General features: G+C 63.8%; 42 protein-coding genes and 1 tRNA gene (1 of these 43 only partly in view). 20 read left to right on the top strand and 23 right to left on the bottom strand.

Going from position 1 to position 40,817, the window contains the following annotated elements; all coding sequences use genetic code 11:
* Positions 1–286: 286 nt before the first annotated feature.
* The 9 genes from FJ527_RS10680 to FJ527_RS10640 form a co-directional block, all read right to left on the bottom strand.
* A tRNA-Leu gene (locus tag FJ527_RS10680) sits at positions 287–371 on the bottom strand.
* Between the two features lie 73 nt (positions 372–444).
* Complete coding sequence (locus tag FJ527_RS10675; protein ID WP_015314707.1) at positions 445–1,065, bottom strand: 2,3-bisphosphoglycerate-dependent phosphoglycerate mutase; 621 nt, start codon at positions 1,063–1,065, stop codon at positions 445–447.
* Positions 1,066–1,152: 87 nt separating this feature from the next.
* On the bottom strand, positions 1,153–1,992 hold the full coding sequence (gene dapB / locus FJ527_RS10670; protein ID WP_140823058.1) for a 4-hydroxy-tetrahydrodipicolinate reductase: 840 nt from the start codon (positions 1,990–1,992) through the stop codon (positions 1,153–1,155).
* Entirely contained in the window at positions 1,989–3,848 is a 1,860-nt protein-coding gene (locus FJ527_RS10665; RefSeq protein ID WP_140711993.1) for an ABC transporter ATP-binding protein, read from the bottom strand. Before FJ527_RS10665 ends, dapB begins: the two co-directional genes overlap by 4 nt.
* 77 nt (positions 3,849–3,925) lie before the next feature.
* Positions 3,926–4,972 carry a glucokinase gene (locus FJ527_RS10660; protein WP_140823056.1) on the bottom strand — a complete coding sequence of 349 codons (1,047 nt, stop codon included), beginning with the start codon at positions 4,970–4,972 and terminating at the stop codon, positions 3,926–3,928.
* 183 nt (positions 4,973–5,155) lie between these two features.
* Positions 5,156–6,241: a penicillin-insensitive murein endopeptidase gene (mepA, locus tag FJ527_RS10655; RefSeq protein WP_140823054.1), complete on the bottom strand. Its 1,086-nt coding sequence runs from the start codon at positions 6,239–6,241 to the stop codon at positions 5,156–5,158.
* A gap of 64 nt (positions 6,242–6,305) precedes the next feature.
* Positions 6,306–7,214, bottom strand: coding sequence for an SDR family oxidoreductase (locus FJ527_RS10650; RefSeq protein ID WP_140823052.1), 909 nt, complete (start codon positions 7,212–7,214; stop codon positions 6,306–6,308).
* Complete coding sequence (queG, locus tag FJ527_RS10645) at positions 7,211–8,365, bottom strand: tRNA epoxyqueuosine(34) reductase QueG (RefSeq protein WP_140823050.1); 1,155 nt, start codon at positions 8,363–8,365, stop codon at positions 7,211–7,213. The genes FJ527_RS10650 and queG overlap by 4 nt, the downstream gene beginning before the upstream one ends.
* A complete protein-coding gene (locus FJ527_RS10640) occupies positions 8,346–9,038 on the bottom strand; it encodes a glutathione S-transferase family protein (RefSeq protein WP_015314714.1) in 693 nt (230 codons plus the stop codon). Before FJ527_RS10640 ends, queG begins: the two co-directional genes overlap by 20 nt.
* A gap of 232 nt (positions 9,039–9,270) precedes the next feature.
* Here FJ527_RS10640 and FJ527_RS10635 point away from each other — a divergent pair, with 232 nt between their 5' ends.
* On the top strand, positions 9,271–10,077 hold the full coding sequence (locus tag FJ527_RS10635) for an undecaprenyl-diphosphate phosphatase (RefSeq protein WP_015314715.1): 807 nt from the start codon (positions 9,271–9,273) through the stop codon (positions 10,075–10,077).
* Positions 10,078–10,194: 117 nt separating this feature from the next.
* Here FJ527_RS10635 and FJ527_RS10630 read toward each other — a convergent pair whose 3' ends face one another.
* Both FJ527_RS10630 and rsmI read right to left on the bottom strand, forming a co-directional pair.
* Positions 10,195–10,572 carry a YraN family protein gene (locus FJ527_RS10630; protein ID WP_140823048.1) on the bottom strand — a complete coding sequence of 126 codons (378 nt, stop codon included), beginning with the start codon at positions 10,570–10,572 and terminating at the stop codon, positions 10,195–10,197.
* Between the two features lie 81 nt (positions 10,573–10,653).
* On the bottom strand, positions 10,654–11,550 hold the full coding sequence (gene rsmI / locus FJ527_RS10625; RefSeq protein ID WP_140823046.1) for a 16S rRNA (cytidine(1402)-2'-O)-methyltransferase: 897 nt from the start codon (positions 11,548–11,550) through the stop codon (positions 10,654–10,656).
* A gap of 165 nt (positions 11,551–11,715) precedes the next feature.
* Here rsmI and FJ527_RS10620 point away from each other — a divergent pair, with 165 nt between their 5' ends.
* A complete protein-coding gene (locus FJ527_RS10620) occupies positions 11,716–11,901 on the top strand; it encodes a hypothetical protein (protein WP_015314718.1) in 186 nt (61 codons plus the stop codon).
* Between the two features lie 7 nt (positions 11,902–11,908).
* Positions 11,909–12,097: a hypothetical protein gene (locus tag FJ527_RS10615; RefSeq protein ID WP_140823044.1), complete on the top strand. Its 189-nt coding sequence runs from the start codon at positions 11,909–11,911 to the stop codon at positions 12,095–12,097.
* 104 nt (positions 12,098–12,201) lie between these two features.
* Here FJ527_RS10615 and FJ527_RS10610 read toward each other — a convergent pair whose 3' ends face one another.
* The 4 genes from FJ527_RS10610 to FJ527_RS10595 all read right to left on the bottom strand — a co-directional run bounded on the left by FJ527_RS10610 (position 12,202) and on the right by FJ527_RS10595 (position 17,507).
* The gene (locus FJ527_RS10610; RefSeq protein ID WP_140788843.1) at positions 12,202–13,371 is read right to left on the bottom strand and encodes a PLP-dependent aspartate aminotransferase family protein; all 1,170 of its coding nucleotides are present in this window, start codon (positions 13,369–13,371) and stop codon (positions 12,202–12,204) included.
* On the bottom strand, positions 13,368–14,807 hold the full coding sequence (locus tag FJ527_RS10605; RefSeq protein ID WP_140619846.1) for a pyridoxal-phosphate dependent enzyme: 1,440 nt from the start codon (positions 14,805–14,807) through the stop codon (positions 13,368–13,370). The genes FJ527_RS10610 and FJ527_RS10605 overlap by 4 nt, the downstream gene beginning before the upstream one ends.
* An 836-nt stretch (positions 14,808–15,643) precedes the next feature.
* The gene (locus FJ527_RS10600; protein WP_140823042.1) at positions 15,644–16,987 is read right to left on the bottom strand and encodes an FAD/NAD(P)-binding protein; all 1,344 of its coding nucleotides are present in this window, start codon (positions 16,985–16,987) and stop codon (positions 15,644–15,646) included.
* A gap of 31 nt (positions 16,988–17,018) precedes the next feature.
* Entirely contained in the window at positions 17,019–17,507 is a 489-nt protein-coding gene (locus FJ527_RS10595; RefSeq protein WP_015314723.1) for an Rrf2 family transcriptional regulator, read from the bottom strand.
* A gap of 633 nt (positions 17,508–18,140) precedes the next feature.
* Here FJ527_RS10595 and tauA point away from each other — a divergent pair.
* The 4 genes from tauA to FJ527_RS10575 all read left to right on the top strand — a co-directional run bounded on the left by tauA (position 18,141) and on the right by FJ527_RS10575 (position 21,104).
* Entirely contained in the window at positions 18,141–19,154 is a 1,014-nt protein-coding gene (gene tauA / locus FJ527_RS10590; RefSeq protein ID WP_015314724.1) for a taurine ABC transporter substrate-binding protein, read from the top strand.
* 111 nt (positions 19,155–19,265) lie between these two features.
* Complete coding sequence (locus FJ527_RS10585) at positions 19,266–20,039, top strand: taurine ABC transporter ATP-binding protein (protein ID WP_140823039.1); 774 nt, start codon at positions 19,266–19,268, stop codon at positions 20,037–20,039.
* Positions 20,036–20,896 carry an ABC transporter permease subunit gene (locus tag FJ527_RS10580; RefSeq protein WP_140823037.1) on the top strand — a complete coding sequence of 287 codons (861 nt, stop codon included), beginning with the start codon at positions 20,036–20,038 and terminating at the stop codon, positions 20,894–20,896. Before FJ527_RS10585 ends, FJ527_RS10580 begins: the two co-directional genes overlap by 4 nt.
* A 19-nt stretch (positions 20,897–20,915) precedes the next feature.
* Positions 20,916–21,104: a hypothetical protein gene (locus tag FJ527_RS10575; RefSeq protein WP_140619856.1), complete on the top strand. Its 189-nt coding sequence runs from the start codon at positions 20,916–20,918 to the stop codon at positions 21,102–21,104.
* Between the two features lie 51 nt (positions 21,105–21,155).
* Here FJ527_RS10575 and FJ527_RS29275 read toward each other — a convergent pair whose 3' ends face one another.
* Positions 21,156–21,341 (bottom strand): hypothetical protein, encoded by a 186-nt coding sequence (locus FJ527_RS29275; RefSeq protein ID WP_015314728.1) that lies wholly within the window; start codon positions 21,339–21,341, stop codon positions 21,156–21,158.
* A 309-nt stretch (positions 21,342–21,650) separates the two neighbouring features.
* Here FJ527_RS29275 and FJ527_RS10565 point away from each other — a divergent pair, with 309 nt between their 5' ends.
* From FJ527_RS10565 to FJ527_RS10550, 4 genes are all read left to right on the top strand, one after another.
* The gene (locus tag FJ527_RS10565; protein ID WP_140788823.1) at positions 21,651–22,019 is read left to right on the top strand and encodes a septal ring lytic transglycosylase RlpA family protein; all 369 of its coding nucleotides are present in this window, start codon (positions 21,651–21,653) and stop codon (positions 22,017–22,019) included.
* A 265-nt stretch (positions 22,020–22,284) separates the two neighbouring features.
* On the top strand, positions 22,285–23,562 hold the full coding sequence (locus FJ527_RS10560) for a polyhydroxyalkanoate depolymerase (protein WP_140823035.1): 1,278 nt from the start codon (positions 22,285–22,287) through the stop codon (positions 23,560–23,562).
* A gap of 159 nt (positions 23,563–23,721) precedes the next feature.
* Entirely contained in the window at positions 23,722–24,336 is a 615-nt protein-coding gene (locus FJ527_RS10555) for a transglutaminase-like cysteine peptidase (RefSeq protein ID WP_140823033.1), read from the top strand.
* Positions 24,337–24,651: 315 nt separating this feature from the next.
* On the top strand, positions 24,652–24,891 hold the full coding sequence (locus FJ527_RS10550) for a hypothetical protein (protein WP_140619862.1): 240 nt from the start codon (positions 24,652–24,654) through the stop codon (positions 24,889–24,891).
* 46 nt (positions 24,892–24,937) lie between these two features.
* On the opposite strand, the gene FJ527_RS10545 is transcribed toward FJ527_RS10550, so the two are convergent.
* From FJ527_RS10545 to FJ527_RS10530, 4 genes are read right to left on the bottom strand one after another with little or no spacing between them, the layout of a single operon-like run.
* Positions 24,938–25,306 carry a helix-turn-helix transcriptional regulator gene (locus FJ527_RS10545; RefSeq protein WP_015314733.1) on the bottom strand — a complete coding sequence of 123 codons (369 nt, stop codon included), beginning with the start codon at positions 25,304–25,306 and terminating at the stop codon, positions 24,938–24,940.
* A complete protein-coding gene (locus FJ527_RS10540; protein WP_140660315.1) occupies positions 25,303–25,833 on the bottom strand; it encodes a Smr/MutS family protein in 531 nt (176 codons plus the stop codon). The genes FJ527_RS10545 and FJ527_RS10540 overlap by 4 nt, the downstream gene beginning before the upstream one ends.
* Complete coding sequence (locus tag FJ527_RS10535) at positions 25,830–26,930, bottom strand: murein transglycosylase A (protein WP_140823031.1); 1,101 nt, start codon at positions 26,928–26,930, stop codon at positions 25,830–25,832. The genes FJ527_RS10540 and FJ527_RS10535 overlap by 4 nt, the downstream gene beginning before the upstream one ends.
* A gap of 21 nt (positions 26,931–26,951) precedes the next feature.
* Positions 26,952–27,659, bottom strand: a complete 708-nt coding sequence (locus FJ527_RS10530; protein WP_015314736.1) for a Tim44/TimA family putative adaptor protein — start codon at positions 27,657–27,659, stop codon at positions 26,952–26,954.
* A 200-nt stretch (positions 27,660–27,859) separates the two neighbouring features.
* Between FJ527_RS10530 and FJ527_RS10525 the strand changes: the two genes are divergently transcribed.
* The 3 genes from FJ527_RS10525 (at position 27,860) to FJ527_RS10510 (ending at position 31,477) form a co-directional block, all read left to right on the top strand.
* Complete coding sequence (locus tag FJ527_RS10525) at positions 27,860–28,357, top strand: FxsA family protein (RefSeq protein WP_140823087.1); 498 nt, start codon at positions 27,860–27,862, stop codon at positions 28,355–28,357.
* 397 nt (positions 28,358–28,754) lie between these two features.
* Positions 28,755–29,255, top strand: coding sequence for a protein-export chaperone SecB (gene secB, locus FJ527_RS10515; RefSeq protein ID WP_015314738.1), 501 nt, complete (start codon positions 28,755–28,757; stop codon positions 29,253–29,255).
* A 581-nt stretch (positions 29,256–29,836) separates the two neighbouring features.
* Positions 29,837–31,477 carry an ABC transporter substrate-binding protein gene (locus tag FJ527_RS10510; RefSeq protein WP_140788815.1) on the top strand — a complete coding sequence of 547 codons (1,641 nt, stop codon included), beginning with the start codon at positions 29,837–29,839 and terminating at the stop codon, positions 31,475–31,477.
* A 953-nt stretch (positions 31,478–32,430) separates the two neighbouring features.
* Here the strand turns inward: FJ527_RS10510 and FJ527_RS29270 are convergent.
* Positions 32,431–32,943 (bottom strand): hypothetical protein, encoded by a 513-nt coding sequence (locus tag FJ527_RS29270; protein ID WP_181166319.1) that lies wholly within the window; start codon positions 32,941–32,943, stop codon positions 32,431–32,433.
* A 160-nt stretch (positions 32,944–33,103) separates the two neighbouring features.
* On the opposite strand from FJ527_RS29270, the gene FJ527_RS10500 reads away from it, so the two are divergent.
* Positions 33,104–33,703, top strand: a complete 600-nt coding sequence (locus tag FJ527_RS10500) for a sce7726 family protein (RefSeq protein ID WP_140788813.1) — start codon at positions 33,104–33,106, stop codon at positions 33,701–33,703.
* On the opposite strand, the gene FJ527_RS10495 is transcribed toward FJ527_RS10500, so the two are convergent.
* Positions 33,678–34,781 carry a hypothetical protein gene (locus tag FJ527_RS10495; protein ID WP_140823029.1) on the bottom strand — a complete coding sequence of 368 codons (1,104 nt, stop codon included), beginning with the start codon at positions 34,779–34,781 and terminating at the stop codon, positions 33,678–33,680. The genes FJ527_RS10500 and FJ527_RS10495 overlap by 26 nt on opposite strands.
* Positions 34,782–35,213: 432 nt before the next feature.
* Here FJ527_RS10495 and FJ527_RS10490 point away from each other — a divergent pair, with 432 nt between their 5' ends.
* The gene (locus tag FJ527_RS10490; RefSeq protein WP_140788809.1) at positions 35,214–35,927 is read left to right on the top strand and encodes a nucleotide-binding protein; all 714 of its coding nucleotides are present in this window, start codon (positions 35,214–35,216) and stop codon (positions 35,925–35,927) included.
* Between the two features lie 87 nt (positions 35,928–36,014).
* Here FJ527_RS10490 and lepA read toward each other — a convergent pair whose 3' ends face one another.
* Positions 36,015–37,820 (bottom strand): translation elongation factor 4, encoded by a 1,806-nt coding sequence (gene lepA / locus FJ527_RS10485; RefSeq protein ID WP_140823026.1) that lies wholly within the window; start codon positions 37,818–37,820, stop codon positions 36,015–36,017.
* 207 nt (positions 37,821–38,027) lie between these two features.
* Here lepA and FJ527_RS10480 point away from each other — a divergent pair, with 207 nt between their 5' ends.
* The 4 genes from FJ527_RS10480 to msrA form a co-directional block, all read left to right on the top strand.
* A complete protein-coding gene (locus tag FJ527_RS10480) occupies positions 38,028–39,092 on the top strand; it encodes a TadE/TadG family type IV pilus assembly protein (RefSeq protein WP_015314743.1) in 1,065 nt (354 codons plus the stop codon).
* A 180-nt stretch (positions 39,093–39,272) separates the two neighbouring features.
* Positions 39,273–39,977: a DUF1223 domain-containing protein gene (locus tag FJ527_RS10475; protein WP_015314744.1), complete on the top strand. Its 705-nt coding sequence runs from the start codon at positions 39,273–39,275 to the stop codon at positions 39,975–39,977.
* Between the two features lie 118 nt (positions 39,978–40,095).
* Positions 40,096–40,413 carry a hypothetical protein gene (locus FJ527_RS10470; RefSeq protein ID WP_140823024.1) on the top strand — a complete coding sequence of 106 codons (318 nt, stop codon included), beginning with the start codon at positions 40,096–40,098 and terminating at the stop codon, positions 40,411–40,413.
* A 225-nt stretch (positions 40,414–40,638) separates the two neighbouring features.
* Positions 40,639–40,817: the beginning of a peptide-methionine (S)-S-oxide reductase MsrA gene (gene msrA / locus FJ527_RS10465; RefSeq protein WP_140823022.1), read on the top strand. 547 nt of this gene lie beyond the right edge of the window; 179 of the gene's 726 nt are visible here — the first part of the coding sequence; the start codon lies at positions 40,639–40,641; its stop codon lies beyond the right edge, outside the window.

Below are 40,817 nucleotides of genomic sequence, written 5' to 3'. Positions count from 1 at the left end.
ATCCAGCCAGCATCTTGAATCACAAATCCAACCGAGCGGGAATCCCTTCCGATTCTATCAAGCGATGAACCGCTCTAGGACGGGAAAAGCCTGGTCGCGGCGGGCGCCGAAGATCGCGGTGCTGGATTGAGACATGATTGCGAGCGTAGCGAAGGGGACGCGCGGTTTGAAGCGGTTTGTTCGGGGACTGGCCAGGAGGGCAGGTCATCGGGCAAGAAAAAAGCCCGGACGAACCGGGCTTTTTCTCAGGGTTTCTGAACCGATCGAATGGTTCGAAACGGGAATTTGGTGCCCAGAAGAGGACTCGAACCTCCACTCCTTGCGGAACACGGACCTGAACCGTGCGCGTCTACCAATTCCGCCATCTGGGCTGGTGCGGGCTCAATAAGCGGGCAAGCGATTGCTGTCAACGCGCTTTTTTAAACCCGCTGCTCGCTTGCCGGCTTAGCCTTCCAGCACTTCCTTCGAAGCCACGGTCGAATCGGCGTTGAGCTGGTAGATCACCGGCACGCCGGTGCCGAGTTCCAGCTTGACGATCTCCTCGCCTGACTTGCCGTCCAGCGCCATGATCAGCGCGCGCAGCGAATTGCCATGGGCGGCGACCAGCACCGTGCCGCCGCGCAGCACATGCGGCTGCAGATCGTGCAGGTAATAGGGCCAGACGCGGGCGCCAGTGTCCTTCAGGCTTTCGCCGGCGGGCGGCGGCACATCATAGGAGCGGCGCCAGACATGCACCTGCTCCTCGCCCCATTTCTGGCGCGCGTCGTCCTTGTTGAGGCCGGAGAGGTCGCCATAGTCGCGCTCGTTCAGCGCCTGGTCGCGAACGGTCTGCAAGTCGCTCTGGCCGACCGCGTCGAGAATGTGCTGGCAGGTTTTTTGCGCCCGGGTCAGCGCCGAGGTGAAGGCGATATCGAACTTCAGGCCGCGCGCCTTGAGTTTTTGGCCGGCGGCCTTGGCCTCGGCATGGCCCTGCTCCGTCAGGTCGACGTCGCGCCAGCCGGTGAACAGGTTCTTCAGGTTCCATTCGCTCTGGCCGTGGCGCACGAGCACGAGGGTTCTCGACATTTTTGCTCCTCTGGGGTCCGGGCATTCCAGGAAAAGTGTGTAGTGGTTTTCCGTCCCGCGTAAGAACGAAGATGGTTGAGGCTCGTTTCAGGCAAGCCCAAGCACGTCCCGCATCGAATACAGTCCCGGCTTCTGGCCATGCGCCCAAAGTGCGGCCTTGACGGCACCGCGGGCGAAGATGGCGCGGTCCTCGGCATGGTGCGACAGCGTGATGCGCTCGCCGGTGCCGGCCAGGATCACGCTGTGGTCGCCAACCACCGAGCCACCGCGCAGCGTGGCAAAACCGATCGAGCCGGTTTGTCGCACACCCGTATGGCCGTCGCGCGAACGCACATCATTGCCGGCCAGCGCGATGCCGCGCCCGGCGGCGGCCGCTTCGCCGAGCAGAAGCGCCGTGCCCGAAGGCGCGTCGACCTTGTGCCTGTGGTGCATTTCGAGGATCTCGATGTCGAAATCGTCGGCGTCGAGCGCGCGTGCCGCCTGTTCGACCAGCACCGCCAGCAGATTGACGCCGAGGCTCATATTGCCCGACTTGACGATGGTCGCGTGGCGGGCGGCGGCAGCGATTTTCGCGTTGTCGTCGACCGAACAGCCTGTCGTGCCGATGACATGGACGATGCGCGCCTGCGCCGCGTAACCGGCGAACTCGACCGTCGAGGCCGGGGTGGTGAAATCGAGCACGCCGTCGGCCCTGGCGAAGACCGGCAACGGATCGCTGCCGATCGCCACGTCGATGCGGCCGACGCCGGCGAGTTCCCCCGCATCCTTGCCCAGGTGAGGCGAATCCGGGCGCTCGACCGCGCCGATGACGCGGGCGCCCGGAATGGCGTGGATGGCGCGGATCAGCGTCTGGCCCATGCGGCCGGCCGCGCCGACCACCACAAGGCCCATATCGCCGGCCGGCTCGCCTGATGTGGTCTCGCTCATGGCGTGCTCCCGGCGATGTCCTGGGTCTCTAGTTCCTGAACCGAAGTTTCGGCCGGGGCGCTGTCGTCGACAAGCCCCAGGCCCTTGACGCCCTGTATCCGGTGGAAACGGGCATAGACGCTGTGCGGGTCGGCCATCAGCGAGGCATGCGTGCCCTCTTCGACCAGATGGCCCTGTTCCAGCACGATGATGTGGTCGGCATTGACCACGGTGGACAGGCGGTGCGCGATGACGATGGTGGTGCGCCCTTCCATGACCTTGGTGAGCGCCTGCTGGACGCGCGCTTCCGCCTCGTTGTCGAGCGCCGATGTCGCCTCGTCGAGCAGCAGGATCGGCGCCTGGCGCACAATGGCGCGGGCAATCGACACGCGCTGGCGCTGGCCGCCGGAGAGCGTGGCGCCATTCTCGCCGACCGGCGTGTCATACCCTTGCGGCTGCTGGCGGATGAACTCGTCGGCCGCGGCCAGTCGCGCGGCCTGTTCGATCTCGGCATCGGTGGCCGAGGGGCGGCCATAGCGGATGTTGTCGCGGATGGTGCCCTCGAACAGATAGGGCGCCTGCGAGACATAGGCTATCGAGCCGCGCAGCGACTGTTTGGTGACCTTGGAAATGTCCTGGCCATCGATCTCGATCGTACCGCTCTCGACGTCGTAGAAGCGCTGCAGCAGCGCCACCAGTGTGGTCTTTCCGGCACCGGAGGCGCCGATGACGGCGGTCATCTTGCCGGCGGCGGCGACAAAGCTGAGGTCCTGAAGGACAGGCGTCTCCTCGACATAGCGGAAGGACACGTTGTTGAAGCGCACTTCGCCCGTGGTGAAGTTTGCCTTGGTGGCGCCAGGCGCGTCGCCCTGCTTCGGCTCGAGGTCGAGCAGCTCGTAGATCATGCGTGCATTGACCAGAGCCCGTTCCATGCCGACCTGCATGCGTGCCAGGCGGCGCGCCGGATCATAGGCCAGGATCAGCGCCGTGATGAAGGAGAAGACCGCGCCCGGCGGCTGCCCGAGAACCAGAGCCCGGTAACCGGAATAGGCGATGACGGAGGTGACGGCGAAGCCGGCCAGCATGTCGGAAATCGGCGACAGCCGTTCGGAGACGCGGGCAATCTTGTTCGAGCGCTGTTCGGCGTCGCTGGCGAGCTTGCCGATGCGGCTGGACAGTTCGTCCTCCATGGTGAAGGCCTTGACGATGGCGATGCCTTGCGTGGCTTCCTGCACGGCGCCGATCAGGCGCGAATTGATCAGCACGGATTCGCGGGTAATGCGCCGCACGCGACGGGTGAGGTAGACGACGGCCCAGATCAGCGGCGGTCCGATCAGCAGCGAACTGAGCGACAGGACCGGATCCTGGTAGACCATGACGCCGAGCAGGCCGATCAGCGTCACCGCGTCGCGGGTGATCGAGGTCAGCGTCAACGACAGGAGGTCGCGGATGCCGCCGACGTTTTCGTTGACCTGCGCCGCCAGCCGGCCGGAGCGTGTATCATTGAAGAAGCCGACGCCGAGCTTCATCAGGTGATCGAAAATGCGCTTCTGGTAGCGCGCCACCAGATTGTTGCCGATCTTGGCCAGCGCCACCGCCTGGCCATAGCCGGCAAAGCCGCGCAGCAGGAAGGCCGCCATGAAGCCTGCGCAGATCCACACGATCGCGTCGCCACGCCGTTCGTAGAAGATCTGGTTGACCATCGGGGCCATGATCCAGGCCGTGAAGGCGGTCGTGCCCGAAACGATCAGCGAGCAGGTGATGACCATCACATAAGTCCAGCGATAGTCGTGGCTGTTCTCAGCGAGAATGCGGCGCAGCACCGCTGTGACCTCGCCGGGCCGGGCTTTCAGCTTGTTTGGAGTTTGAAGTGTCAAATCAGAGGGCTTTGTCGGTTTCGCTTCCCGTGGCCGGGCAATTCGGCACCCCTATTACCGCCAAGCAGCCGGCTTGCCTATGCCTTGGGGTGACTAACTTCGTCGCGCCAGCGCCGGCCCGATGTTTGGACGCCGAACAGCGTGGGGTTCCTGGCATAGGCGGCAAGGCCGAGAAGGGCAGCCAGCGGATGGGTGATGACATAGACCGGCATGGTGCGCATCAGCGCGCTGTGCGGCGCCTTGTCCTCGAAGGCGGCGCGGAAATTGCCTTGCTTCAGCGCCGGCACGATCTTTTGCGCGATGCCGCCGGTTAGGAACACGCCGCCCCTGCTCATGAACACCAGCGCCAGGTCGCCGGCGGTGCGGCCGAGGCAGGTGACGAAGGTCTCGAGGGCTTCCTGCGCCACCGGATCGGTCTTGGCCAACGCCGCACCGGTGACTTCGGCCGGCGTGGTGAAGGGCGACGGCTTTCCATCCGCCTTGGCCACCGCCCGGTAGACGTTGACGAGACCGCGTCCGCACAGGATCTGTTCGCCCGAAATGCGGCCCTCGAGCTTCTCGATATGCGGGAAAACCTCGAAATCGCGCGGTGTGCGCGGCCCGATGTCCATATGACCGCCTTCGCCGGGCACCGGGATCCAGTGATGCAGCGCGTGGACCAGCCCGGCGACGCCGAGCCCGGTCCCGGGGCCAAGGACGACGCGGCCGGCATTGGGCTCCGGCGCGCCGCCGCCGATCTTTTCCATGTGCTCTTCGCCAAGCGCCACGACGGCCAGCGCCTGCGCCTCGAAATCGTTGAGCACGACAATGTCGCTCAGCCCAAGATTGGCGAACATCTGCCTCGGCTTGACGACCCAGGGACAGTTGGTGAGCTCGATCTCGTCGCCGTCGACCGGGCCGGCCACGGCCAGCACCGCCGAATTGGGGCGAACCGAGGACCGATCGAGCACCGCCGCCTGGATCGCCTCGTCGATGGTGTTGTAATTGGCGGTCTGGACGATGATCGGCTCGCCGGCCCCGGAATTGGCGTCGAGCACGATCGAAAACCGCGCATTGGTGCCGCCGATATCGCCGATCAGGATCGGAAACCGCAGCAAAGTCTCGTCATCGCCCGTGCTTGGCATGCTCTCGTCCGTCCCCGGCGCCCGCGACGGCGTTTCGCCGTTCCTGCGTTGACTAGCGCATGAGTTTGAAAAGGGAAACGGTTTTCGGGCCTGGTGGCGCGCAGGGAGAGGTTCTGCGGCCAAACGGCCACTGTTCCATGAAAACGGGGGCTAAACCGATTGAGCCTGCGGGTGGCGCGCCAATCACTTCGCTGGCGGCCGTGGCCGCGGCACCGGTACGCCGACCTCGGGCGTCGCGGTGAAGGCGTTCACCGCGCTTGGCAGGCCGGCGGTGCCGCTTGCCGTGACGGCGGGCAGCGACGGCGCTTCCGGCTCAGGCACCGCCACCGCGACCGGCACGGCGTCGCCGTGATAGGTCGCGGCCTCGGCCGAGGCAGGCCCCGGCGCGTCGAGCACCGCGCGGCATTCCTTGGGCAGGTTGGCCATCGTCATCAGGTCACGTGCCTTGGGCGCATCCGGGTTCTTGTTCGGCCGCCACGGCTCCTGCGTGAACCACCAGGCCAGCGGCTTGCCGCAGCCATCATCCTCCGGCGTTGCTTCCTGCGCCTTGCAATTGGGCGAGCCCGGCTGGCAGCCGATGCGCATGTGGAAATGGTAGTCGTGGCCCCAGAACGGCCTGATCTTGCGTAGCCACGAGCGGTCACCCTTGACCGTGTCGCAGAGCTTTTTCTTGATGCCGGGATTGACCAGGATGCGCTCGACCTCCGGATAGCTCGCCGCGCGCTTCAAAAGCCGCGTGTGCGCCGGCGTCCACAGCGCGTCCTTCACAAGATGCGTCTTGTCGTCGACCATCAAGGTGGCGCTCATGGTCTCGCGCTGCGCCCTGGTCATGGTGCGGTCGGGCATCGGCGTCAGCCAGATGTCGGCGTCGAGCCCGATCTGGTGCGAGGCATGACCTGATAGCATCGGGCCGCCGCGTGGCTGCGCGATGTCGCCGATCAACAGGCCCGGCCAACCGTCGGCGACGGCGTCGCGCGACAATCTCTCGATCAGCGCGATCATCGCCGGATGGCCCCAGCGGCGGTTGCGCGAAGGCCGCATCACCTGCCAGGTCGGACCATCCATGGGAATGGCGACGCCGCCGGCAAAACAGCCCTTGGAATAGAAGCCAAAGGATTGCGGGGCGGTGGCCGTCGGCAGCTTCTCGGCGCCGAACAGGTCTTTCGCCCGCTCCTCGGCCGCTGCCGGCTGCGCGGCCAGGCCTGCCAGAGCCAGTGCTGCAGCCAATACCGCATTTCTGGGGCAAAGCGACCGCATCGATGATTTCATGAACCGCACCCCCGTGCCTGCAATCGCCGAATCATACCACGCCAAGCGCCACGCTTCGATCATCCTATCCCTTCACGCCCCTCATCGGGCTGCGCGGCGCACCGTCACGCCAGTCGCCGCTTGCCCACATATGGTCGAAAGCGGCGCGATAGTCGGGAAAGCGAAACCGATAGCCCGCCGCCTTGATCGCCGCATTGGCGACCCGCTTGTTCTCGCCATAGAAGGATCGCGCCATGGGCGAAAGTTGGGCGCTGTCGAAGGGAATTTCGGGCGGCGGCTCAACGCTCATCAGATGTGCGGCGTAGGCGACGACATCCTGCGGCGGCGCCGGCTCATCGTCGGTGACGTTGAAGATGCCGCCTCTATTGCCGCTGATCAGATGCCACAGCGCGCCTGATATGTCGTCGCAATGGATGCGGTTGAACACCTGGTCCGGCTTGACCAGCCGCCTGGCAGTGCCGTTCTCCAGATTGACCAGCGCGTTGCGGCCGGGGCCGTAGATGCCGGACAGCCGCAGGATCGCCACTGGGCGCCCGATGTCCTCGCCAAGCCTCAACCACGCCCGCTCGGCCTCGACCCGCATCACCGAACGCTTCGACACCGGCCGGCAGGCGGCCGTCTCGTCGACCCAGGCGCCGCCATGATCCCCATACACGCCAACGGTCGAGAGATAGCCTATCCATTCCAGCGCCGGCATCCCTGCGATTGCCTGGCGAGCGGCATTCAACACCGGATCGCCGGCTTCTTCAGGGCCGACCGAAACCACCAGATGCGTGGTTTTCTCCAGCGCAGCGCCGATTTCGTTCGTCAACTTGCCGTCGAACAGCAGTGGGACGATGCCGGCCTGGCGCAGCGCTTCGAATTTTTCCTCGGAGCGTGTCGTGCCGAAGATGCTGGCGGTTCCCCTATTGGCGCGGGCAAAGGCCTTTCCGGAATAACCGGCACCGAAGATGAAGACCTGTTTTCCGCTCATGCACGCGCCCTGCTTGGCCGCGCCAGGCGCCATTCCTCGCGCACCGCCGCGTCGTCCTCACTGTTCAAGCCGTTCGCGGCCCGTTCGGCATATTCGGTTTCCGGCACCAGCCGCGCCAGCGCCCATATTGCCGCGCCCCGCACCAGCGGCGAGGCATCGCCGAGCAGGTCCCGGACGACGCCGACGAGCGCGCCGTCGCAGGAATTGCCGGCGGCGATCAGCACGTTGCGGACGAAACGGTCGCGGCCGATGCGTTTGATCGGCGAACCGGAGAAGAAGGCGCGGAAGCCAGCATCATCGAGGGCCAAGAGATCGGCGAGCGGCGGCTCGCGCAGATCGTCGCGCGCGGCGAGCTTGGCCTCGGACGCGGCGCGGGCGAATTTGTTCCAAGGACAGGCGGCGAGGCAGTCGTCGCAGCCATAGATGCGGTTGCCGATCTTTTCCCGAAATTCATGCGGGATCGGCCCCTTGTTCTCGATGGTGAGATAGGAGATGCAGCGCCGCGCATCGAGCCTGTAGGGCGCGGGGAACGCGTCGGTCGGGCAGGCGTCGAGGCAGGCGCGGCAGGAGCCGCAATGGTCGATCTCGGGCTTGTCCGGTTCCAGTTCGGCCGTGGTGAAGATGGTGCCAAGGAACAGCCAGGAGCCGTGCTCGCGGCTGACTAGGTTGGTGTGCTTGCCTTGCCAACCCAGCCCCGCTGCTTCCGCCAACGGCTTTTCCATCACGGGCGCCGTGTCGACGAAGACCTTCACGTCGCCGCCGGCGCGCGCGACGATCTTGCCGGCGATCTCCTTCAGCCGGCCCTTCATGACCTCGTGATAATCGCGGTTTTTCGCGTAGACCGAGATCGCGCCGCGATCGCGCCTGGCCAGCACGTCGCGCGGATCATGATCCGGTCCGTAATTCATCGCCAGCACGATGATCGAGCGCACGTCGGGCCACAGCGTGGATGGCTCGCCGCGGCGCGCAATCGTCTCGGCGATCCAGTCCATCGAGCCGTGGAAGCCGTCGGCGACGAATTCGGCCAGGCGCGCCGGCGCCAGCGGGATGGCATCCGGGGTGGTGACGGCGACCGCGTCGAAGCCGGCGCGCCGCGCCTCCGCGTCGATCAGCGCGCGCAGTTTCGACGCATCAGAAGTCGAGATCCGCATAGTGCGATACCGGTGACAGGCCGCGCACGCGGTCGGTCAGGAGCGGCCGGAAGGAGGGCCGTGACTTCACCCGCGTGTACCATTCGCGCGCGGCGGGGTGTTCGCGCCAGTCGATCTCGCCGAGATAGTCGAGCACCGACAGCGTCGCGGCGGCCGCCAGATCGGCATAGGTGACCCTGCCGCCGGCCAGCCAATGACGGGTGCCCGCCAGCCAGTTGGTGTATTTCATGTGCTGGCGGATGTTGGCGCGCGCGGCGCGGATGGCGCCTGAATCGGGCGAGCCGCCGCCCGCCGTTTCCGGCATCACCGGCTTCAGCACGCGTTCGCGCACCAGATGGCGCGTCACTTCGCTTTCGGCCTTGTTGAGATACCAGTCGATCAGCCGGCGGATTTCGGCGCGCTGCATCGGGTCCTCGGCGAACAGCCGCTTGTCGCGCTTGAGCACGCCGCGCGTCTCGTCGAGATATTCGGAAATCACCGTCGCGCCGATGATCGGCACGTCACCTTCGGCCAGCAGGATCGGCAGTGTGCCGGCCGGGTTCAGCGCCAAGAACTCCTTGCGCCGCGTCCACGGCTTTTCCTCGATCAGCGCCAGCTCCTCGCCATACTCGCCAAAGGCGAGGCGGACGAAGCGGCAGGTAGCGAACATGGGATGGTGGAAAAGCGTCAGCATGGTTCCGCGATGATAAAGCGCACTGGTGTCGTTCAGAATCCGGAATTCGCGCATCGCGCTCGTTCCAGGTATGGCGAATTCCGGATTGCCACACTGGCGAATCGCAGGGCGCACCGGTAAGTCTTGGCCGCCCGGCTAGCGGGCCGTCAGGGGTGTTGCGACCTATAGGGGGACTTCGGCGCCATGACAAGCAAGCCATTCTGTTAGCCGTCACGCCAATGCCGAGGTAGAAATGGAAAGCCAGACCATCGTCGAAGCCCTGCTGCTTGGCCTGCTGGAGGGGTTGACCGAATTCATCCCGGTGTCCTCGACCGGCCACATCCTGCTCGCCGGCCATTTCCTCGGGTTCCAGTCGACCGGCAAGGCCTTCGAGATCCTGATCCAGCTCGGCGCCATCCTGGCGATCCTCAGCGTCTATTTCCGGCGCCTGTGGCAGATGCTGCTCGACCTGCCGCATGACCGGCTGACGCGGCATTTCGTCATCGGCATCCTCATCGCCTTCCTGCCGGCGGCGATCATCGGCGCGCTGGCGCATGATTTCATCAAGACTGTGCTGTTCGAATCACCCCGGTTGATCTGCATCATGCTGATCATCGGCGGCGTCGTGCTGCTGGTCGTCGACCGCATGAACCTCAAGCCGGTCTATCGCGACGTCGAGCGGTTCCCGACCAGACTCTACCTGCAGATCGGCCTGTTCCAGTGCCTGTCGCTGATCCCCGGCACGTCGCGTTCGGGTTCGACCATCGTAGGCGCGCTGCTTCTGGGTGTAGACAAGCGGGCGGCGGCGGAATTTTCCTTCTTCCTCGCCATCCCGACCATGGTCGGCGCCTTCGCCTTCGACCTGTTCAAGAACCGCAACGTGCTGACCTCGGCCGACCTGCCGATCATCGCCATCGGCTTCGTTGCCGCCTTCGTCACGGCCTTGGTTGTGGTGCGCTACCTGCTCGACTACGTCTCGCGCAACGGGTACTCGCTGTTCGGCTGGTGGCGCCTGGTGGTGGGGATCGTCGGGCTGGTGGCTCTGATGATCTGGGGGTGAACGTGCGTTGTTGCAGGCCCCTCACCGGGATTGCCAACCGAATTGAGAGGGGCAACTCGGGGCAACCCGACCTCTCCCCTAGCGGCCGGATGAGGGGCTGCCTCGCACGGATTTCTGTCAACTCCTTCCGTAAAACGCATTCGGGACATGCACCGGCCACCGCCAGGGCAGCACGGCGACCATATCGAAGCGCATAGACAGCCTGCCATAGTCGGGCTGGCGGGACAGCCAGATATCGGCAGCACCCTCGATGCGGCGCTCCGATTCGTGACCGATCGCCTCCATGGCCTCGATCAGCGTGCGCCGCGCCTTGACCTCGACGAACAGGACGAGGTCGCCGCGCCGCGCAATCAGGTCGATCTCGCCGAAGCGGGTGCGGTGGCGGCGCGCGAGAATCCGGTAGCCCTTCAACATCAGCGCGGTCGCCGCCAGCCATTCGCCGCGATGGCCGCGCCGGTAGGCCTTTTGGCGGCTGGCGCTCGGGCGCTCAGCCACCGCTGGTTTCTCGTTGCTCGGCCATGACTTTTGGACAAACGGAACCGTTTGTCCGAGAAAACCGGTTTCCGCATTTCGGGATCATGGTCTGTCCTTGAGCTCGAGCAGCCGCCGATACAGCGCCTGCTTCTGGCCGCCGGTCATTTTCGCCGCTTCCGCCGCCGCCTTGGAGGCGGGCATTTCAGCGGCGAGCGACAAAAGCAGGCGATCGATGTCTTCAGGTTCGTCGACCTTGGCCTCGGCGGCGCCGACGCAGACGACGATCTCGCCCTTGGGCGTATCGGCCGCCGCATAATGCTCGGCAAGCGTCCGCAGCGTGCCGGTGCGCATCTCCTCGAACGTCTTGGTCAATTCGCGGCCGATGGCGGCCTTGCGCTCGCCGCCGAGCGCCTCGACCATGGCGCCGAGCGACTCGGCCAGCCGGCGCGGCGATTCGAAGAAGATCAGCGTCGCCGGCACGGCTCTCAGGGCCTCCAGCCGGGCCAGGCGTTGTCCCGATTTAACCGGCAGGAAGCCGGCGAACAGGAAAGCGTCCGACGGCAGGCCCGACGCCGTCAGCGCGGCAAGCGGTGCCGAGGGGCCGGGGATCGGCACGACGCGGATGCCGTGGTCGAGCGCCTCGCCGACCAGCCGGTAGCCGGGATCGGAGACCAGCGGCGTGCCGGCATCCGAGATCAGCGCCACGCTCTGGCCGGCTTCGAGCGCCGCGATCAGCTTCGGCCCGGCTTCGCCCGCATTGTGTTCATGATAGGCCGTGGTGCGCCGGCGGACGCCGTAGCGGTCGAGCAGCACGCGCGACACGCGCGTGTCCTCGCAGGCGACGATGTCGGCGGCGGCCAGCGTCTCCAGCGCGCGCAGCGTGATGTCGGCGAGGTTGCCGATAGGCGTCGCCACCAGATAGAGCGCCGGATCGAGCGGACGGGCCGCGATCTCGGTCTGCCCGACCACATAGCTGCGCTTGCCCGTTTCGCCAGTCACCGATGCCGTCTCCGTTCAGCCTGTTGGCTTGCCAAACCCATTTGGCATGGCTGGCGCCGGCTTGCAAAACTCACACCGATGTAAGGCAGTCGCCATTCCTTCGCCACAGTAGGGAACGAAACCGGTTTTGGCAGATTTAGCCCCTGATTCCCAAGGGAGGACAGGATGGACAGCCTGACGATACAGGACGCTTTCGAGCCCTACTATGCCGGCCGCGGCCGAATTGCCGCACGCCAGGACAAGCGGCTGCCAGCCCGGGACGACACCAGCCTGACCAAGCAGGCCGCGATTGCCTTGCCGACGGATGTCAGGCTTTCCGACAACAAACCCGACAGCACGACGGAGCACTGACCGGACGATGCCCAATCGCTTCGATATTTTCATCACCCGTCTCGAAACGAAAAACGCGCGCCACGGCGTGCCGCTATCTCCGATAGGCGACCAGCACCGAGGGCGCCGCGACAAGGACAACGCCAAGCCGGTGCGCTCCGGAGAGTCCCACGCCGAGAAGGATCGCGGAAAGCATCGCCACAAACACGACGCCTGATCTGGTTCAGATCGGCGAGACGACAGTTCATCGTCGTGGGCGGAGCAAGGCGCGACGCAGCGCATGCCCGCGAGCAACACGGGCCTCGGTCAGCCGAAAGGCACTCAGCCCCCCAGCGCCCGATCCAGATCGGCGATCAGATCGTCGCCATCCTCGATCCCCGCCGACAGCCGCACCAGCGAATCCGATATGCCGATCTCCGCCCGCTTCTCGGCGGGAATGGAGCCATGCGTCATCAACGCCGGGTGCTCGATCAGGCTCTCCACCCCGCCAAGACTTTCGGCCAGCGTGAACAGCTGCGTGCGTTCGAGAAAGCGTTTGGTGCCGGCAAGATCGCGATCGAGCACAGCCGTGATCATGCCGCCGAAGGCATGCATCTGCTGGACCGCGATGGCGTGCTGGGGATGGCTGGCGAGGCCGGGATAGATGACGCGGCGCACATCTTTTCGCGCTTCCAGCCACTGCGCGATCTTCAGGCCGTTGGTGGAATGACGCTCCATCCTCAGCGCCAGGGTCTTCAAACCGCGCAACGCCAGAAAACTGTCGAACGGGCCCGATATGGCGCCGATGGCGTTCTGCAGGAATTTCAGCCGGTCGGCCAGATCCTTGTTGTCGCCGACCACGGCGACGCCGCCGACCATGTCGGAATGGCCGTTCAGATATTTCGTCGTCGAATGGACCACGATGTCGATGCCGAGCTCCAGCGGCCGCTGGATGTAGGGGCTGCAGAAGGTGTTGTCGGCGACGGACAAGATCCCCTTGCGCTTCGCCAGCGCCGCGACGCCTTCGAGATCGACGATACGCAGCAATGGATTGGTCGGCGTCTCGACCCAAAGCATTTTTGTTTCCGGCCGGATCGCGGCTTCGACCGCGGCCAGATTGGTGAAATCGACGAAGGAAATCCGCAGATTGGCCGAGCGCTTGCGCACCCGCTCCATCAGCCGGAACGAGCCGCCATAAATGTCGTCGGTGGCGACGATATGCGCGCCGGCATCGAGCAATTCGAGCACCGTGGCGATCGACGCCAGGCCGGAAGCGAATGCGAAAGCCGCCGAGCCGCTTTCGAGATCGGCCACGGCGCGCTCGAAGGCGAATCGCGTCGGGTTCTGGCTGCGGGCATATTCGAAACCCTTGTGCACGCCGGGCGACTGCTGGCCATAGGTCGAGGTGGCGTAGATCGGCACCATCACCGCACCGGTGAGCGGGTCGTGGCTCTGGCCGCCATGGATGGTGCGCGTCGAAAACGCCAGGCGGTTCTTTCCGGATGTTGTCATCGTGCGCGCCTCAGATGGTTGATCAGGTCGATGCGGGTAATCAGGCCGACGAACTCGTCGCCGTCGAAGATGATGGCAACCTCGTTGCGGTCGAACACCGGCAGCAGCGCGTCCAGCGTCTGGCTGGCCTGCAGCGTGTGCAGGTTCGAGGTCATGGCTGTGCGCACCGGGCCGTTGAAGCGCTCCCAGCGCCCGTCATAGGGGCCGTCGACATGGGCAAGGATGTCGCTCTCGTCGACGATGCCGACGAGCTTGCCGTTGTCGAGCACTGGCAGTTGCGAGACATCGGAGCGGCGCATGCGTCCATAGGCGTTGAGCAGGCTCTCGTCCGGCCCGACATAGACGGTGTCGCCAGTGCGGTGAGTGCGCATCACGAGGTCACGCAGGTCGCCATGCTGTTCGTGTTCGGCCAGTCCCTGTTCCGCCAGCCAGAAATCGTCGAACACTTTTGACAGGTACTTGTTGCCGCTGTCGCAGACGAAGGTGACGACGCGCTTGGGCACCGTCTGCTCGCGGCAATAGCGCAACGCCGCCGATAGCAGCGTCCCGGAGGAAGAACCGGCCAGGATGCCTTCCCGGGACAACAGATCCCGCACCGCCAGCATGCTCTGCTTGTCCGTGATGGAATAGGCCTTCTTGACCAAAGACAGATCGGCATTGGGCGGCACGAAATCCTCGCCGATACCTTCCACGGTCCAGCTTCCCGCCTCTTCCATCTTGCCGGTCTTGATCAGCGGCGCCAGCACCGAGCCGACCGGATCGGCCAACACCATCTCCGTCTTCGGCGACACCTCGGCGAAGTAGCGGCCAAGTCCGGTCAGCGTGCCGCCCGAGCCGACGCCGACCACCACCGCGTCGACATCCCCGTCTAGCTGCGAGAAAATCTCCGGGCCGGTGGTCGTCTGATGCGCCAGCGGGTTGGCCGGATTGGCGAACTGGTTGGCGTAGAAGGCGCCGGGCAGTTCGGCGGCGATTTTTTCCGCCATGTCCTGGTAATATTCGGCATGGCCCTTGCCGACATCGGAACGCGTCATGCGCACTTCCGCGCCGAGCGCGCGCAGATGCTGGATTTTCTCGCGCGACATCTTGTCGGGCACGACCAGGATGATGCGGTAACCCTTGGGAATGCCGACCTGGGCGAGGCCAAGGCCGGTATTGCCGGCTGTCGCCTCGACGATGGTGCCGCCGGGCTTCAGCTTGCCCTGTTTTTCGGCCGCCGCGATCATCGACAGCGCGATACGGTCCTTGATCGAGCCGCCAGGGTTCTGGCTCTCGAGCTTGATGAACAGCCGGCATTTTCCGGTGTCGAACTTGGTCAGCTCGACGATGGGCGTCTGCCCGATCAGATCGAGCAACGACGCATAGGGCGGCCGGAGGCGCGAGAGCGCCCTATCCGAGGAGCCACTGTCGGCCGTGGTTTTTCTATGCTCACTCATGTCGGAGCCTCCATGGGTCAACCCTACCGTCTTTTCCAGCCGATCGCAGTTGGAAAGAAGATAGATCGTGCCAATCCGGTGGCCAGACGGGGAATGAAATTCCATGGGGCCGTCATCCAGGCGAGGCGGTGCCGACCGAAACGCCAGCGAGACAGCGCCAAGCCGTGGGACTGGACGGCGGCATGATCCGGTCCAGCGAAGGCGTCGCAACCTGATCACCGGCCAGCAGAATTTTCCGGCGCCGAGACCGCGCGCGCCGTGTGTGAGGCATTTGGGCTGAACGCCATCCCTCCGGCTGGTAGCTGGAGGGACTTCAGTCTTAGTTGAGCAATAGCTAATATATATGTAGCTTGGTCGTGCGGGGGACGATCCCAATCGAAGCCTAACCCGCGATGGCCGGTGCGACCTGCTTCCAACCCAAGCATCCCCGCACCGGCCATTCTTTTGGTCCGAGGGCATAGGAAAGCACTGGCTCGAAACCGGGCTGGGGAGGCATTGGGTCACTCGACGGAAGGAAGATCGCGCCTTTTGGCAGGCCGATTCGCATCCCCATTACCGCGGTCCATATCAAGCCACGTATATCTCGATTGACTAAAGTAATGGAACGTCCAATGGACAAGCACGGAACGTTCGAAGACCCCTCGGACCAAGGCCTGCTAGCGCGCAAGACTTTAGTCCTGCCGTTTTATAGTTAAGAACGGAAGTTGTTCAGACCGACATAGGGCCGCTCAGGACGAATACCAGACTACGCCCAGCCGAATATGGTGCGATCACGGAAGACGCTCGCGGCTTAAGGCGGGCACCACTTGCCAAAGACAATCGCCGCCTGGGGTTGTCTATCCCAGCAACCGCTTGCTCAGCCTGGCGCACTGGACTCGGATATCGGGAATGGCGTCGATCTCGAAGAAGGTGCCGCGCGTCAGCGGGCCGACGGCGAGAATTTTTCGCGAAACGGTGCCATCGGCGGCGATGATCTCGCAATTGGCCGAGACGTCGAGGCCGATGCGCAGCGGATCCGGCCGCGCCAGGCCGCGGTCGACCAGCGAGCGCACCACGCTGTTCGACGAGGTCGAGATGTCGCGGACGATACCGGAGCAATCATAGATGCGGGCGACGCCGAATGTTTCGAGGCGCTGGGTGTGACGCGACTGGACCTCCACCGCGAAGCCGTCGCCCGGCGTGACGCCGACGACGCGCCCGGCGAGCGGCCGGATGCGGCCCGATTGCACGGCCTCCGTCACCCTGGCGTAGACCTCGGGTGCCATGCGGTGACGATGGATGTCCCACCAGGCCTTGGTGTGCTCGACGAAGCGGCGCTTGGCCGAGGCCGGCCAGTTCTGCCAGATCTTCTGGTTAAAGGGGCGCAGGCCGTCCACCACGTCGCGCCAGTCGACGCCGGCCTTCTGGTTCTGACGGATGAGGTCGCGGAACCAGCCGACGAAATAGGAGAGCTGGGTGCCAAGCGGGATATCGGCGACGTCGAGCTTGATCGGATTGCCCTTGCGGTGTGGCGAGGGCAGCAGGCCGCGCCGCGACACCGCGATGATGTCGCCGCGATGGCCGCGCTGCTCCAGGGAAAGGAATGCATCGACCATGCTCAAGCCCGTGCCCAGCACCAGGATGCGGCTGTCTGGATCGAGCGCGGTGTCGGCTTCCGAGCCCATCCGGATCGCGTGGCCCTGCGCGGGCTGTTCGTCATGGCCGGTGGCGAGCACGGCAAGATGGGCGACCACGCTGGTGCCGTTGGCGAGCGCCACCTCGACCCCGGACGCCGTCGGCGTGATCGATAGGCTCTCCTCGCGGATCAGGCGCAGCCGGCCGCTCTCGCGCTCGCGCGTTTCCAGGTCGTCGAGCAATTCCTTGAGATAACGCGCATAGAGGCTGCGCGGCGCATAGACCGGAGCCTGTTCCGGTGTCGCAAGCCCCCGCTCCAGCAGCCAGCGCCAGAAATTGCCGGGATCGTCGGCATAGGCGCTCATGCCTGCGGCGCTGACATTCAGCACATGCGCCGACAGCAGCGTCGAATAGGCAATGCCCTGGCCAAAATGCGGGCGTTTTTCGATCAATGTGACGCGCAGGTCCGGATTGGGCGATTTGAGCAGATGCGCGGCCAGCACGACGCCGCTGGCGCCGCCGCCGACGATGATGATGGAACGGGTCGGGTTCGTTCGCCCGGTCATGCGCAAGCGAGCCCCATGCGAAGTGCCGGCTTCAGGCCTGGACCTTCACCGCGACCGACAGGTCGTTCCGCGCCACCGGCAGGTCGTCCCTCGCGACCGGGAGGTCGTCGGCAATGTCGCGCATCTCGGCGAGGCTGCGCTGGTCGAGCACCTCGGCGATCGCCTGCCGGACTTCCAGCATCAGATGTCGGACTTGGCATGTCGCCTCGTTGCAGTCTTCACAGCGCTGATACTGTGTGCGGCTGGCGCAGGGGATCGGAGCCAACGGCCCGTCGAGGACGCGCACGACGTGGCCGACCTTGATCTCGTCGGCGGGCCGGGCCAGGCGATAGCCGCCCTCCTTGCCCTTCCGGCTCTGGACGAAGCCGGCATTGCGCAGCTCGCCCAGAATGGCGTCGAGGAATTTCTTCGGGATGTTGTTGCCGGTCGCGATATCGCCGACGAAGGCGAGCCGTCCGGCCGGCATGTGCGCGAGATGGACGAGCGCCTTGAGGCCGTACTTGCCTTTTTTGGTGAGCATGAACCGAACGTTTCTCTGTCGTGCGATGGCCTTAGGCCATCCGTTGCGAAACGCCTCGCGTGCCTCCCCGCCGCGCCGAAGCCTCCATGACACATAAATTCCAGTGACATGATATACAAGCCAATTGCGGTTGATCTTGCTTGATTTTCAACTCGTTGCGGCGATTTTAGGCCCGCCTTGTGATTTCGAGGACACAGACGCCAGGCTTGCTCGCATGACGGCCTGCGGCTGGGAACCGACGACGCCAGCGATCTCCACGATACGCTTGGGATGCCCTGTCATCGGCACCCCGCACCTATGTCTATAAGATTACTATACTTAGGTGCCGACACGTGGAACCTCATTCTAAATTCTGTGCCATTCGAAGCATCAGTTTGCTGGAGGTAGGGAAAACCCGGAATTCTCGTTTGACCCTGTCTGTATCTGCAACGGTCGAGGTCGAGCCCTCGGGCAAAGTTGATGGGCTCGCCGCTCTTGGACGACGGCCACCGTCACTTCCGCCGTGGCGGCCCGCCGCCAGTGGCTTTTTTCCAACAAGCTCTCCTTCCTTGGAAGGATTTAACTCTACAAGAACCATGGAATTAGCGAACTATGGACATGCAATCCGGTTTTCCCTTTTCATGGAGCCCTTTGATGCCCACCATTTCGCGACGCATTCTCCTTCTGTCGTCGGCCGCCCTCGCCGGCGCCGCCTTCCTCAGCCCGGCGCTCGCCGAAGACCTGAAGATCACCATCGGCTACCAGACGGTGGTCGAACCCTCGAAAGTGCCGCAGGCCGATGGCGCCTATGAAAAGGCGACCAAGGCCAGCATCGACTGGCGCAAATTCGATTCCGGCGCCGATGTCATCGCTGCGGTCGCCTCCGGCTCGGTCGATATCGGCTATGTCGGCTCGAGCCCGCTGGCGGCCGCCGCCAGCCGCGAACTGCCGATCCAGACCATTTTCGTCGTCGGCCTGATCGGGCAATCCGAGGCGCTGGTCGCCCGCAACGGCGCCGGCATCGAGAAGGTCGCAGACCTCGCCGGCAAGAAGGTCGCCGTGCCGTTCGTGTCGACGACGCATTACAGCCTGCTTGCCGCGCTCAAGCACGAGAATGTCGATCCGAAATCGGTCCAGATCCTCAACCTGCGGCCGCCGGAAATCGCCGCCGCCTTCGCGCGCGGCGACATCGACGCCGCCTATGTCTGGGACCCAGCGCTGGGCCAGATCAAGACATCCGGCAAGGTGGTGCTGGATTCCTCGCAGGTCGCCGCCTGGGGCGCGCCAACCTTCGACGCCTGGATCGTGCGCACCGACTTCGCCGAGAAGAACCCGGAAGCCGTGCGCGACTTCGTCAAGGTGACGGGCACCGCCTATGCGGACTATCTCGCCAAGCCCGACGCCTGGTCGGTGTCGTCGCCGCAGGCCGCCGCGATCGCCAAGCTCACCGGCGCCAAGCTGGAAGAGGTGCCGGAGCTGCTCAAGGGTTATGTCTTCCCCACCCTGGAAGAGCAGGCATCCGGGAAGTTCCTCGGCGGCGGTACGGTCAGTGCGATCGCGGCGGCATCCGCCTTCCTCAAGGAGCAAGGCAAGGTCGACGCGGTGCTGCCGGACTATTCGAAATACGTCACTTCGAAATACGTCACCGAGGCGCTGGCCTCGAACTGACGCCTCGCACACGCGGCTCTCCTTCCCTGACGCCGCGTGTTGCCTGTCTCGAAGCCGCAGACGAGGCGCGGTTTTGGGGCCGGCGGATATTCTTCCAATCGGCGAGGGCCCATGCCGCATCTCGTGCTCGACAAGATCTCCATCCACTATGACGGCCAGCCGGCACCCACCGTCGAGCACGTGTCGATCGGCGTTGCCAAGAACGATTTCGTCGTCCTTGTCGGCCGCTCCGGCTGCGGCAAGACCTCGCTGCTCAACGTCGCCGCCGGCCTGGTCATACCGGCGCGCGGCAGTGCCACGGTCAATGGCAGGCCGATCACCGGGCCCGGTTCGGACCGGGCCGTGGTGTTCCAGAACGATGCGCTGTTTCCGTGGCTCACGGCGCGCGAGAACGTCGCCTTCGCGCTCAGGCTGCGCGGTGTGAGGCCAGCCGAACGGGCGCGCCGCGCCGATGAACTGCTGGCACTGGTCAAGCTCGCTGAAGCTGGCGACAAACGCATCTGGGAGCTGTCCGGCGGCATGCGCCAGCGTGTCGGACTTGCCCGGGCGCTCGCCGCCGAACCCGAATTCCTGCTGCTCGACGAGCCGCTCGGCGCGCTCGACGCGCTGACGCGCGAGCGCATGCAGACGACGCTGCTCGACCTTTGGACGGCAAGCCATGCCGGCGTGCTGATGGTGACGCACGGCATCGAGGAGGCGCTGGTGCTCGCCACCCGCATCGTCGTGCTGGCGCCCGGCCCGGGCCGCGTGGTGCGAACCTTCGAGCCGAGCTTCTCCAGGCGTTACGCGGCAGGCGAGCCCATTCGCGCCATCAAGGCCGATCCGGCCTTCGCGGCGGCGCGCGGCGAACTGACCGACGCGATCTTCGAGGGAGAGGCGGCATGACCATTTCCTCCTACACCGAACGGCCCGGTTCAAGGACAGACGAAATCGACGGCCTGTCGGTGCCCTGGTCGAGGCCACGGGCGAAACGGACGGGCGTTTCGGCGCGCATGGTCAGCGCCGCCACCATCCTGGCGGTGCTGGCGCTCTGGACACTGTCGGCCCGCCTGCAACTGGTGTCGCCGGTGTTCCTGCCCTCGCCGCTAGCCGTGTGGAACAAGTTCATCGTGGTTATCAGCGACGGCTTCGTCGACGCGACGCTGCCGCAGCATGTCGTCGCCAGTCTGGGCCGCGTCTTTGCCGCGCTGGTCGCCGCCATCCTGGTCGGCGTGCCGGTGGGGCTCGCCATAGGCATCAGCACGGTGGGGCGCGGCATCTTCGATCCGCTGCTCGAATTCCTGCGGCCGATCCCGCCGCTGGCCTACCTGCCGCTGGTCATCATCTGGTTCGGCATCGGCGAGCCGTCGAAGATCCTGGTGATCGCCATCGCCATGCTGGCGCCGGTCGCGCTGTCGACCGCCTCGGGCGTCCGCGGCGTCTCGCGGGAGCGCGTCAACGCCGCGCGTTCGCTTGGTGCGACTCGACGCCAAGTGGTCCGCCACGTGATCCTGCCCAGCGCCCTGCCCTCGATCCTGACCGGCCTGCGCATCGCGCTCGGCGCCGGCTGGTCGACACTGGTCGCGGCCGAGCTGGTGGCGGCAACGCGCGGGCTTGGCTTCATGATCCAGTCGGCGGCCCAGTTCCTCGTCACCGACGTGGTGATCATGGGCATATTGGTGATCGCCGCCATCGCCTTCGTGCTCGAATTCACCATCCGCCGCATCGAGCGCGTGCTGGTCCCATGGGCGGGGCGGGAATGATCGGAAAAGGAGAATGACGATGACCCATTCCACCGCCGTGTTGTTTGCCCATGTCAGCGCCTGGCTGCTCGGCCTTGCTTCCGACGAGAAAGCGGCAAGTGACGACAGCCCGCGCTCGCCGGCGCCGGTCCATCTCCGCGCCGGGCGCGATCGCCTGCCACCGCGCGACGAGAGTTTTTACTGGGCCTGGCAGTACTGGTCCCAGTGAACGCAGTCGCCACGGGCGGCGCGCTCGGCAGCGGGCGCGCTTGCTCGAAAATCAACCATGCCCACGGTTCGCCCATACCAGGCCGGCCAGGCCGACCAGCATGGCGGCGAGGCCAATATAGAGCCATTGCGATTGGCCGGTCATGAAACTGCCGCCGACCACGCCGATCCCTTGCAGCGACCACAACGCACCGATCGCCAGCACAATCAACGCCAGCAGATTTTTGGTCAGTCTCATTGTCGGATCTCGCTTTCCCAGTCGATCGAGAGCGGCGCCACAGCCGCGATGAAAGAGCCAAAGGAAGTGGCTCGATCCCAGCGGTTTCTACTTGGAGATTAATCCCGGATCTTGTCAAACGGATCTCGGATATCGGCACGAACATCATCGATAACTGATGAAATCTGGTCCGAAAATCCCTGACAAACTGTTACCCCCTGACTCCAAACGTGTGATCTTGCCATGGAACCGCCAGATCACTGCCGCATTTCCTGCCTTATTTCCCACCTAACGGCTTGGGTCTGTCAAAAACGGAGCCATCCCCCAAATATGAAGACCACGAAACAGACCGCGCTTGTCGCGGTAACGATCGCTGCTGGCCTGATGGTCGGCGCCTCCGCCACTTCGGCAACCGCCGCCGCCGGTCAGTGTGGCCGCGCTTCCTGGTACGCGCTGCACTCGAGGACCGCATCGGGCGAGCGTATGAACCCCTCGGCGATGACCGCCGCCCACCGCACGCTGCCTTTCGGCACCAAATTGCGGGTCACCAACAAGAACAACGGCCGCAGCGTCGTCGTGCGCATCAACGATCGCGGTCCCTTCATCAAGGGCCGGATGCTCGACCTGTCGAAAGGCGCCGCCGGCCAGCTCGGCTTCATCGGCTCCGGGCAGACCTCCGTCTGCATGGCGCGCGTCTGATCTGATCGTCTCCTGACCATGATCCCTTCCCGACCGCAGGACCATCATGGTCAGGTCGCCGCGAAAGCCTGACACATATCCTACACATTTCGGCACTGCACATTGAGCCGGCTGGGCCGGCCGTGCCGGGTTTTCAAGGCTTTCGGCGAAAGAAGCATTGGTCACGCCATGTGACGTATTGCATCGCAGCAATTAGTTGTTAACTTCCCCGCGAGACATCTAGGGCTCGGCGCTGATCGTCGTCCCTTCGGTCGCGGGGTAACGTATGTTCTACCAGCTCTACGAAATGAACCACGCGGCCCTGCAGCCGGCGCGGCTCTATGCCGACGCGGTCCGGTTGTTCTACTCCAACCCGCTCAACCCCGTTTCGCATACGCCCTGGGGCCGTTCGATCGCGGCCGGCGCCGAACTGTTCGAGCGCACCACGCGCCGCTACGGCAAGCCGCGATTCGGCCTGGCCAAGACGGTGGTCGACTGGAAGAGCGTCGCGGTCACCGAGAAGACCGTCTGGTCGAAGCCGTTCTGCAATCTCGTCCGGTTCGAGCGCGCCGTTCCCCCCGGGCGCAAGGCCGACCCGAAGCTTTTGATCGTGGCGCCGATGTCGGGCCATTATGCCACGCTGCTGCGCGGCACGGTCGAGGCGATGCTGCCCTATGCCGATGTCCATATCACCGACTGGGTCGACGCCCGCATGGTGCCGCTGGCCGATGGCAGCTTCGATCTCGACGACTATATCGACTACGTCATCGACATGCTGCACACGCTGGGTCCGGACACGCATGTGATGGCCGTGTGCCAGCCTTCCGTGCCGGTGCTTGCGGCCGTGGCGCTGATGGAGGCCAAGGGCGATCCCTTCGTGCCTTCGACGATGACCCTGATGGGCGGACCGATCGACACCCGCCGCAACCCGACCTCCGTCAATCTGCTGGCCGAGGAAAAGGGCATCGACTGGTTCCGCGACAACGTCGTCATGCGCGCGCCCTGGCCAGTGCCGGGCTTCGGCCGCGAGGTCTATCCCGGTTTCCTGCAGCTTTCGGGCTTCATGAGCATGAACCTCGACCGCCACATCATCGCCCACAAGGAATTCTTCATGAACCTTGTGAAGCACGATGGCGACAATGCCGAAAAACACCGCGACTTCTATGACGAATATCTGGCGGTGATGGATCTGACGGCGGAGTTTTATCTGCAGACGGTGGACACGGTCTTCGTGCGCCATGCGCTGCCCAAGGGCGAGATGACGCATCGCGGCACCAGGATCGATCCGTCCGTCATACGCAACGTTGCCCTGTTCACTGTCGAGGGCGAGAACGACGACATTTCGGGTCTTGGCCAGACCAAGGCGGCGCAGGATTTGTGCGTCAACATTCCCGCCGACAAGAAGGCGCACTACATGCAGCCGGCAGTCGGCCATTACGGCGTCTTCAACGGCTCGCGCTTCCGCTCCGAGATCGTGCCGCGCATCGTCGACTTCATCACCAGCTATGGCCGCCAGAACCGCGTCGCGGTGAAGCCGAAGCTGGTGCGCACCGCCAAGCGGTAGACGGTTTTGAAAACGGAACCGGCTGCGGGTCCGATCCGTTGCACAAGTGCCGCTCTGCCTCCTCGCGGGTAACCATGCTGCAAATCAGGCCGATGTCGTAATTGACACGGAGTGTAAATCGCCCTTAACGTTTCGTTAACAACAGGGCGAGCGGGGACAATGAATTCCTCAACCATGCGAAGGCTGCGCGTATGCGCGGCAGCAGGGCTGGCGTTAACGGGGGGCTGGATGACACCGGCCTGGGCTTCGGGCGCCATGGCCACCGGGGGCCTCACCTCGCAGCCGATCGGCCACTACGATTTCTGCAAGCAGCGTCCAGGCGAATGTTCGATCCGCCCGGCCAATCTCGCGCCGGCGGTGCTGACCGACGGGTTGATGCGCAAGCTGGTCAACGTCACCGCCAGGGTCAACGCCGCCGTCAAGCCGATGAGCGACATGGACATCTACGGCAAGGACGAGGTCTGGGCCTATCCCGACAAGGGCGTCGGCGACTGCGAGGACTACGTGCTGGAGAAGCGGCGCCAGCTGTCCCGCATGGGCATGTCGCTCGCCGATCTCCTGATAACCGTGGTCCGCAAGCCCGACGGCGAAGGCCACGCCGTGCTGACGGTGCGCACCGATGGCGGCGACTATGTGCTCGACAATTTGACCGACAAGGTCAAGTCCTGGGACCAGACCGGCTACCGCTTCCTCAAGCGCCAGGCGATCGACAACACCGGCCGCTGGGTCTCGATCCGCGGCGGCCAGCAGGTTCTGGTCGGCTCGGTGCAGTAGGGCCATAGCGGGGCACCTGCATGAGGCGGCGCCACCCCAGCGCTGCCATACCGTTACATTCTGCACGTTGCGAAGCTCGCAGATCGCGGCATGGATCCTCGGGGCTGCGCGTCCGCTTCGCTCCCGCTCCGCCCGTGGATGATGAACCGTGGAGGTTCCGCAATCCCTGGGGCCTCTGCCATTGCCGCACCGCCTTGACCCACGGCTCCCTTTGGGGACCCTCCAGAAAATTTCCGCATCCCTCCGTGAACCATTTCCGTTCGCCCGGCGACACACAGCCGTGAACCGAACCAACCCAAATCATGGAGACTTCAAATGACTGCTTTTCTGCGCAACACGCTTCTCGCCGCCGCCGCCGTTTCGGCGCTCACCGGATCAGCTCTGGCCGGGCAGACCATTCCAAGCTGCGCCAACACCAACCTCAACGATTTGTGGGCCGGCCGCTGTTGCGGCGAGGCCGGCGCGTCGGACTGCCTGGGCGGTGGAAATGGCGGCCAGGGCCATGGCGACCATGGTCGTGGCGGCAATGGCGGCAGCACGGCCGGCAAGAATTGATCGCACCACGGTTGCCCGCTGGCTGCTCGCCGGCGGGCGCTGTCTTCTACGATCGCCGGCCCAATGCCGCGCGGATCGACGCGGTGATGCGCAGAAGCTCGGCCTCGTCGAGTTTCTCGATGGTCTCGGCCAGAAGATTGGCAAGTTCGGTGGCGGCGGGGGACAGGCCTGACGTATCGAGTTTCACCCGCGGATGCGAGGTTTCGGCCAGCCGCGCCAGTTCCTCGGCATCGTCCCAGATGATGTTGAAATAACCGATGATCTTCTGGATCAGCGTCCAGGTCGGCGCGCCGCGCCGGCCATGCTCGAGCGCTGAGAGATAGGCGGCGCTGACGCCGATCGCCGCCGCCATGTCCTTCTGGCTGACGCCGCGCTCGGCCCGCAGCGCCCGCAGCCGCTCGCCGAACGGCGTCATGAGCGCGCCCGCCGCAGCCTGATATAAAGCGCGCCCGAGCCGCCATGGTTGCGGGCGGCATGGTCGTGGCTGGAGACCAGTGGCCGGAACGCCGGTGTCGACAGCCAGGCCGGGACGGCGCGCCGCAAGATGCCATCGCCGCCCGAGGAAGACCCCTTGCCGGTGATGACCAGCACATAGCGGACGCCGCCGGCATGCGCCCGGTGCAGGAACGAGAACAGCAGCGAATAGGCCTCGTCCTGCGTCATGCCGTGCAGGTCGACGCGGCCCTCGATCGGCAGCCGGCCTTTTTGCAGCTTGTCCAGCGTCGGCTCGTCGAGCCGGTGCGTGACATGCTGGATTTTCGGTTTTGCAACAGCCGTCGCGTTGGCGGCGGGCTGGACCGGCTGCGCCGGCGCCGGCCTGGCATCGACGGCCATGTCCGGAATGTCGACCGCGGCGCGGCCCTTGAGCGGCTTGGCGGTGCGCGCCACCAGGTTCCACAGCACCCGGTCGTCGTCGCTGAGTTTATCGCCTCGCTTGCTCATCTCGCGCCCCCGGCCAGCGCTCGCGGCACCAGCGCATAAAAATCGGCGGCGTTGCGCACCACGCCGGCGATCTCGCCGGCGGCATCGCCCGAGCCGGCGAACAGGTCGCCACGCGCCGGCCCTGTTATGGCCGAGCCGGTGTCCTGTGCGATCATCAGCCGCCGGAACGGGTTTTTGTCGAAGGCGGTGAGCGTCGGCGCGTCGATGTAAAAAGGCGTGCCGAATGTGTGCAGCAGCCGGTCGACGGCCATCGAGCGGCCCGGCGTCAGCGGCACCTTGGCGGCCGCGATCGGGCCAAGCGCGGCATCATCCACTGCAGCCTCGCGGAAGAAGATGTAGGAGCGGTTCTGCCACAGGATCTCGTCGACCTGCCCAGGATGCGCCTTGAACCAGGCGCGGATCGACTGCATGGTCACGTCGGCCAGCGGGATTTCGCCGAGCCCGCTCAGGATTTTGCCGGGACCCGTAAAGCGCTGGCCTGACTTGGCGGCGTAGGTGACGCGGCAAAGCCGCCCGTCGGTCATGACAAGCCGGGCCGCGCCTTGGACATGGATGAAGAAGGCATCGACCTTGTCTGCCAGCCAGGCGATCTCCAGCCCCTGGCCCGCGAGCGCGCCGCGCTCGATCGCGCCACGGTCGGGATATTCGGCCAGCCCATCGACGGTCCGGCGCGCGAAGGCGAGGTAAGGATCCATCCCGGCGGGCCGGTTGGTGTCGTCGACATCGACGAGATCGGCCGGACGCGACAGCAGCGGCACGGCAAAATGCTCCGTCCGCACCGGCGAGGCCTCGACTTGCGGTTCGTAGAAACCGGTGACGAGGCCGGCGCCAGTTTCGGGCCGCACCAGCATGGGGACAAAATGGCGCTCGAAGAAGGCGCGCGCTTCGGACGAACTGGCGGCGGGGGCTTCGCGTGCTTGCGCATAGGCCTCGGCGAAGGCGCCGAAGTCGACGCCCAGCGCGCCGCTGCGATAGGGTTTTACCGGCACATGGAAGGCGGACCGGGCAAAGGCGGCGAAAGCCGGCAGATGGTCGTCGTCGCCCCAGCCGGGCAGGTCGCCGAAGGACCTTTCAACAAGGAGAGGCGACAGCGACACCGGAGCCTGCCTTTGCCGGACTCAGTCTTCTTCTTCGGTGGCGACGAGCTTCCAGTTCGGATCGCGCGAGCGTGTGTCGCGGGCGAAGGTCCAGACATCCTTGACCTCGGCCACCGTCTCGGGATCGCCGTCGATGACCGTACCGGCCTGGTCGCGCGTCGCCGAGATCAGCTCGCTGATGATGCGCAGCGTCACATGCGCCTCGCCGCCCTTCATCTCGGCCGAGACGATGTCGGCCTTGTCGATGCCGACGAAGGAGGACTGGATCTTTTCCGACTTGGCCTCGCGCTCGCCGATCGCGGCAACGAAGCCGTCATAGACCTCGCGCGACAGAAGGTTCTTCAGCGTTTTGCGGTCGCCGTCGGCATAGGCCATGACGATCATTTCGTAAGCCATCTTGGCGCCGTCGACGAACCCCTTGGGATCGAAGGAGGGGTCGTTGTCCTTGATCGCGCGCAGGCCTTTGTTGAGATCGGTGTCGGGCTTGGCGAAGGCGTCGATGGCCGTGTAGGCGTCGGCCGGCGCCGGCTCGCCGGGCGCCCGCTTGCGCGGCAGCGAAACGACATTCTCGGGCTTCTGCGTGGCGTCCTTGTCGGTGCGCGCCGCCGTGTAGGGGTCGAAGGGCGGCCGTTCGCTACCGGTCCGGCGGCCCAGCACGTTGCGCAGCTGGAAGAAGATCACCACCGCCGCGATCAGGAAGAAAATCGTGCCGAAGTCGAAGAAGCCCATATTTTCCGCCAATCAATCCCTGCCTCTAGGCCGGACCGTCCAGCCCAGCAGGCCGCGGTCGCATAGCGTTCACCATTCAAAGCATATAGAACGCAAGGCGCAATCATTCAAATCAAAGGCAGGCATACCTATCTAACAGCCTCCGTGCCAGCGGCGATTGGCCGCCAGCGGGACAAAACAATCGAATGATCGGTAAAGACTTGCGCATTTCGCTGCTTCCCCTCTTTCTCCTCGCGCTTCCGCTGCTGGAAATCGCCGGTTTCGTCGTCGTCGGCCGTGAGGTCGGCGCGCTGGCGACGGTCGGACTGGTGCTGGCCTCGAGCTTCGCCGGCGTGCTTTTGCTGCGCCACCAGGGTTTCGGCGTCATGACCCGCATCCGCACCGAGATGGCCGCCGGCCGCGACCCCAGCGGCCAGCTCGCCCATGGCGCCATGATCGTGGTCGCGGCGATCCTGCTGATCATTCCCGGTTTCATCACGGACATTGTCGGCCTGCTGCTGTTCCTGCCGCCGGTGCGCGACCTTGCCTGGAGCAGGCTGAAGGGCCGCATCGTCGTGGCCAGCAATTTCTCCACCGGCGGCTTCCGCCGGCAGCGCGACAAGGTCATCGACCTCGACGACGGCGACTATTCGCGCGAGGACGACCTCAAGCGCGGCCCGGACCACAATTCGCCGTGGCGGCGGCTGAAGGACGATTGAGGTGGCGATCGCAGCGTTCTGGCCCATTTTGAGAGGCCGGCGCCGCCCCTCATTGTCCTGCCGGACATTTCTCCCCGTATAGTGACGGGGAGAAAGGGCTGATTGGGGCGGCGCTGGCGCTCAATCCTGCAACGTTGGCGATTGGCGAAGCGCCGATGACAGCACCCCTCTCCCCGTCACTATACGGGGAGAGGATGCCGGCAGGCAGGTGAGGGGCGGCACTGCCCTCGGTGATGATCTTGCCGTCACAAAGCGTCCGCGCCGATTGCCTCGGAACCACACGGCGGCAAACCTTGTCTTGTCATGCCGGCCATGGTAGCGAACGCCCGATTTCAATTCGGTCAGCCCCGATTCAATTCGGTGAGCGAGACTGCCCAGGGGAAAAGGATATTGGCTCATGGCCAGCAATGATGACGCGCCGGTCGGCGCCAACGGCAACGGCAACGCGGCACAGCCGTCGCTCAACGTGCTGGCCCAGTATGTGAAGGACCTGTCCTTCGAAAGCCCCGGCGCGCCGAACTCGCTGCGCGGCCGCGACAAAGCGCCCGGCATCGCCATCAACGTCAACGTCAACGCCAACCCGCTCTCCGACAAGCAGTTCGACGTCAATCTGACGCTGAACGCCAAGGCCTCCTTCGACCAGGAAGTGCTGTTCAACGTCGAACTTGTCTATGGCGGCGTCTTCGCCATTTCGGGCTTCCCGCAGGAGCACATGCTGCCGATCCTGTTCATCGAATGTCCGCGCCTGCTGTTCCCCTTCGCACGCCAGATCATCGCCGAGGCGACGCGCAATGGCGGCTTCCCGCCGCTGATGCTGGACCCGATCGACTTCGCGCAGATGTTCCAGCAGAAGCTCGCCGAAGACCAGGCCGCGTCCTCCAAGACCCAGGTGAGCTGATCCTCGGCTGACAGGCATCGCTTGAAAAAACCCGGCCTAGCGCCGGGTTTTTTGTTCTGGTGGATTGACCAATCGCGCCATGGGTCGACCCCCACTCCGTCGAGCTTCGCTCGACACCTCTCCCCCGATCGACGGGGTAGAGGAAAGGCGCGACCTCGCCGAGCGCGTTCCTTCCTCTCCCTCCGGAGGGGGGAGAGGTGGCTCGGCGAAGCCGAGACGGAGTGGGGGAAGCCGCTGGTGAAACGCGAAGCCGCAGGCAAACGCTTCGCTCTTGCTCGCAATCCGACCGATCCCCTGCGGGAAGATGGCTGGCAGACAAGAGGTGGTGAAGCAATGCGACGGGCAGCCATCCCAAGCGCCCAGATCCGTCCACCCCCTGCGGAGCATCGCACAAGTCCTGCGGATTCCAGAACATTCCGCCACGTCACCCAGCCCTATCATTCCCTCTCAGGCAATGGCGCCCCGGCGGTCGCAGCCGCGCCGCGTCGGCTTGTCCGCCGGGGCGAGCCTGTTTCCGTGCATGCCGTCGTCCCAAAACCGCTGGGCACTTTGGGCATGCACCAACAAAAGAGGGAACGACGATGAAATTCATGCTGACCGACCGCAAACTTCACCCGCGCGCCAAACCTGTCGCCGACGATTTCAGGACGGGCGGCATCAGCCGCCGCGAATATCTGGCGCTGATGGCCGGGCTCGGCGTCAGCGCCGCCGGCGCTTTTGCGCTGGGCGGCATCGCCCCGACGCCCGCCCGAGCCGCCGAGCCGAAGAAGGGCGGCGTGCTGCGCGTCGCCATGAACGTCAAGGGATTCAAGGACCCGCGCACCTTCGACGGCGTCGAAATGTCCAATGTCGCGCGTCACTGCAACGAATATCTGGTGCGCTGGAACACCGATTTCTCCTTCGAGCCCTGGCTGCTCGAAAAATGGGAAATGAGCGACGACGCCAAAACGCTGACGCTGCATGTGCGCAAGGGCATCACCTGGTCGAACGGCGACGCCTTCAACGCCGACGACGTCGTCCACAATCTCACCCGCTGGTGCGAAGCCGGCGTTGCCGGCAATTCGGTCGCCGCGCGCATGGGCGCGCTGGTCAATGCCGACACCAAGAAGGTGGTCGATGGCGGCATCGAGAAGGTCGACGACTACACCATCAAGCTCAACCTGCCGAAGCCGGACATCTCGCTGATCGCCGGCATGGCCGATTATCCCGCGTTGATCATGCACCGCTCCTATGAGGGCGACGGCGACCCGATGAAGGCGCTCGCCATCACCACCGGGCCGTGCGAGCTGGTGAAATGGGACGCCGAGACGGCTGCGGAGGTCAAGCGCCGGGACAAGCCCTGGTGGAAGGGCGAGTTCTACCTCGATGGCATCCAGTGGATCGACTACGGCTCCGACCCTAACGCCATGCTGTCGGCCTTCGAATCCGGCGAGGTCGACACCGATCACGAGACCGCTTCCGACGCCGTCTCGCAGACCGACAAGATGGGGCTGAAGAACTCCGAGATCGCCACCGGCTCGACCATCGTCGCCCGCTTCAATGTCTCCAACGCGCCCTATGACGACGTCAAGGTGCGCCGCGCCGCCCAGCTCGCGGTTGACAATTCCGCCGTGCTGAAGCTCGGCCTCGATGGCCGCGGCAAGCCCGCCGACAACCACCATGTCGGCCCGATGCACCCCGAATATGCCGATATCGGCCCGGCCAAGCGGGATGTCGAGGCAGCGAAGAAACTGCTCGCCGAGAGCGGCAAGGCGGACCATGAATACGACCTGATCTCGGTCGATATCGAATGGCAGAAGAGCACCGGCGACGCCATCGCCGCGCAGATGCGGGAGGCCGGCCTCAAGATCAAGCGCACCGTGCTGCCGGCCGCCACCTTCTGGAACGACTGGAGCAAGTTCCCCTATTCCTGCACCGAATGGCTCGGCCGTCCGCTCGGCGTCCAGGTGCTGGCGCTGGCGTATAAATCGGGCGCCGCCTGGAACGAGAGCGCCTACGCCTCGAAGGAGTTCGACGAACTGCTCGACAAGGCGCTCGCCATGCCAGACCCCAAGGCCCGCAAGGAGATCATGGTCAAGATCGAGCAGAATTTGCGCGATTCAGGCATCATCATCCAGCCCTACTGGCGCTCGGTCTACCGAACCTACCGCAAGGGCATCGAAGGCTGCGAACAGCACCAGGCACTGGAGCAGCACTTTGAGAAGGTCTGGATTGAAAGTTGAGGTTTGGCCGGTCTTGGTTCCTCTCCCTCCGGAGGGGGGAGAGGTGGCGCTGCGAAGCAGCGACGGAGTGGGGGACGGCGTCCGCAAAGTCAAAATCGGGTCGGGGTTGGGGATAGCGGCTAGTCCAGCGTGCGCCTATCGCAGGTCAGCACCGCCCTCACTGTCCTGCCGGCAGGCAGGTGAGGGGCAGCGCCGACGCTGACTTTCCCGTCGCGGGCGGAGGGAGATACCTGCGAAGGTCACCACCGGGCGACGCGGAGCGCCTTTGGCCCACACTCAAATCATTCAGGGAAGATGGCCGGCGCGCATGCCGGTGAGACAATTGCCTGAGCCCCGCGCCGGCCACTAGCGACCTTACAAAGGTCCGCCGCCCGATTTGTGTACCGGCCCCGCGCCGCGCGATCAACCGAGGTGGCTTCTTGGTATGAATTCGTACCAACCCTGCCGTGGGATTTGTCGCGGGAGAGCGATGGGCGGCAGCAGGCCTGCCCTTTCCCGGGAACGTTCTAGCGCGGGCAGACCGACACTGGACACGCGACAGCCGTCACGGCCGAAAGCCTCTCGCGCTTGCTCAGCGTCGGCTTCGCATAGATCTTTTTCACGGATAGTCCCCCAATTGCCCGCCTCCAATGACGCATGTGTGGAGCTGATGTCAATACGGCGGCCGTGGTTCGGGGGGACCGTTACTATTGCCGAGGTCGGCGCCGCCCCTCACTGTCTTGCCGGACGTTCGTCGTTCGAAAAGCCAAGCAATTGGCTTTTCGTCCGCTGCGCGACCACTTCTCAACTCCCCGTAAACGGGGCGAGAGTAGCTGGCCGCAACGCCGGCGCTTTTCTTGCAACGATGGCGATTGGCGAAAGTGTCAATGACAGCGCCCCTCTCCCCGTCCCTATATGGGGAGAGGATGCCGGCAGGCAGGTGAGGGGCGGCGCCCGCGCCTGAAACCGAGCCGCTAGGCGTGCCGAGAACCCCTTAGCAAAGTCCAGATCCAGCCAACAAAAGTCAGCACCAGGAAGGGGTAGCCTGCCGCCGGCAGTGGCGCCGAGGTCGGCAGCAAGGGCGTGCCCCACAGCACCATGCCGACCGAAGCCAGGAACAGCGCGGCGGCGAGGAAGGCGGTCAGGCGCACCCACAGCGCGAACGTGTTGGGCACGCTGACCAGCCCCGCCGCCCAGAGCGAAATGCCGCCGACGTAGGAAGGCACGCTGGCCTCGAGCCCCGCCGCATTGCCGGATAGAAGCAGGCTCTCGCCGGCAAGAAAGGTCAGGAAGCCGGCCGCCAAGCAATCATTGCCGAGACGCTGGTATTTGATGGTGAGCAAGGCCGTCGCCACCACGAGCGCCACGCCGTCGATCGCCCACAGGGATTGGCGCAGCGGGGCGCTGGCGACGAAAGTACTGGCAAGGCCGAAGATGCCGCCGATCGCGCGGCCGCGCGCGGCGGTGGTGTCTGAGCTGGTGCGCATGTGAGATCTCACGCATCAATCATACTTCGAGGTGAGGTGATCGCAAAGATTGATCAAAGCATAGGCGCCGGCCGATGCTTGAATGGGAAACAGGAGATGTGCGGCCGCCCTGTCCTGCAGTTGACGGTTTTTTTACCAGTTGGTAAGATTCTCATCAATCATGGACAGGTCTACCAAAATTGCTCCGCTCACCCGGGACGCCGATATCCGAATACCGCTGATAGGATGGTTGCGGTCGCAACATCCTGATGACGGATCGACAGGCTTTGTCGAAGAATTCAAAATGCCAAAGCCATCGGCCCGTATAGATGTCGCAGTTGTGAATGGTGAGTTGGCCGGATTTGAAATCAAAAGCGACCGCGACTCGCTCAGCCGCTTGACCTCGCAGGTGCCGGCCTTTTCTCGGTTTTTCGACAAGGTCAGCTTAGTAACAACCGCGAAACACCACGCTTCCGCGCGAATGAAAATTCCCCTGTGGTGGGGGATAATCCTATACGGAGAGGGCACCAGTTTCCAAATTGCTAGAACGCCGAAACAAAACAGAAGCGTCGATATCCGTTCGCTTCTATTCGCTTTATCAAAGGGCGAAATCTCTGACCTTGGCCGTTTAGCGGGGTGCCGAATTTCGACGTCAGATAAAAAGAGCCTAATGGTTGAAAAAGCCGAAGCGGCCATTTGCGAACAAGAAATACGCGATCACGCTCGTGATCTGATCCGCGGAAGGAGCCGCCAGCCTATGGTCCATCGCTGCCGCTCATGACTTCAAACGAGTACCCAATCCTCCGGTGTATATGCATATTGATTTTGGCAGCGTGCCAAAATCGAGCGAATGTAGCGCCGATGATGTCGCCCACCGCCGCTTTATCGATAAGTTCGCTCCCCCAACAATTGCACGCCCCGTCATAGCTAGGATCGCCTTTAATTTCCTTGGAGCCTTCTATCCAACCGTTTGCATCCTGCGCATCAGGATGCCGGTAGACAATCCATGCTTCGTCAAGAGGGTAGACTACCTGTGCCTTCCACTCACCCGGCATGAAAGTGTTGGCCTTCTTTAACCGATGGTTGGCACCATAGTCTCCGAAGAGGAAAGGGAACTTCTCACGCGCCTCTAGCCACAGCTGCCACGAGTAGCTCTCATATAATTTCAACTTGGCATTCCCTGGCGTGGTGTAGGAATCGCTCAGACAAACCGCAGATAGATGTTGGGCCTGGCTTGGTTCGATTTCTTCTATGATCCTCGCTATGGCTTTTTTGGCAAATTCAGCTCGCTCGGAAGTTTGCAGACGTCCCTGCCCACAATCTATGATGACGAGCAATTGTGCTGCCGAATCGAGGATCGCGAGGATTTGCCCGACAATGGGAAATATCTGTTCGTTGGTCTCTTGCGTGATCCGAATTGCCAGATGATCATAGCCACTCTTAGCAAGCTGCACCGCCTGCCGTAAAATGTTTTTTCCTTGCGTTTCTGGATCGGTGAATTGGACAACCGGCACCGCATTTGGGAACTTTCCGACCAGCGTTCGCCATTCTGCGAAACCGTCACTCGCATTCAAAAGCGAGGTGAGACTCTTGTTATAGGCGTCTTGTGCTTTTTGGAGCTTCGCGATCTTCCCTTGGTCGGGATTATTCACAGCGACAAAGGGAGGAGGCGCTCGGTCTTTCGAGAGATCAATTACAAAAGGCCGGCTGCTAACAAGCGCCGCAATGGCTGTAACTGACTCTTCGAGTGCTGCCTCGTATTTGACTTGACTCAATTCGAAGATCGGTAGGATAGCGTTCTTGTCTTCCTCGCTAAGTTTCGCATACGCGATCTGTCGGCTTCCGAGCATTGCAAACATGGGAGGTATGAGTACTGGGAGAAATCTATCTGCACTAAGAAATCCCCGTGCCTTGAGAATCGATCTCCCATTGTTGTCATTTTTCTTGATTTGAGTCTCGAAATTTTTAGCCCGACTGATCCCAGGCTCCCCCTGTTCAACCTGCAGCTTCTTCTTGACTCTCTAAGTCGTCTGCATGTTCCGGCGTCAGGACAATACCCCGCTAAGAGCCGTCCAGCGAGTGGGGCCATATACCGTGCAGTGTGGGACCGGTTGCGCAAGCTGCAACCAACTGATCACATCGCCACGATGCGATGACCATCGGTCGACCAGGCAATCTTTGCCAAATCCCCAAAGTATACAATCAGACATTTCTACCGTATTGAGAAAATCAATCATATGCCTAGGCGAGACGACTGCTAAACACCAAGCTCCAGAGGGGTTGAAGCTAGGATGCCAACATTCAACGGATCTATTGCTGAACTTGTGGCTGCCGTAGAGTCCGCCGGAGCCGAGGGAAACTGGGAAGAGAAGCCCAATCAGTGCTGGAAGTTCACGGGACGGGATCGGGCCGGTCTAAATTGGTCCTCGACAAAGGGTACTATGTGGTTTGATGGCCCAAACGACCCCAAGACAGCCCTGATGGGGACAATTGAGGCCGTATTGGGATCGGGCGTGGTCAAACCAGACACGAATAGGACAATTTTTGTCGTGCACGGACATGATCCTGAAGCTCGGGAGCAACTCGAACTGGTTCTACACCGACTTGGACTTCGACCATACGTATTACAAAATACCGATGGCGGTGGACTTACCATCATAGAAAAACTGGAGCAGATGATTGGAAAGAATGCCGCGAGCTCATTCGGCATAGTGCTTTTGACTCCGGATGACGTCGGATACTCAAAATCTGATGGCGACGCCCAAGCGAAGCCGCGCGCTAGGCAAAACGTGATTCTAGAAATGGGTATGCTGCTTGCGTCTCTCACTAGAGAGCGGGTTGCCATCCTTCAGAAGGGCTACATGGAGCATCCATCAGATGTGGCCGGCATTATCTACATCGCATTCAAGGATCACGTAAGAGAGGCCGTCCCAAAACTGGTCGGGAGGCTACAAGCTGTAGGCATCACCCTTGACCCGGCAAAGATTGCTGAGGCGTCTGCGTAGCGTTAGGGTTTGCCGACAAGCTGCTGCCGTCCCGCAAACGGCCGGAAGAACAACTTGTGTTGTATCCATTCTATTCGGCCGGACCGCTCAATCCCCCATCTTCAGCGCCTGGATAAACGCCTCCTGCGGGATGTCGACCTTGCCGAACTGGCGCATCCGCTTCTTGCCCTCTTTCTGCTTGTCCAAGAGCTTGCGTTTGCGGGAGACGTCGCCGCCGTAGCACTTGGCGGTCACGTCCTTGCGGAGCGCCGAGATGGTTTCGCGGGCGATGACCTTGCCGCCGATCGCGGCCTGGATCGGGATCTTGAAGAGGTGGTGCGGGATCAGCTCCTTGAGCTTCTCGACCATCTGGCGGCCGCGCTTTTCCGCCGCCGTGCGGTGCACCAGCATCGACAGCGCGTCGACCGGCTCCTCGTTGACCAGGATCGACATCTTCACCAAATCGCCCTCGCGGTAGTCGGTCAGGTGATAGTCGAACGAGGCGTAGCCTTTCGAGATCGACTTCAGCCGGTCGTAGAAGTCGAAGACGACTTCGTTGAGCGGCAGGTCGTAGGTCAGCATGGCGCGTTTGCCGACATAGGAGAGGTCGGCCTGGATGCCGCGACGGTCCTGGCAGAGTTTCAATATGCCGCCGAGATAGTCGTCGGGCGTCAATATGGTGGCGCGGATCCACGGCTCCTCGATGGCCAAGATCTTCACGACGTCGGGCATGTCGGCCGGGTTGTGCAGTTCCTTCATCGAGCCGTCATTGAGGAGCAGCCGGTAGACGACGCTGGGCGCGGTGGCGATGAGGTCGAGGTTGAACTCGCGCTCCAGCCGCTCCTGGATGATTTCGAGATGCAGCAGGCCCAGGAAGCCGCAGCGGTAGCCGAAGCCGAGCGCTGCACTGGTTTCCATTTCATAGGAGAAGGAGGCGTCGTTGAGGCGCAGTTTGCCGACGGCGGCGCGCAAATCCTCGAAATCGGCGGCGTCGACCGGGAATAGGCCGCAGAACACCACCGGCTGCGCAGGCTTGAAGCCGGGCAGCGCGTGCGCGGTCTGGCGCTTGTCCTCGGTGATGGTGTCGCCGACGCGGGTGTCGGCCACTTCCTTGATCGAGCCGGTGAAGAAGCCGAACTCGCCGGGGCCGAGCTCGTCGACATTGATGCGGGCGGGCGTGAACACACCGGTGCGCTCGACCAGGTACTTGGCGCCGGTGCCCATCATGCGGATGGTCTGGCCCTTCTTCAGCACGCCGTCGATGACGCGCACCAGCACGATGACGCCGAGATAGGCGTCGTACCAGCTGTCGACCAGCATCGCTTTGAGCGGCGCCGTGGCATCGCCCTCGCGCGGCGGCGGCAATTGGTGGACGATGGCTTCCAGCACGTCGGGAATGCCGAGGCCGGTCTTGGCCGAGATCAGCACGGCGTTGGAGGCGTCGATGCCGATCACCTCCTCGACCTGCTCGCGGATGCGCTCGGGCTCGGCGGCCGGCAAGTCGACCTTGTTCAGCACCACGACGATCTCGTGGTTGTTGTCGATGGCCTGGTAGACATTGGCCAGCGTCTGCGCCTCGACGCCTTGCGAAGCGTCGACCACCAGCAGCGAACCCTCGCAGGCGGCGAGCGAGCGCGACACTTCATAGGCGAAGTCGACATGGCCGGGCGTGTCGATGAGGTTGAGGATATAGTCCTCGCCATTGTTGGCGCGGTATTTCAGCCGCACGGTCTGCGCCTTGATGGTGATGCCGCGCTCGCGCTCGATATCCATCGAGTCCAGCACCTGCTCCTTCATGTCGCGCAGCTCCAGCCCGCCGGTGGACTGGATCAGGCGATCGGCAAGCGTGGATTTGCCATGGTCGATATGGGCGACGATGGAAAAATTCCGGATGTGGTCGAGGGGCGTGCTCATGCCGCGCGCTTTAGCAGGGGCGGCAAGCGGCGGCAAGGCTTGGCGCCCAAGGGCTGCCTTGCCGCTCACAAAGCGGTGAGATCAGCGAAAAAATCGAAAAAACCGGCCTACTGGCAAAGAATGCATAAACTTTGATCGGTCACATTAGAGCTTGGTTCGCCGGCTCGTGGTAATTGCACGCTCGCTAATGTCTGTCGGGGGTTTGAAATGTTCAGGGTTTTGCGCGGCTTTGCCCGCTCCCGCAGCGGGTCGATGATGCCGCTCTTCCTGGTGAGCCTGATGCCGCTGATCGCGGTCATCGGCTTCTCGGTCGACTATACAAGCGCGGTCCAGACCAAATCCAACCAGCAGCAGGCGCTGGATGCCGCGATCCTGACGATCACGACCATGGACATCACGTCGACGCTGGCGCAGCGCCAGACGCTGCTGCAGGATTCCTTCGCCGCAAACGGTGGACAAGGCACCGCGACGCTGACCAACTTCGTGGCCGGCAACACCACCACCGCCACCACGGCGCAGGCCACGGCGAGTTTCGCCATGCCGACCGTTTTCATGAGCATCGCCAGGATCAACACCGTACCGATCGCCGTCGCCTCTGCGGTCAGCAAGCCGCCCGCGCTGGTTGCGGCTACCTTCAAGGTCTCCGGGGTTTCGGGTTACTGGAACAAGACAATGACGCTTTACGGCACGCAATTCGGTGCGACGGTGGCCAAGCCGCTGATGACGATCGACTATACCTATGGGAACACCAAGGATCCCAAGGGCTACGGCACGACCAATGTCAACGTCCTCACCACCGATTCAGCCGGCAAGACCGTCACCACGCTGGTCCAGAAGCAGGTCTGCACCGTCGGCAACAATCCGCCAAGCGGCGTGACCCTCAAGACCGATGCGAGCGGCACGAAATACTACTGCGTCGATACGATGTATCCGGCCAACAGCGCCGGCGCGGCGATCGACGTCAGCGCGATGGGCGGCCTCTATTTGCAGATGGACGTACCGTCGGGCAACCCGAAAAAGCTGATCTCAAACGATCCAACGACGTCCAACCGGCTCTATAGCGGTTTGAGCGCGACCACCCTGACCGAGACGGCCACCGGTCAGCCTGTCGACATCTTCAGCGTCGTGCCTTGCGGCGCGACAGCCTACCAGGCTTGGGAAGATGGCGGCAACTCGGTCCCGGCGCCAGTCAGCAACGCCGACTTCTTCTACAACGTGACCGGCAAATGCGACTACAACAAGCGGCCCTCGGAGACGGCGCTGACACAGTGACGCTGCCGATCTCCCCTCGTGGGTGAGATTGGAGCTGGCGACCGTGTTCGCCAATCTCTGAGGCGCGCAGGGCAGAGCGCTCTTCAATCACAAACCGGTGAGCGTTGTAACGAAGCCGTCCGTGGCGGCGAAGTGGGGATATGAGCGGCGCATCGTAGCGTCGCCCCACGGAGCAAGCCGATGTCGCCAGTCCTACCAAGCAGGTTTTTCGCACTGTCCGGCCTCGCCGCGCTGGCGCTCGCCGGATCGCTTGCCAACGCCCTCGCCCAGCCGCTCACCGTGGTCGAGCTGTTCACCAGCCAGGGCTGCTCGTCCTGCCCGCCGGCCAACGCCAACCTCATCAAGGTCAAGGACCGGCCCGGCGTGCTGGCGCTGTCGTTCAACGTCACCTACTGGGATTACCTCGGCTGGAAGGACACGTTCGGCAAGCAGGAATTCACGCAGCGCCAGGTATCCTACGAGCCATCGCTCGGCCATGACGGGCCGTTCACGCCGCAAGTGGTGGTCAACGGCCATGCCGACGTCGTCGGCGCAGCACCCGGCGAGATCGAACATCTGATCGCGGCCACGGCCAAGACCGGCGGCCCGTCGCTGGCGCTTGAGGGCGGCAAGGTCGCGATCGGCGCCGGCGCCGCTCCGGGCGGCCATGCCGATGTCTGGCTGGTGCGCTACACCAAGGGTGTAGTCGAGGTGCCGGTGGCGCGCGGCGAAAACACCGGCCGCACCTTGCCGCACGCCAATGTCGTGCATGCGCTGACAAAACTCGGCAGCTGGAGCGGCGACGCCAAGACGCTCGATCTGCCGGCGGCCTCGGGCGGCCTCAGCACCGCCGTGCTGGTGCAGTCGCCCGGTGGCGGGCCGATCCTGGCCGCCGCCGCCAACTAGATCACGTTCGAGCAGAGATTTGCCAAAACCGAGATTTGCGCCGCCGCATGAGCAGCGGCGCAAGAGCCCGGCCGCCCAAAAGGGCGTGCCATCAACCCGTAAACCCAAGGAACCGACCGTGACCACTTTCTCCCGCCTGACGCTGCCGGCGCTCGCCCTCGCTTTGTGCTCCACGGCGCTATTTGCCGGCGGCATTGCGCGCGCCGACGATGCCACCAATGCGATGAAGCCCGCCGCCAACGCCATGGCGCCGGCCGCGGACGCCATGAAGCCGGCAACCGACGCGATGAAGCCGGCAACCGACGCGATGAAGCCGGCCGACCCGATGGCCACCAACGCCATGAAGCCCGCTACGGACGCCATGAAGCCTGCCACGGATGCGATGAAACCGGCGACCGACGCGATGAAGCCGGCAACGGATGCCACCGCCAATTGAGATTGGTGCGTGGCCTTCTGTCCCTGGCGGGCTCCCTGTCCAGCCGGGGACAGTTGCTGGAGCAGCCCCCGGGAAAGGCTTGAAGCGGTTTTGCTTCGGCAACGGGGTCGAAACAGAAAGTCCGGGGGCGCACGCGAATGTGAGCCTCCGCCGCAACTCACGCATCGCGCCACCGTAGCTGATCCAATAGACTGATCCCAAATGGAAGCCATGAGGAGTGCAACCATGACCACTATCAACAAACGTTCGACAGGCTTTGTCCGGGGGGCGCTCGCCGCACTCGCCCTTGCCGTCGCGGGCGCTGCTTTCTGGCTGACGCCGGCCATCTCCGCCGAGGATGCGGTGAAGATCCCGCCGCCGGCGATCGACGAAAAGGCGGCCACCGGCACAGAGAAGGCGATCTT

It is taken from the genome of Mesorhizobium sp. B2-4-18, from assembly GCF_006441385.1.
GTDB lineage: Bacteria > Pseudomonadota > Alphaproteobacteria > Rhizobiales > Rhizobiaceae > Mesorhizobium > Mesorhizobium australicum.
This window is presented reverse-complemented; position numbering and strand designations above follow the sequence as displayed.

Bases quoted from the DNA above. Each gene is read 5' to 3' on its own strand.
- FJ527_RS10675 (WP_015314707.1), bottom strand. From the start codon at position 1,065: ATGTCGAGAACCCTCGTGCTCGTGCGCCACGGCCAGAGCGAATGGAAC.
- dapB (WP_140823058.1), bottom strand. From the start codon at position 1,992: ATGAGCGAGACCACATCAGGCGAGCCGGCCGGCGATATGGGCCTTGTG.
- FJ527_RS10660 (WP_140823056.1), bottom strand. From the start codon at position 4,972: ATGCCAAGCACGGGCGATGACGAGACTTTGCTGCGGTTTCCGATCCTG.
- mepA (WP_140823054.1), bottom strand. From the start codon at position 6,241: ATGAAATCATCGATGCGGTCGCTTTGCCCCAGAAATGCGGTATTGGCT.
- FJ527_RS10650 (WP_140823052.1), bottom strand. From the start codon at position 7,214: ATGAGCGGAAAACAGGTCTTCATCTTCGGTGCCGGTTATTCCGGAAAG.
- queG (WP_140823050.1), bottom strand. From the start codon at position 8,365: ATGCGGATCTCGACTTCTGATGCGTCGAAACTGCGCGCGCTGATCGAC.
- FJ527_RS10640 (WP_015314714.1), bottom strand. From the start codon at position 9,038: ATGCTGACGCTTTTCCACCATCCCATGTTCGCTACCTGCCGCTTCGTC.
- FJ527_RS10635 (WP_015314715.1), top strand. From the start codon at position 9,271: ATGGAAAGCCAGACCATCGTCGAAGCCCTGCTGCTTGGCCTGCTGGAG.
- FJ527_RS10620 (WP_015314718.1), top strand. From the start codon at position 11,716: ATGGACAGCCTGACGATACAGGACGCTTTCGAGCCCTACTATGCCGGC.
- FJ527_RS10615 (WP_140823044.1), top strand. From the start codon at position 11,909: ATGCCCAATCGCTTCGATATTTTCATCACCCGTCTCGAAACGAAAAAC.
- FJ527_RS10610 (WP_140788843.1), bottom strand. From the start codon at position 13,371: ATGACAACATCCGGAAAGAACCGCCTGGCGTTTTCGACGCGCACCATC.
- FJ527_RS10605 (WP_140619846.1), bottom strand. From the start codon at position 14,807: ATGAGTGAGCATAGAAAAACCACGGCCGACAGTGGCTCCTCGGATAGG.
- FJ527_RS10600 (WP_140823042.1), bottom strand. From the start codon at position 16,987: ATGACCGGGCGAACGAACCCGACCCGTTCCATCATCATCGTCGGCGGC.
- FJ527_RS10595 (WP_015314723.1), bottom strand. From the start codon at position 17,507: ATGCTCACCAAAAAAGGCAAGTACGGCCTCAAGGCGCTCGTCCATCTC.
- tauA (WP_015314724.1), top strand. From the start codon at position 18,141: ATGCCCACCATTTCGCGACGCATTCTCCTTCTGTCGTCGGCCGCCCTC.
- FJ527_RS10585 (WP_140823039.1), top strand. From the start codon at position 19,266: ATGCCGCATCTCGTGCTCGACAAGATCTCCATCCACTATGACGGCCAG.
- FJ527_RS10580 (WP_140823037.1), top strand. From the start codon at position 20,036: ATGACCATTTCCTCCTACACCGAACGGCCCGGTTCAAGGACAGACGAA.
- FJ527_RS10575 (WP_140619856.1), top strand. From the start codon at position 20,916: ATGACCCATTCCACCGCCGTGTTGTTTGCCCATGTCAGCGCCTGGCTG.
- FJ527_RS29275 (WP_015314728.1), bottom strand. From the start codon at position 21,341: ATGAGACTGACCAAAAATCTGCTGGCGTTGATTGTGCTGGCGATCGGT.
- FJ527_RS10565 (WP_140788823.1), top strand. From the start codon at position 21,651: ATGAAGACCACGAAACAGACCGCGCTTGTCGCGGTAACGATCGCTGCT.
- FJ527_RS10560 (WP_140823035.1), top strand. From the start codon at position 22,285: ATGTTCTACCAGCTCTACGAAATGAACCACGCGGCCCTGCAGCCGGCG.
- FJ527_RS10555 (WP_140823033.1), top strand. From the start codon at position 23,722: ATGAATTCCTCAACCATGCGAAGGCTGCGCGTATGCGCGGCAGCAGGG.
- FJ527_RS10550 (WP_140619862.1), top strand. From the start codon at position 24,652: ATGACTGCTTTTCTGCGCAACACGCTTCTCGCCGCCGCCGCCGTTTCG.
- FJ527_RS10545 (WP_015314733.1), bottom strand. From the start codon at position 25,306: ATGACGCCGTTCGGCGAGCGGCTGCGGGCGCTGCGGGCCGAGCGCGGC.
- FJ527_RS10540 (WP_140660315.1), bottom strand. From the start codon at position 25,833: ATGAGCAAGCGAGGCGATAAACTCAGCGACGACGACCGGGTGCTGTGG.
- FJ527_RS10530 (WP_015314736.1), bottom strand. From the start codon at position 27,659: ATGGGCTTCTTCGACTTCGGCACGATTTTCTTCCTGATCGCGGCGGTG.
- secB (WP_015314738.1), top strand. From the start codon at position 28,755: ATGGCCAGCAATGATGACGCGCCGGTCGGCGCCAACGGCAACGGCAAC.
- FJ527_RS10510 (WP_140788815.1), top strand. From the start codon at position 29,837: ATGAAATTCATGCTGACCGACCGCAAACTTCACCCGCGCGCCAAACCT.
- FJ527_RS29270 (WP_181166319.1), bottom strand. From the start codon at position 32,943: ATGCGCACCAGCTCAGACACCACCGCCGCGCGCGGCCGCGCGATCGGC.
- FJ527_RS10500 (WP_140788813.1), top strand. From the start codon at position 33,104: ATGGACAGGTCTACCAAAATTGCTCCGCTCACCCGGGACGCCGATATC.
- FJ527_RS10495 (WP_140823029.1), bottom strand. From the start codon at position 34,781: ATGTTTGCAATGCTCGGAAGCCGACAGATCGCGTATGCGAAACTTAGC.
- FJ527_RS10490 (WP_140788809.1), top strand. From the start codon at position 35,214: ATGCCAACATTCAACGGATCTATTGCTGAACTTGTGGCTGCCGTAGAG.
- lepA (WP_140823026.1), bottom strand. From the start codon at position 37,820: ATGAGCACGCCCCTCGACCACATCCGGAATTTTTCCATCGTCGCCCAT.
- FJ527_RS10480 (WP_015314743.1), top strand. From the start codon at position 38,028: ATGTTCAGGGTTTTGCGCGGCTTTGCCCGCTCCCGCAGCGGGTCGATG.
- FJ527_RS10475 (WP_015314744.1), top strand. From the start codon at position 39,273: ATGTCGCCAGTCCTACCAAGCAGGTTTTTCGCACTGTCCGGCCTCGCC.